The organism is Aquimarina algiphila (assembly GCF_007489275.1).
GTDB classification, from domain to species: Bacteria; Bacteroidota; Bacteroidia; order Flavobacteriales; family Flavobacteriaceae; genus Aquimarina; species Aquimarina algiphila.
Genome location: NZ_VLNR01000057.1, coordinates 1 through 43,012 on the forward strand (window position 1 = coordinate 1; position 43,012 = coordinate 43,012).

At 32.2% G+C, this 43,012-nt stretch carries 31 protein-coding genes; 5 read left to right on the top strand and 26 right to left on the bottom strand.

The window, feature by feature from the left end; genetic code table 11:
- Positions 1 to 394: 394 nt before the first annotated feature.
- The 13 genes from FOF46_RS22060 to hisS all read right to left on the bottom strand — a co-directional run bounded on the left by FOF46_RS22060 (position 395) and on the right by hisS (position 25,325).
- Positions 395 to 829, bottom strand: coding sequence for a lipocalin-like domain-containing protein (locus tag FOF46_RS22060; RefSeq protein WP_143917947.1), 435 nt, complete (start codon positions 827 to 829; stop codon positions 395 to 397).
- A gap of 176 nt (positions 830 to 1,005) precedes the next feature.
- The gene (locus FOF46_RS22065; protein ID WP_143917948.1) at positions 1,006 to 1,734 is read right to left on the bottom strand and encodes a hypothetical protein; all 729 of its coding nucleotides are present in this window, start codon (positions 1,732 to 1,734) and stop codon (positions 1,006 to 1,008) included.
- Positions 1,735 to 1,737: 3 nt separating this feature from the next.
- Complete coding sequence (locus tag FOF46_RS32660; RefSeq protein WP_244299712.1) at positions 1,738 to 3,708, bottom strand: hypothetical protein; 1,971 nt, start codon at positions 3,706 to 3,708, stop codon at positions 1,738 to 1,740.
- A 13-nt stretch (positions 3,709 to 3,721) separates the two neighbouring features.
- Positions 3,722 to 4,165 (bottom strand): hypothetical protein, encoded by a 444-nt coding sequence (locus FOF46_RS22075; protein ID WP_143917949.1) that lies wholly within the window; start codon positions 4,163 to 4,165, stop codon positions 3,722 to 3,724.
- Complete coding sequence (locus tag FOF46_RS22080; protein WP_143917950.1) at positions 4,166 to 8,317, bottom strand: hypothetical protein; 4,152 nt, start codon at positions 8,315 to 8,317, stop codon at positions 4,166 to 4,168.
- Between the two features lie 66 nt (positions 8,318 to 8,383).
- Positions 8,384 to 8,824, bottom strand: coding sequence for a hypothetical protein (locus FOF46_RS22085; protein WP_143917951.1), 441 nt, complete (start codon positions 8,822 to 8,824; stop codon positions 8,384 to 8,386).
- 6 nt (positions 8,825 to 8,830) lie between these two features.
- Complete coding sequence (locus tag FOF46_RS22090) at positions 8,831 to 11,029, bottom strand: fibronectin type III domain-containing protein (RefSeq protein ID WP_167571912.1); 2,199 nt, start codon at positions 11,027 to 11,029, stop codon at positions 8,831 to 8,833.
- Positions 11,030 to 11,077: 48 nt separating this feature from the next.
- Positions 11,078 to 12,427 carry a PKD domain-containing protein gene (locus FOF46_RS22095; protein WP_143917953.1) on the bottom strand — a complete coding sequence of 450 codons (1,350 nt, stop codon included), beginning with the start codon at positions 12,425 to 12,427 and terminating at the stop codon, positions 11,078 to 11,080.
- Between the two features lie 44 nt (positions 12,428 to 12,471).
- Entirely contained in the window at positions 12,472 to 15,921 is a 3,450-nt protein-coding gene (locus FOF46_RS22100; protein WP_143917954.1) for a T9SS type A sorting domain-containing protein, read from the bottom strand.
- 3 nt (positions 15,922 to 15,924) lie between these two features.
- Entirely contained in the window at positions 15,925 to 17,979 is a 2,055-nt protein-coding gene (locus FOF46_RS22105) for a fibronectin type III domain-containing protein (protein WP_235011001.1), read from the bottom strand.
- A 77-nt stretch (positions 17,980 to 18,056) separates the two neighbouring features.
- Complete coding sequence (locus FOF46_RS22110; RefSeq protein ID WP_143917955.1) at positions 18,057 to 22,841, bottom strand: hypothetical protein; 4,785 nt, start codon at positions 22,839 to 22,841, stop codon at positions 18,057 to 18,059.
- A 526-nt stretch (positions 22,842 to 23,367) separates the two neighbouring features.
- Positions 23,368 to 23,874 (bottom strand): hypothetical protein, encoded by a 507-nt coding sequence (locus tag FOF46_RS22115; RefSeq protein WP_109437779.1) that lies wholly within the window; start codon positions 23,872 to 23,874, stop codon positions 23,368 to 23,370.
- 80 nt (positions 23,875 to 23,954) lie between these two features.
- Positions 23,955 to 25,325: a histidine--tRNA ligase gene (gene hisS, locus FOF46_RS22120; protein ID WP_109437780.1), complete on the bottom strand. Its 1,371-nt coding sequence runs from the start codon at positions 25,323 to 25,325 to the stop codon at positions 23,955 to 23,957.
- Positions 25,326 to 25,551: 226 nt separating this feature from the next.
- Here hisS and FOF46_RS22125 point away from each other — a divergent pair, with 226 nt between their 5' ends.
- Complete coding sequence (locus tag FOF46_RS22125; RefSeq protein WP_143917956.1) at positions 25,552 to 26,787, top strand: ABC transporter permease; 1,236 nt, start codon at positions 25,552 to 25,554, stop codon at positions 26,785 to 26,787.
- Positions 26,788 to 26,817: 30 nt separating this feature from the next.
- Here the strand turns inward: FOF46_RS22125 and FOF46_RS22130 are convergent, their stop codons facing one another.
- Positions 26,818 to 27,297, bottom strand: coding sequence for a DUF6495 family protein (locus FOF46_RS22130; RefSeq protein ID WP_109437782.1), 480 nt, complete (start codon positions 27,295 to 27,297; stop codon positions 26,818 to 26,820).
- 201 nt (positions 27,298 to 27,498) lie between these two features.
- Here FOF46_RS22130 and FOF46_RS22135 point away from each other — a divergent pair, with 201 nt between their 5' ends.
- On the top strand, positions 27,499 to 28,752 hold the full coding sequence (locus FOF46_RS22135; protein ID WP_333968577.1) for a M20/M25/M40 family metallo-hydrolase: 1,254 nt from the start codon (positions 27,499 to 27,501) through the stop codon (positions 28,750 to 28,752).
- A gap of 76 nt (positions 28,753 to 28,828) precedes the next feature.
- Here the strand turns inward: FOF46_RS22135 and FOF46_RS22140 are convergent, their stop codons facing one another.
- The 4 genes from FOF46_RS22140 to rpsF all read right to left on the bottom strand — a co-directional run bounded on the left by FOF46_RS22140 (position 28,829) and on the right by rpsF (position 33,262).
- A complete protein-coding gene (locus FOF46_RS22140) occupies positions 28,829 to 32,050 on the bottom strand; it encodes a TonB-dependent receptor (protein WP_143917958.1) in 3,222 nt (1,073 codons plus the stop codon).
- Positions 32,051 to 32,153: 103 nt separating this feature from the next.
- Positions 32,154 to 32,606: a 50S ribosomal protein L9 gene (rplI, locus tag FOF46_RS22145; RefSeq protein ID WP_109437785.1), complete on the bottom strand. Its 453-nt coding sequence runs from the start codon at positions 32,604 to 32,606 to the stop codon at positions 32,154 to 32,156.
- A gap of 18 nt (positions 32,607 to 32,624) precedes the next feature.
- Positions 32,625 to 32,924, bottom strand: coding sequence for a 30S ribosomal protein S18 (gene rpsR / locus FOF46_RS22150; protein WP_189457518.1), 300 nt, complete (start codon positions 32,922 to 32,924; stop codon positions 32,625 to 32,627).
- Positions 32,924 to 33,262, bottom strand: a complete 339-nt coding sequence (gene rpsF / locus FOF46_RS22155; protein ID WP_062059209.1) for a 30S ribosomal protein S6 — start codon at positions 33,260 to 33,262, stop codon at positions 32,924 to 32,926. Before rpsF ends, rpsR begins: the two co-directional genes overlap by 1 nt.
- A gap of 214 nt (positions 33,263 to 33,476) precedes the next feature.
- Here rpsF and FOF46_RS22160 point away from each other — a divergent pair, with 214 nt between their 5' ends.
- Positions 33,477 to 34,187 (top strand): LytR/AlgR family response regulator transcription factor, encoded by a 711-nt coding sequence (locus tag FOF46_RS22160; RefSeq protein WP_143917959.1) that lies wholly within the window; start codon positions 33,477 to 33,479, stop codon positions 34,185 to 34,187.
- Positions 34,188 to 34,386: 199 nt separating this feature from the next.
- Positions 34,387 to 35,094, top strand: a complete 708-nt coding sequence (locus FOF46_RS22165) for a LytR/AlgR family response regulator transcription factor (protein WP_109437880.1) — start codon at positions 34,387 to 34,389, stop codon at positions 35,092 to 35,094.
- On the opposite strand, the gene priA is transcribed toward FOF46_RS22165, so the two are convergent.
- From priA to nadC, 7 genes are all read right to left on the bottom strand, one after another.
- On the bottom strand, positions 35,091 to 37,544 hold the full coding sequence (priA, locus tag FOF46_RS22170) for a replication restart helicase PriA (RefSeq protein ID WP_143917960.1): 2,454 nt from the start codon (positions 37,542 to 37,544) through the stop codon (positions 35,091 to 35,093). The genes FOF46_RS22165 and priA overlap by 4 nt on opposite strands.
- Before the next feature lie 139 nt (positions 37,545 to 37,683).
- Positions 37,684 to 38,250, bottom strand: a complete 567-nt coding sequence (locus FOF46_RS22175; protein ID WP_109437788.1) for a chalcone isomerase family protein — start codon at positions 38,248 to 38,250, stop codon at positions 37,684 to 37,686.
- Positions 38,251 to 38,364: 114 nt separating this feature from the next.
- Positions 38,365 to 38,796: a DUF2147 domain-containing protein gene (locus FOF46_RS22180; RefSeq protein WP_109437789.1), complete on the bottom strand. Its 432-nt coding sequence runs from the start codon at positions 38,794 to 38,796 to the stop codon at positions 38,365 to 38,367.
- A 109-nt stretch (positions 38,797 to 38,905) separates the two neighbouring features.
- Positions 38,906 to 39,466 (bottom strand): chalcone isomerase family protein, encoded by a 561-nt coding sequence (locus FOF46_RS22185; RefSeq protein WP_109437790.1) that lies wholly within the window; start codon positions 39,464 to 39,466, stop codon positions 38,906 to 38,908.
- Positions 39,467 to 39,621: 155 nt separating this feature from the next.
- On the bottom strand, positions 39,622 to 40,188 hold the full coding sequence (locus tag FOF46_RS22190) for a chalcone isomerase family protein (RefSeq protein WP_109437791.1): 567 nt from the start codon (positions 40,186 to 40,188) through the stop codon (positions 39,622 to 39,624).
- Between the two features lie 26 nt (positions 40,189 to 40,214).
- Entirely contained in the window at positions 40,215 to 41,138 is a 924-nt protein-coding gene (locus FOF46_RS22195; RefSeq protein ID WP_109437792.1) for a YihY/virulence factor BrkB family protein, read from the bottom strand.
- 3 nt (positions 41,139 to 41,141) lie between these two features.
- Entirely contained in the window at positions 41,142 to 41,999 is an 858-nt protein-coding gene (gene nadC, locus FOF46_RS22200; protein ID WP_109437793.1) for a carboxylating nicotinate-nucleotide diphosphorylase, read from the bottom strand.
- Between the two features lie 139 nt (positions 42,000 to 42,138).
- Between nadC and rlmH the strand changes: the two genes are divergently transcribed.
- Entirely contained in the window at positions 42,139 to 42,612 is a 474-nt protein-coding gene (gene rlmH / locus FOF46_RS22205; protein ID WP_109437794.1) for a 23S rRNA (pseudouridine(1915)-N(3))-methyltransferase RlmH, read from the top strand.
- A gap of 16 nt (positions 42,613 to 42,628) precedes the next feature.
- Here rlmH and FOF46_RS22210 read toward each other — a convergent pair whose 3' ends face one another.
- Positions 42,629 to 42,964 (bottom strand): hypothetical protein, encoded by a 336-nt coding sequence (locus tag FOF46_RS22210; protein WP_143917961.1) that lies wholly within the window; start codon positions 42,962 to 42,964, stop codon positions 42,629 to 42,631.
- Positions 42,965 to 43,012 lie beyond the last annotated feature (48 nt).

Consider the following 43,012-nt stretch of genomic DNA (forward strand, 5'->3'; position numbering starts at 1 on the left):
GAAATGTGGCACAATTAGAACCGAAATTAACTCGACTCAATTTACATTGGCACAATTCGAACTGTAAAAAGTGGCACAGTTTGAACTGAAATTACTGGCACTATAGCTCCGAAATCAGTGGCACAAATCAAACCGAATTATCCACCTATAAATGAATCCTGTTTTTCTTTATTATATTACTAAAAACATTTCTTGTTTATTTCTATGAACAAGTCATGATATCAAAAGTATTTGATTCTATATATTTATTATAGAATCAATTTATATTCGCTTTGATTTCGTATATATTAGAACGATAAACTCTATCTCTCAAAAGTCAAAATAAAAAACCACTCTATTATAGAGTGGTTTTTTATTTTGACAGATACTTTATTAGTAACAAAAATCAATATGATTATTGTCTATCAAAAGACCTTTCTATAACGACATTTCCAGTCGAAGGATCTGTGTCTATTATTTCTAATTTGTCTGCTGCTACAGAAAAAGTAAATTGTGATTCAGTTGATGTAATTACTGCACCTTGGGCATCAAGAAACTCAATTTTATCCCCATTAGTTCTATAACTAGCAGAACTTTCTACTACAGGCAAACAATCTGTTCTATCCTGATTTGCTTCAAAATTTCTTTGACTAAAAGTATTATCAGTAAAAGTATATATTGTATTTTTCTCGCAATCCAGCAGATTAATTGGAGCACCATCAGTATCAGTTGCATTGGCTAATTTCCAAGCACCTACTATAGAGTTATTGATCTTATCATCATCGTCATTTTTACAAGAAGTAAATGCTATTGCTACAAGTAGGATACATAATAAAAAAGGCTTTTTCATATTTAATAAGGTTTTAAGTTTACGTATTTAATTAGTGGGTCAAAAGTAAAAAAAAAGAACGTCTTCTAATAGTATTTTATTGTATTCATTAAATATACTCCTATTGGTAATTTCTTTATGTTGATCTTTAAATTATAGTGTTCATTTATAATGTTTTATATAATAAAAATCAGAAATCAGGAATTACTCATATTATAAATAGGTTCTGTATTATCTAATACTTCTTTAAGTTCTTTTGAAGCTTTATAATATTGTTCAGCAACTTTTTCTTCAGGATATTCTTCAAAAATAATTTTTCTTTTGTTGTAAAAAGAATCCATAAATTCGTAATAAGATGGGTCATTACATAATTTAAGAATCGTAGCTTTTTTAAATTGATGAAGAGTTCCTAATAAATTACTCAAAAACTCCCTAGAAGAATCTTGTTGCATATATTCATTAAGAACAGGTAAACTATGCCAATGGTTAAAAAAAGGAAGTGCATCTTCATGAAAAAACTTCATAAAACTTTCTTTTATTTTCTCTAGTTCTTCTATTTTTTCTATTTGTACACCTTCGTTAGGAAGAATATTTCTGAAATTAGTTTCAACACTAAAAGAACTATAAACCTCCTGATAAGTAATCTCTGTTCCGAAAAGACCATTTTTAGACAGAATAGGATGAACTATTTTTTCTAATTCCGGGAAAGCGGTATGAAGCCAAAACCTATGAATAACAACAAAATTTTTAGCATCATTGTTCACTACTTTATAATCCTCTGTAATACTGTATCCAAACGTAAAAAAATGTTTATTATTTTTTTTTATAAATTCTCCTCCATGTTTATCAAAACTACCTTGAAAATCATTTATTTTTTGTTCTTCAAAAAGATTTAACAACTCCTTGTATACAACTTCTGAATTCATTATTTATTTAAAATTTAATTTATTCATATCTAAAACTTCTCCAAAACTATCATTTCCATCACTAATAATTTTAAATACATCTTCTCTATAAATTCTAATCTCAACTCCCTGAACAAAAGATTCATCAGGTAAATCAAACTTATTTAACTCTCCTTTAGTACTTCTTACTTCAAATTTAATATACTTTTTGTTAGGATTGTTTTTAAACACATCTATCAATTCACTTTTTTGGTTAGGTGTCCAAGGGGAACCTTTACTTAATTTACTATCATTAATCACAGCTCTAAAATAGTCTATTTCTAAAATTTCATCAAACTGCTTTGTAACAAATAAATCATCTGCAATAACTACTTTAGAAGTTCCTTTTATATATATCTGGGTTAGATGCTTATAGCCATTTTGAAATAAGGTTTTAAATGGTTCTTTTGTTTTTATTAGCCCTGTAATAAGTGCTTCGAAATCTTTTCCTTTTTTAGTTACCACCTTAAAGAAATTAGCTTTTGACCATTTTGTCCATAGAGATCCTCCATTTTTAGAAATTTCAAAAGCATAAGCTGGATTTTCCTTTAACAATTTCCATGCATCAATATCCTCTGCTGTTTTAAGCAAGCCTCTTAATTCTGATCCATTACTTGCTGAAAGTAAATCTTTATCCAGGAGTTTCCAATAATCACTTCCAATTTCATCTAGTTTATTTAATAAGTTAGCATCCGTCACATCATCTAGACTCCCAATCCAACCTTTTAAAGAAGCATACGAATCATCAATCTTATCTATTAACTTAACCCCAGTACTAGAGGTATTACCCACAACTTTTCTAACCTGATTAATCAATTCGTCTATAAGATCTAAATTAACTTTCGATGGTGTGCTCGCAAAATTAGCTCCAACAGGATCTGCTATAACGAAACGACCATCAGAACCAATTAAAAATTGTAAATCATCGATTGATACATTTTTATCAATCATCATTTGCTTTATAGCATTGAGATCATCGATACTCTTATCCGTAACTACTTTTAAGGCATCTGCATCGGCTATTATTTTAATCTCATCTCCAAAAACATCTACAATTTGTTCTGAACCCTTTGCATACTTTTTCATCACGATAGCGGGCGTCCCTATTTTTGTCGTTGGATTAATATGGACCGTTTTCTCAATGATTTCGACTACTGGAAACCCTCTATTTGATAATTGTTGAAGCGCTTCCACTTCACTATTAAGTACATTTACATTTTTACCTTCTCGTAAAAGAGCAATTACCTTATCATTATTACCGTCATCTATGATAAATACTTTTTTATTTGCTCCTGCTCCGCCACCTATTTCAGCTCCTAATTTTGCGTCTTTATATAAATCACCAGTAGTAGCCCAATTCACTTCCTCTAGGAAACCAACTCTGTTACCACTTTGTACGATATCAAGACCGTCATATTTCCCCACTTTTGTTCCATCAGGAATAATTTGTTTTTTTGATAGTTTACCGCCAACAATTCTACACACTAGATTACCATCTCCATCTGTTACATTTGCAAAAATTTGAGATCCTGACTTTTTTGCACTAATGATTACAGGTAAAGAAGTATCAAAAATTTCATCAGCCTTTTTAAGTCCTTCCAATACAGCATCTACATTAGATGTTTTAGCTATTTTAAAAAGTTCTGTTAAACCTTCATACCCTGTTTTATTAGCAAAAGTAAATCTATCACTCACTTTTGATAAGGTTTGTAAATGATCTAAATCAATTCTAACACCAGGAAAATCTTTCATCGATTTCCAGGACTTAAATGCTTGTTCTGGGAAATCATCAAAATATTTAAAAACCTCATCAGAATTTGCCCCAAGCAAATCAGATTTAAGTAACGCGGATAAACAATCATTACTTAAGCAATCCTCTGTAGAAGCATACGTATTTTCTAATCCAATTATTCCAATTAGACAAAATACTACTATTGATTTGATTAATCTTTTCATTTGTTTTATACTTTTAATGATCCAACATCACTTGCCAAATACCATGAACATACATAGATGCTGGTTGTCTTCCTCCACCATCTGTATAGTCAAATACAGTTGCAACAGTGATATCATTTATCTCCTTAATAATTACCTTTAATGTTTGGTGTTTTTCGATTCCCAAACTTACATAACCAGAAATTGGATCTTTAAACAGCTCTAAATCAAATATCTTAGAAAACAAAATGAGCACATCTTCATCAAAAGCCGTATTGTTTAATACAAAGTTTTCTGTATCAAAATTTCCAGTGAGATCGAGGGTAATTTCATTTTGTCCAATACTAAAACTGATCAATTGTTTACTAACCCAACCAATAGGGTTAGGAGCAATAAATCTTTCTTTAACTAACGCTTGATCTATCTTATCATCCTGATCATAATACGTATAAGAATTTATATTATTTAAGATTTTCATTTAATTACAATCTGGTAAATTAACGACTTGTTTGATTTTGTTAATAATATTATCTGCGCGAGCAGCAGAAGATGTATTATCTATTACCTTAACCCATTTACCACCTTTAAATTCCATGCGTTCTACGATTTTTATAATATTTCTATCTGCCAATTCTTTTAGAGACATCGATGATTTGACCTGATCTCCAAGTCCTGTTTTACCAAACCACGGCATCACTTCAGAAAATTCAAATTTAAGGTTTGGTGGTGGAGCTTGTACAAATTCAAATTTGATATAGTGAGTCCCTTCTCCAATATCATATTTCAGTGCTCTAGAATCGTATGTAAATGATAAATCTCCTATTTTTTCATTTCCATACACAGGGCTTGCAAATTCTCCACTTATATCCCCTGGACCTTGAAATCTATCATAAAATTTAGTTTCTTGAGCAATATCAGAACCAGTTTTGGCAATAACATCTCCCTTTGATCCATTAAAAGGAGGCCATCCCCCATTTAAATTATTAGAGGTCATCAAGTTCTCTAGCTTTGTCCAATCACTATTACTAAAATGTACCCAAGCCTCATCTCCTAATGTGGGGTTTTGAGCGAATTCATCAACTGAAGCTAAGAATTTTTCTTTTGTAACACCTCTTACAAAATCTGCTGTATTATCTACGGCATCAAAAGCCTTTTTCAATGCCAAGGCCTGATCATAAATCTTCTGATATTTTTGTCTGGCAGCGGAAGGAATATTGTTAAGTTTAATTCTTTGTCTTGCTAATAAATCTTTTACCTTCTTCAACTCCTCATTAAATTTTGCTGGAGTTTGTGCTTTTATATTTTTAAGTGATTCTATAAGCTTTGCTCCATTAAAATCTATCTTATGTCCTTTGAAAGATGGGATATCGCTTACAAACTTTGTAAGAGCACTTTTACTAGCCAAACTTATATTTTTGATACCACTTGTCGTTTTCTGAGCTATTTTAACAATACCTGGAACTGCTGCTGGTAATGTGGCTATTCCAAAAATCATGTTTGCAGTTTCTACACCCTCTACAAAATCATCTCCCATAGCTTCTTTTAAATCTTTTTCATTAACGGCAATAACAATGTCTGTTGCAGCAAAAACAATTTCGGCTCCTGCCAAAAACTTTGCTGCAAAAGCAACAGAAGTACCTCCAGAAGGTATAAAAGTGGCCGCAGAACCAGCTATAACAACTGCATCTAGAATAACTCTACCTAAAACTCCATTTTGTTGGGCATCTATATTATTGCTCATCCATGCCAAGTACATTGCAGGTACTACTATGACTGTGCCTTTTTTAAACTCAACCTCCCTAGTGATTTCTGTATCAGCAAGAAACTCGACAATTACAAAATCTAATGGTTTTAATTTATCAGTTTCAATTATTGTCTTACTATTTTTACCTTCATTCTGGATTGCTAGATTTACACTTACAGAAGCAGAATTAGAGGTAAGTACAATGTTAGAACTATATTCATAATCATTGAGACTATTTCCTACATTGTCTGTAAAGTTTCCATTACGCGCCATAGGGAAATATCGCTCTGTAGCATTGTCTATATCTATTTTTGGAATCTTACTCGTTTTGGCCGATAGATAATCTACTTCAGCCATCATATGGTCTTTTATATCATTTGACAATTCTTTGTTAGGATCACCATATGCTTTTTGCATAATTTTTGATAGTTGTAAAATGAAATTTGTTGCGTACCGATTATCTGTGTTCCAAATTTCTGTAATACTTGAACCTTTAAGGACTGTCCATATTTTGGAAAAAAGAGTATAATTATTATCTGTCCCTTTTAATGCATTAAGAATGGTTTCTGCATCTTCAAAATTATCATGGAGATTGTCAAAAATATAACCTATAAGACTTTCTGTATCATTTAAAAATATACTATCATCTCCTTTATCTAAAGCATATTGTAATAAATCTAATCTATCTTGTACTACACCAATACCATCTTCACTTAATAGTTTAGCATAATCAGAAATAAAAGAGCTCATTAAACTACTAGAACTTAACACTCCTTGATCTGTACATTTTTTTAAATATTCAAAATTCTTTACACCTGTATTAACATCACCATCATCATACGTAAGAAAATTATAAACAGTTTTTTTGTCTTCTTTTGAAGAAAGATTGTTAAAAATATTTACAACTAATTGTTCTTCGATATCTGTTAATGCCAGAACGCTTGCATCTTTATCAATTGCCCATTTAGCAAGCTCGATTCTTATATCTACCGCATTGTTTTTATCAAGAATTTTAGTTACTCCATCATAAAATATGTCAGAATATAAATTATAATCATTGTCATTAGAATTTTTAATTATTTTCTTGAAGTTTCCGAGAGGTTCATCACCAGCAATTAAAAAATCATAAATCGCCTTGTTATTTTCAGGAATATAATTAAACATTCTAAACGTTAAAGCCCTAACTATTTCTCTTTGTACAGGATCTAGATTTAGAAAGGTTGGTGTACTAAAGAAGGATATATCCAGCATTTTTTTAAACGCTTCCGGATCATCTCTAGTCGCAAACAATTCTCCTAAGCTGTCTCCAAATATCCTTAAATTTTCTTTAATATGATTTGAATTAACGTTTGAGGTAACAACATCTACAATTTTTAATAAATTACTGTAATCATTATTCGTTCCTTTCAAATAATTATGAAAATTGGCATCTACTTCATTTGGATTGAAAGATATAATTTTCTTCAATGTAGGAACTACATAATATGGTCTAATCGTTTCTCCTGCAGTCTTCTTAAAATACTCATACAAAACATCAACAAGAAACGCTCTTTCAGATTTCAAATAAGCACTGCTATTTTGGGTGCATATATACATAAGCTCTCCTAAAAACGAAGTATAGTTATCTCCATCAAAAGGATTAATGGATCTATCATCCATCTCCTCTATGAGCGTTAAAAAAAGTTTATTGTTATCTTCTTTAAAATCCGCAAACAAACTTTTATAATTAGCACTCTTTATATTATGTAAAAGATATAATACAACTGCCTCTTGTTTCTCTTTTATGGTTTCTTTAGCAATACTTCTAATTGCTTTTATTACTACCGAATATTCGACATCCTTTAATACGTTAGAACATAAGCGTCTGGTCGCATCAACAATTTCATCAATATTTTCGGTATTAACAGCTGCAATAAACTTAGCTTTTTGACTTTTTCCTTCTTCACTGCTCAGGCTACTGCATTTACTGTTATTAATCATTCCTTTGAGAATCTCTTCTAAAAATTGAGATTCTGGAAGATCTGCATCTGTTAGGTAATTATACCAGGCATTAATTCTTTTATGATTTTTATCACCACTCGTACTTGAAAGGTTTGCAAAATGAGCCTTAAGTAAATCCCCATCTATTTTTTTGACATCATCCCCAAGTAAGTAGTTTTTAAATGACCACCAGGAAATATTTGCTTTACTACCTTCTTTCCCTTTACCTCCTTTTAAGATAGCAAAATAATATCGTGATAATGCAATAGCCTTTGCCCCTCCTTTACTTAAAGTTTGTTGTATAAGAGCTTTTTTGTTTTTATCAGCTTCTCCATTTTTCTTAAAAAACTCCTTTAGCGTTTCATACGTTTTTCCTGCGGCTTCAGAATTATCTGTCTTTACCGGACTGTCAAATGCCTTTTTGTAATAATCCCTAAGTTCTGTTGTGGAAGAAGATGAAACTTTGTATTTATCTCTAAATGGAAAAAAAGGCGCCGCAATAGCTTTTTTTCGATTTGCTACCCCATAATAGATTACCGGTTTGCCAACATTTGTCAATTTTTCATTGACTTCAATAAGTTTTTGATTAAGTTCTTCTATTTTTAATGGAGTATTACTTACTCCAATATCGGTTAAATCTAATTGATTTTCTACATAACCAGAAAGGAGTGCTGGATTAAAGGTATCATCTCCTACAATATAAACATACCAATTTTTATCACTTTTATTATTTGCTTCGTTTTTTTTATTGTAGTCTATTAAGAACTCTAATTGATTGGAAATACCAACATTTACTTCTTCTATAGTTTTAAAATCAACCGTTTTAGCTGATGGTCCTTTATCGTTTGCAAAAACAATTGACTGTATACCCAAAAAGAATAATACCGTGCAAAAAAATCTAAGCATTGTTTTCGTATAGTATATAGACATAGTAAACTTTTTATATATCATAGTTTTCTAAAAATCTTAATTTTAAAATCTCCCTCCCCAATTTACCAACTTTATAAATTGACAGGTTTCAAGGTCTAAATATTGTAATTCAAAATACATTCCACTATCAGAAATCATCATTTCTGCATATTCCTTTCCTTCTGTTATTTTCATCCCCTTAAAAGCATCTAAAAAGCCTTGTTGAGGCTTTTCTTCAAGAACCTTTCCCAAAAAATTTTTCACTTTTTCCTTATGCGGATGAATAATCCAAACATCTCTTCCTTGTCTTGAATGTTCTTCATTTTTAATACCATGTATCATTTTATCTGATTTAAAATATGGTGCTTCTATCCAAGATTTCAAAGTATTATCTTCGTAATAGACTGCCGCATTTTTTGGATGTTTATGCTCAGAGTTCCTACCATAAATGATAAGTTTCAAATTATTTGGTAATGAATACTCTTTATTATTATGTATCTGCATAATCTACTATTGTTCCAGATAATTATATTTATACTTATCGATTAAGCCTTTTAGTGCTTTTTCTACAGATTCCATAAGAGTTTCTATCGTCTCAATTTCAGAATCTCCATCATCCTGAGATTTCTTTAAAATTTTAGGTAAATCAATGTCTGTTTCCAAAGCTTTAGTGATAAACTCTTTAATCGTTTCTTTATCCTCTTTATTTTCTGCAATAGCCTTAGAAAAGAAATAAAGATGAAACTTCTCCTGAACATCAAAAGCTTGAGTAAACTCTTCTGGAACATTGCTGATTTCAGCCTCTCCTTCGAATTCAAATTCAAACTCGCCATCTACATTATCTTCTTCTTGTGTTGTCGTATCAGATGAAGAAGCTCCTAAATTATAAATTTCTTCATATGCACTTAATAAATTTGATTCTTGTGATTTATTTTGTCTGTAATACTTTTCTATTGCCTTAATAATTAAATCAGAAATCTTATCCTTAACCTCATCCAGTTTATCGGCTATCTCTTCATTTAAAGCATCGATTTGATTTTGTATTTCTTCTTTTTCTTCTTCTGTTTCTGCTGCTGCCAAATCATCTTCAAGAGTACTTACCTGATCACTCAACTCTCTTACATCTGCTATCTCATCTGCTGGTAAATCTCCATTTATCTTATCCAATAAAGCATCAATATCTTCTCCAGTCAATTCTCCTTCTCTAATTTTATCTGCAACATCTTCTAACACATCCAAAATACTTTCAGTAAGATCTATAACCGCATCAATTTCATTCTGAATATCGTCTACCCCTCCCCAATTTTCATCATAATCAGTCACAACTACACCATCCATTAACTGGTAATCTGTATTAATGCGAATACCGTCAAAACTTACTTTAAGTCTGGTATCTTGCAAATACGGAACAACGATATATCCCCAACCAGAGAAAGATCCGTTTGCTCCTTCTACTTCTTTAACTTTTACTGGGAAATCCCCTGCAGTAAACACTTCATTTACCACTAGTTGTTCTAAAGGGTCTTGATTAGTAATTACAATCTCAGGGGTTATACCACAATTATAAGTAGATGTTTCATCAGAGGTAATTGTAGTTGTAAATTGATAAATTTGAGAATAGGTATATGGACCATTATCAAGACATTGCCCTCCTACTCTAAATTCATAAGTAGTACCTGGTTCGAGATTATAAATCGTAGTATTTTCATTTATAGTTCCATTTTCAAACCAAATTGCATTTTCTGTATCTTTTTTACGGTATTGCACATTATATCTTAAATGTTCTACACCTTGCCAAAGAATTTTTTCTGAAGTAGTGCTTTTAGCCTCTGCAAGAATATATTCTGGCTCTCCACAACTACCAGTATATGTAAAATAGTATATTTCACTATATCCATCATTTTTAAAAACCGAAGTTTCACTAATTCCATCACTAACCATTGCCCTTACGCGCCATCCATATGTCTTATCTGGTAAAAGTGGCGTCTCGCCTGGTCCATACAACAATGTCGTAGCAAAAGTATTCGTCTGATACAAGGGTCGGCTCGCTAAAAAAGCTGCCTGAGGATCCATCTGGTTATCCCAAATTTCTGCTAAAGTAAATTCATATTCTACATTAGTTGCGTTAAGATGGCGAGGAGTCCATTGAAAAATAATATTTTGAGGATCTCGCATTAATACTTGTTCTCCTCTATTAGGAATATTTAAAAAAGGCGGATCATTTAGTACCAAATAAACTGCAGTACAACTTTTTCGTGAAATTTGTTGTCCGGATTGTGCATCATATACTTCAAAACAAAAACGATATAATCCTTCTGGCAAAGGAATACTATATTGTTGTGGATTAATTCCTCTCAGGTTTTGAAGCTGAAAATAGGGTTGTAGATCAATATTACTAAGACGTAATGGCACTCCCCCATCTAAAAATATTGGATTTGCTCCAATAACAACATCGTTACTTTGGATAGATAGTCCTGCATTATTTTCTACATAGAATTTAAGATTAACCTGACGATTTGATTCTGTAATATCAGTCAATAATAAATTAAGTATTAACTTATCTGTAACAGAAGTACTATACTCTGATAGTTTTAAACTATATGGTGGTATTACTTGAGGAGTAACATTTACAGGAAAAACTTGCGCCTGTGCCACATAGGAAAACATTAAAACAACAAGTGCTATTATGCATCTATATTTTGTAAACATACATGATTTTTTTATCCTATTTATTATACTTAGATCCATAAAAATCAATTATTCTTTTTGGACTTTAATATCTACGGAGATGAAAGAGTTTTGTCCATCATTGACAAAGTTCTTAATCTTTATTGCTCCTTTTTTTCCTTCTTGAGTCTGAAAAAGAACAATTCTTGGCAATACACTATTATCAAAATCCTGAAGTCCACCTGGAGTTTCTTCTATCAGCAAGCTGCTTAATAAAGTATCATCTTGCATCGCATCAAATTGAGCAACCGATAATGAAGCAGAACAACCACATAGTTCTTGAGAATTTATAAAAATTGTACTCTTAGGATTTTGCAAAGCATCAAATGTTGTTCCTGACAACTCATCAGGGCTCACAAAACGATTACGTACAAATGTACTACTTAGTCCAAAAAACACAATATCAATACGTTCTGATATCGCCGTAGTAATTTCTTCTGCTGTGTACACTGTTCGATCCGCTATACTATAAAAACTACCTGTAGTATTAGAAGTATGCGCTGTGTTTATTCCTAACCTAATATCATTTAATTCTCTAAGGTTAGTGTTCGTGAAAAATGAAATCTCTTTACTAAGTGATTTTGTTTCTTTCCCGTTTAAAGCTGTCAAAGTAATGGTTTTTGATCCCGTTTGATTGAAAACAACCTCGGGGTTTTCATCATTGGATGTTAATACATTAGCTCCTTGAAATTCCCATTGATATGAGGTTGCACTTATTGACTTATTTTCAAACTGTATTCTTACGGGTATTTGAAGATCATCATCATCAAAAGCTATTTCAAAATCAAAATCAGGAACTAAAAATGGCGCTACTGTAATTGTTTTTTGTTGACTATATGTCTCCCTTCCATTACTTATCTCCAAAGTTATTTCATGATCACCTGGTTCTGTAAATACAACTTCACCTGGATTTTCACTAGAAGAATTTGCCGGAGTTCCTCCTTCGAATGTCCAAGAAAAACTGTCGGCTCCTGAAGAATTATTTTGAATACTAAATGTTGCTGGAGAAAAATTATCTACCAAATTTGTTACTTCAAAATCAATTAATACAGGATCATCTATTTGAATTTCTAATATCTTGGTATCCATTGACCCATCCTGATTACTAGCTGTTAATTCTATAGTATATGTTCCTTTTGCTTCATATTGTATCACTCCTGGATTACGGTTCACCGATCTTGATGGCACTCCTCCTTCAAAAGTCCATTCATAATCCTCTCCTCCTTCTGTTTTATTAAAGAACACTACTTGCACCGGAATTGAAAAATCATCATTAAACACATCAAATTCGAAATCTACAATGACAGGTACTGCCTCTTCTTTGGCACAGCCATAGAGAGTAAACACTAGTATCATTAATATAAATCTTATTTTATTCATCGTATAAAAGATCTCTTATATTAAGTGTAAAAAAATTGAAAAAATCATTCAAATACCAATTTACGTGTTTCTGATCCTTTCGGTGTTTCTAATAACATTAAATATACGCCCGTTGGTAATGCAAGAGAATAATCTAATAAAAAGTCTATATTATTCTTTTCTGTTCTTTCATCCATCGTTGCTCCCGATATAAGATTCACAATTTTTAATTTGATATTAGATTCCTCAGCTAGACTTATTTTTGTTTGAAAAGTTCCATTATTTGGGTTAGGGTACACTATAAATTCTTCTATAAATTCTCCTTGAGATGCAAATACTTCTGGGCTTTCTAATGCCGGTTGTACCAAAATTGTTTTTGTAAAATCCTCATAACAATCTAATTGAAACGATCTCAAATTAATATCATAAGCGCCTTCTTGTTCAAATTTAAGCACCAATTTCTCATCACTTTCAGAAACGATTTCAACTCCTTCTGGTATGGTCCACTCTACTTTTTCTCCCATAGGCTCACTTACATTGACTAATATCACCTCTTCCTTACTATAGGCCTGTGTAGTTAATAAAAAATCTGAATCAATTGGAACATCAAAGACTTCAACATCTATTTCTCCAATTCCAATACAGCCCAGACTACTGGTAATTGTAGCAATATATCTGCCTGATTCGGTAATCTCGACACTACTTTCTGAGCTTGTAAAACCATTTTCACTAGACCATGAATATACAGCACCAGAATCATCAATAGCAATATCTAGATTAAGTGATTGGTTACCACAAAGGGAACGCTTATCCTCCATATTTACTACAACTGGATCCGGATCAACAAGTGTTTCTTCATAAAAAGCTTTACACCCCTTCCTATCAATTACTTCTATTCTATATGTACCTGATGATAAACCATTAATAGAAGTTGATTCTGTTCCTGTATTCCATTTATAAGTATAAGGTGGATTACCTCCTGTAATATCTACTTCTATTCTACCGTCATCTCCTTCAAAACAAGTAGGTGAGACTGCTGTTGTTGCGGTTATTTCCAGCCCATTAGGCTGTTCTATCTTGATACTACCTTCTATTTGACATCCTTTACCATCGGTTACAAAAACTATATATGTACCCGCAATAAGGTTATCAATTGTCGCTGTTGTTTCGCCATTACTCCATTCATAAGTATATGGTGTTGTTCCTCCTACAACCAATGCTGTAGCTTGCGCATCGTCTCCATTTGCACAGGTAACAACAGAACTAGTAAATGAAATTCCTAATTTATCTGGTTGTGGCAAATATCTAGTACTATCAATTTCTTCTACAATTCTATACTCTCGCGAACCGTCAGTATCTGTAAATGACTCATATCTTCCTAAGACAATTCCATTACTATCTTCGATATTAAGTGCATATGTACCTACGCTTTGATAGGTTATAATACTATCATTCACAGGAATATCTTGCCATACACCCCCCACATTCTTTTTCCATCGATAGCAATACCTTCTAAATGGTGTTCTACATTGCCCTGTGGTATTACCACTTGTTTTATCAAAAGGAACTCCACCTGTTACTGTAGCAATTAATGCTCCATCCTGAAATTGATCTGGTATACCAAAAGGAGCATTAAAATCAACACCATCACTATATTCATTCTCTATATGACATGAAATAGGGTTATCAATATTAATAGTTACTTCTAGAGGATTAGGTTCTCCTAAATTATAATCCGCATTGATGAAGAAACAACCATTTTTATCTGTTGCAGAATCAAAATTAGCATCCCAAGCACTTAAACTATATATTCCTTTTCCAATAGAATGAAGTATTACCTCATATCCTTGATCACCTGGCAAAACATTTGTAATCGTTGTTGTTAAAAGTGTTCCTACAGCATCCCTCCATTCAAATCTATACGTATCATCACTTTCTGCAGTACCTCCAAAAATTCTTGCTCTTATTCTACCATCTTCAAATCCAAAAGCTCTTGGTTCATTAATTAGTGTTAACTCAAAATCAAGAGGCGCATCAGGTTCGTCTATTATTACAGTCTTTACAATTTCAGGACCGAGTTTAATTTCTCCTGCTACATCTATTTGTTCTTTTGCAACACATTTATTAGCATCCCGTATTTTTATTTCATAGGTATCTGCGGATAGTCCTGTTATCGTATGAGTAAATTGCGTTGAGAACGGTATCCATTGGGTATCATCGTTGTCATTCCAAGGTTCTCCCGGTTTTCGAATAATATATCTATACCCCCCTACTCCTCCTTCTGCTCTAAGATCTATAGTCCCATCACTTCCATTGATACACCAAACATCTACTTTATTTGCATCATCATTAGGTTCTCCAACAAATGCCACTGGGGAAGGTCTGTTAATATTAAAATCTCTAAAATGATCTACACCTTCGGTGTAATAATTACTACCATTATAGAATCCTAAAACGTCTACACGAAATCCAAAACCAACTGCACTTGCAGGAAGCCCTGAAATGGTATGTGTATTCCCAGGTCCAAATGAAGTAATATTATTATCATTTTTAACTACACTATTAGTTCTAAGATCAATGACAGAAAAGTTAACTTGATCTCTAGCAGGATCTAATGGCCTGTCAAAAGTTAAGGTAATTGCCCCATCTCCATTACCACTGTCGTCTATTGAGTCATAACATGTGACATCTTTAGTACTTATTCCAGTAATATGAGGTGCCGATTTCCTAACTTGATATCCTACTAGATTTGATGCTTCTTGACCACAGGATTGAATTCTAAAAAAAATCTCTCTTCCTATAACATCTTCTGTTAAAAAATCTTCTAAAACAACAGAAGCATTTGCAGTGTTTGCGATAGGTAATTCAAACCAATCATAAGTAGGAACATCACAAAATCGAATAGGTAAAATTCCACAAAGTACAGAAACTGTTCCTGTTTGAAAGCCATATTGCCAATTATATACACTATTATTAAAACCAGGAGAAGCTATAATGTTAATTGGATCTTCAAACCCAGCAATATTTGAAGCACCCGGTGCTCTAGCAATTGAAGGTAAAGATATAAGCTCAACTACAACACGACTACTAACAGAAACGTCACTACTATTAGAAGCAGAAACATTTAAAACTCTTGTACTACAAGGATTAAGAGGTACATTTCTATCATCTGTATCCTGTGCTACTCTTGCTCCATCACAAGTATCACCAAATACTTGATCCCTTGCATCGCTGGAAAAAACATATAGTTCTACCCTGTTTACAATTCCATTTAATGTAAAAGTTCTTTCAGCTGTACTAGACCCTTCAAATGCTTTAGGCTGGCCATTTGTTAAGTATAAGAAATCATCTGAACCTCCTCCTTGATAATATGCTCTAAGGCGTAATTCTTCTCCACATCGACGATCTCTATAATAAGAATCATATTCGTACTCATTAATTTTAATTATAGTCTGCTGTCCAAAAGACATTGAACAGAAGAATATTACAAATACTATGGTTAAAATCCTTTTCATATTCTAGAAAATTACTTCTTTTGTTTTCATTTTAGAATGATTTCCTTGTTTTGTAATTACCTTAAGGCTATACACATAGGTATTACCAGGAGATATCGAATTATCTATAACTTTATTTGTTGAATTCGGCATCTGTTTAAACAAAATAGGTTTCTCATCCTTTTTTGACTTATATATCGTAATTTCAAGGACATCCTCAGGCAACTTTCTCCAAGAAATTGAAATATTTTTATTTACTCTATCCGCAACCAATGAAAAACCTTTTATTAAATCTTCATCTGTAGAGGTCTGACTTGTTATCGTTATTGGTGTTGATGGAACGGATTGCAAACCGCTATCATCTTCAGCAAAAATCGCATATCGATATTTAATTCCTGATTCTATATTACTATCAATATATTGGGTTATCGTGTCTGTTTCAAAAATTGGAAGCCAACCTTTTTCTGATTGATCCATACGTTGTCTAAAAAGCTTATGAGCTACAACATCATCACTTGTACTATTTATCCATTTTAAATATATGCCTTTAGGATCAACTTTATACCCCTTAAAAACTGGTGATGAAGGAGGAACTACATCCGGTTTTTTCAAACGCAATTTTTCAGAATAGTCAGACATATTAAATCGCTTATCCACAGCAACTATTTGATAAAACACACTACTATTCAATGACTTAACCTGTACCGTATCTATAAACGTAGTTCTATTTATTGGATCAATTGTAATTTGAGAAAGTTCTTCTTTATCCAAATTTCCTCTAAACACCCTATACCCTAACATATCCTTTTCTAGATTTGCTTCCCATTGTAATTTCACCAAACCCAATGTATCTACGGTACCTAATAGACCTATTGGTGCGGCGGGTGGTATTGAATCAATAGTTTGCACAAATGCTGTTAGTGATGTTGTCTTTTGGTTGTTTTTCCCCAGAGCAGTAACTCTAAAGTAATTAGAAGGCTCTGGTTCTGCATAGGTTGTTTTTCTACTACTTGCTGGAATTCCTGTTTTAACCACTTTATAAGGCCCTTTTTCCTGTGCAGCCCAATTTAGTTCAAAACCTGTTATTTCATTTTCAGTTTCTTTTGCAAAATCCCAATTTATAATTACACCTCCTTTGTTATCAAATTCATGACGAGATATATGAGGTACAGAAGATAATTTTTTAATTCCCTGAGCAGAAACTACCTCTGAAGGTGTTCCTTGCTCTCCAAAAGGGGAAACCCCTATTACTCTATAATGAAATGTTTTATTATTTTGAGATAACGTATCTACATAAAACATTCTACGCGCAGGAGCGCCTGGTTTATCATTTAAATTCACTAATGGCGTATCTCCACCTAATCTTTTAAAATCTATTCCATTTTCAGAACGTTCTACAAAATAAGCATTATAGATAGACTTAAACATTGCATACTCCCATGTAAGTAGTATGTTTTTATCATCAGGAACAGCAATTAGATCAATAGGAGCAGGTAAAGGTTCTGCTTCTTTAATTTTTATAGTTACTATACCTGGTTCTATCTTCATTAATTCTTCTGGAACTAAAGAAATTACCTTATATAAATATTCTTCATTATTTTTAATATCCACATCTTCATAACCAAGAGCTGCCATTTTTGAAGCTTCAAAGTTTAAATCTGCTGCAAATAATGCAAATGAGAATCGTTGCTCTATTTCTCTGGATTTATTGATGATCTGCGCGAGTCCGCCTTGAGTTTCTTCAACTTCAAAAGTTTCTCCATATAAAGCTTGTGCCATAATTGCAGCATAATCATTTTTTTCCACTGCTTCCTTCCATTGTTCAAGTGGCATCGGTATTGCAGTAGCTAAACTCTTTTTTTCTGGAGGATTTAATAAATTTCCATCACGAAGAACAGTATATCTTTCAATTAAATATCCATATTTATTTCCTCTTAACCATGAAGAAGGTGTTGTAGCAGCCCATCTCAATAGAACTTTATCTGTTTGGACTCTGGCAATAACTTTTATTTCATTTTTTTCATTATCCTCTTGACTAAAACCAGTAATGGATATGCCGTATGTAAATAATACGATCACACATTTAAAAATGTATCTAAAATCTATTTTATTGATTATAATCAATTCTATTAATTTATGTTGTTAATTTTATTTCTTTACTGTCTTCCCAAAATTGGGTTTTTATACTTGTAATTGGCAGAAGTTCCTTTTATTCCTCCTGGCAAATTATATTGTAGTTTTATATTGTATTTACCATATAACATAAATTTATACTCCTCTGATATAATACTTAATTCTTGTGAGCCACTTGAGATCAATCCATTTGCATAATCATTAATCACTCGATCTCTAACGTCCAAATAATCAATAAAATATATATCTGGAAGATTGTAACGAAATGGAAAACGTGTAGCCCTCCAATTTAAATCTACGTTATTTTCTAAACTGGTTATATAATTACTTAAAATAGGTAGTGCTCTTTTAGGTGTGTATCCATATTCAGAAGCATCTCTACTAATACTATATCGTGAACCTTGAGTATATTTTTGATAAAGTATAGGATTGATATCTTTTTTGAAATAATCATCTTGTAAATCAGACTCTACTTCTACCAATGCTTTATTATCAGAATAAGAATTACCAAGAAGTTCTACGATATCAAATCCTTCATTGTATTTTATCTGTGATGTTAAATAAATTACAACAGAGTTTATTTTACCCCAATTGTCGTCATTTACTTTTATACTCTTTATTTTATCGGCAAAGGTTTTGTATTGACTTGATTTAAACTCATAAGCCAATCGTTCTATTTCTCCTTCTTTTAAAACATTTTCTGCGTTATTTGTTCTTACTTCTAAAGTATTATCATCTCCATAATCTGTAGTTTCAGAACTTGTTTCATTACTAGAAGAACCTCCAGAAGATTTTGTACTACTTATAATTGACATATTATAACCAAAATCATTTTTTACTTTTGGAAATTTATAACTTACCTTATTATCACTATTACTATAGTTAAAATCTGCTGTAGAAACGTCTCCATTTTCATCTATGTACTTAACAACACTCTCCCATTGACTATTATCAAAAAGGTAATCTTGACCTCTTTGTAATTGAATATATCCATTATTATGTTCATCAGGATAGAATAGTTGCTGATCTACAACAGGATAAGAATATTGAATATTATGCAAAGGAATGTGATCTGGAGCAGTTCCCGTCGTAAAATTTCTTTCTTCTACTTCAATGGCCTTTTGACCATCTTCTAAAATTGTCTGGAACGAACCATTAACTTTTTCCTGAAAACTAACTTCTACAGTAACTTTTAGTTTTGTTGCTGGAGGTAGAATATCATCTGATATAAAAGTAGCACGATCATTCATTTGTCCCCATTCTAATGTCCCTACAATTTCTTTTCCAGACTCATCGGTGACATTAAATTTTTCTAAAATTACCTTGTATACATTATCTCCACTATCTTCGGGAATAACAATAGGTTGATTAATTTTCATTGCAAATGCTGCTTGAGGTGCGGCAAAAACGTCAATATCCCCATCACCTTCTTTTGGAGTTACATCGGTAATCATCTTAATACCACCCATTGGAGCTGTATTCTCTAGTTCACACTCTTTTCCTATGGTTAGTTTAAATCTAAAACTTCCTTTTATTAACCCTCCAAGTAAATTATAATATCCACCGGCATATCCTCTAAACCAAAATGGATTTGGCCCTTTTCCTTGTAATAATACAGCTGCTCCTCCTTTTATAATCGGGATCTTTTTCTTTATAAAAAATAACTTAATATTTATACCCAATTCTCCTTGCAGGTAGGCATAGGACTGTCCATTAGCATACCATCCATTAATACCAACCTCATCTCCTGTATTTACACATCGAGCATCTCCATAATCCTTGAGCATAATATCAAAACCTACTCCTGCTTGAAAACGTGCATACAATATCAAAAACCGGAGATCACCTGTATCGATACTAAAATCAGCACCAAAAGCAAATCCTCGACCTTCTCCCAACGCATTTTCATCACGCATATAATTCAATTCTTCGGCATCTACTCCTAATATTTCTGCGACAATTGCAGGTGGTGGCGGACTACCTGGGATACGATCTCCCATCATAAAATATCCTCCTGTCTCAATAGAAAAACTACCTACTCCCATCTTGAGACCTAGTCGATCTGTCGGTGTACCCATATGTACATACCATTCTTCTTTAGATATATGTACTACACCCCAACCAGCACGTCCACCAGAAGCCCTTCCTTGTACAATACCTCCAGCTACGTTTACATATAGATCAAAAGTTGCATGGAATGAATCATTAACAAAATCAAACTCCATTCCCATTTTTGCACTAATTGCCGCTTCTCCAACTATTTCTGGTTCATATTCTAAATCGGCCTTATCCAAAAATGTTTTACCTGCTTTACTATCCATCACTCCATTGATCAACTCACTATCGACCATTCCACTTAGCCTATCTGTAAGCTTACCTACAGGATTAGGGAAATCAAATGCTTTCATCAGTTGAGCTTCTCCAAATAATCCTAACCTATTTACTCCTCCGTTATTGTTAAATTCTATTTCGAAACCAGCCCCTACTGCTATTGCACTTTCATCTCCTATAGCGGCAAAAACCATTGCTTTTACACCAAGACTCGAATTTTCACTAGGAACATACGAAAGTCCAGAAGGTGAAAAGTCTGGTCCCGCATTTGGTCTTCTTGTCATTTTATAAAATGCTCCTCCGGCAAATCCTGATATTTGTAATGGCCCAACTTGTATCTTTAACCCTCTTACTGCTGCATCAACATACCAATATCTAAATTCATTCTTCCCAAAAATTGCTTTACAGGTAATAGGGCCAAAACTACCAAATGTACCTTCTATTTCTGCAGAAAAACCATCTCCATATACAGGGTCATTATTCATAAGTTCCAATCCACCTTTTAGCTGAATTGCACCCATATTTGCTTCGATATTGATCCTGGATAGATCTAACCGATCATATTTCCATCGTTGCTTATAATTTTCTTCCTCAAATTTACCGAAGATTCCTAAGCGTGCATCTGCAGCAAAACCTTTACTTTCTTTACCCATGAGGTTAAGCATGAGATCAAACTCAATCCCCGCTTCATACTCATTAGACATAAAAGCGATATTGGCAATAGAAACCGGAAAATTAGCAAGCTTCACCTCATCCTTATAACCAAAATAATCGACTTGAATAACGGGAGATGTGGTTTGTAATACCAAATTTTGAAACTCTATTCCTTTAAACTGAACCGTATGTTTTTCCTTTTTATCCCCTTCACCAGTTGTATATGTACTCCCTTCATTAGCCAAAGATTCTTTCTGACTAGCAGAAATGGCCATACGACCATTAAGAACAGCTTTAGGACGGAAGTTTCCATCAATTACCATTAGTTCTACCGATGAGTTAGGTAATAATTCTGCTTTTGCTTTAAATACATCAAAACTTAAGGTATCCAAAGTAGAAACTACTAATCCATATTCATTTTCAGAAATGATACCAGCATAACCTAGTCCCATTCTACCATCTTCACCTTCTGCTGTTGTTCCATTTTTATCCCCTTTATCAGAAATAGGAAGTAATATTCGTCCATTAAAATCGGCACCAATCAATCGGTTTGATGCCAATTCAATACCTATCTTATCTACAGAATATGCCCAAGATTTGGATTCTGAAGTTCTACCTGATTTTATTGGAATTATATTTTCTGCAGAGAAATACCCTGAAACACCATAACTATCAATTAATAGATTAGCCGCTTCAAAAGTTATTCTATTTTTTTGTGATATACTTTCTTCTGTTTTGAATTCTTGTGGGAGACCTACTTTTAATGATTGTACATACACTCCTCTCCAAGTATCGGGGTTGGGTAGTAATAACCCTTCATCATAATAATGCTGAGGGAAATTAACATTTTCTGTTCTTAAATCACTAAAATCAAATACTGCTTGATTTACAGAAAACATAAATTTATCAGGTTGACTAGCCATAACAAATGGAGATAGACTAATCTCGACAATCATATCATTCCAGTCTGAAGCAACTGCTTTAAAAGCTCCTCTAACTCTATTAGGTATTTGTATTGGTTCTCTAAGCGCACCTTGGTAAGAAACTGTTTCTGGTAAAGGTTTTCCTGCGACATCTACTGGTAAAATCATATTACGAGAGAATTGCACCTCTCCTTCTATCCCCATTTCTTTAACACCATCACAATCTATAGTAACATAGGTTCTGTTTTGAGTATCTCCAGTTTTATAATCAAATCCTCCTTTGAGGATAAGTAACCAGTTACCTCCATTAAAAGGTATAAATATATCTCCAAGTAAGACAAGATTAGCTTCTCCAATAATCCCTCCTTGATGAGATAACTTAACATTGTTTGCTCCAAAAAAGAGTTCTATTGGCAACCCTTCTTCATCTGATTGAGGTAAAATAATTTTTACAAAAACAGTAAGTTCTGTATACTCTTTGGTAAATCTTGCTTTAGTAAACCCTAATTGATATTCGACTTCATTAAGTTTATGCTTAATTCCTACTGGTAATACCTGAATATCTTCATTTCGAAAAGAAGAAATCCATCTACCCGTGCTATCAATCTCATTAAATCCTTTTTCAGCTTCTGATCTAGAATCGTTAACACTAGTAACCGGAGCTCGAAATTCATTTTTGAGATTAGCAAAAGTAAACTCTGGCAAAGTAATTTTATTAACTAAATTTTCTATTGGGAATTTTTTATCCAACTCTGGAAATTGGACAAATTGTGCTGTCTTTTGTTCACTTGTAGGATGAGTATTCTTTTTTAAGGATAAAGAATCTTTTTCGTTTGAATAAAGGTTAAAAGAGTTTAAACTAACAAAACATATAACAAGTAGTAATAATTTTATTTTCATAAAACAATGTTAAGATTCAGGATTGCAATAATACGAAAAATATGCAACCTTAACAACTGAAAACCAATCAACATAACACATAAAAGACTAGTTTTCTAGTAAGGTTTTCATTAAAAAAAAGTGTATTTTCGACACCTATTCAAGTACGATAATAGTACATAAAAAACAAAGAAAAGTTCTGGATATATAACATGTTTAAGATACAGAACTTATTTTTTGTTAAAATCTACCGTTAATTCTTAAATATTTCATATCTAAGATTTATCTTCATTATCAAAGCTTGTTTGATTTAATATTGCTAAAGTAGACCATATAAGGATTAACCAGAAGATGAAACATAAATATGATTTATCTGAATCAATATTCGATAATATTTGCTTTTTATTCGCAAATAAAGAATTAGAGTACATTTCAAAAAAGTCAAACCCTCCAAAAACCTCATAAACAATAACTTTAAAAACTTTAGTCAATAAAAAAACCATCTTAACAGAGTCAAGATGGCTTATGATTAAAACTACTGTAGCTTTTACATTTTAGCAGACAATGCATTTAATTGTTTGGATTTTGCTTGCATGTACTTACTTATATTTTCTATTTCTTCACCAGAAAGTTGTGTCATTAAACTATTATACTGTTTGGTAAGATCACTACTCGCTTCATTTAACTTTAAAAAAGACTCCATATCATGTGCTTCTACCGCTTTTTTATAGTTTGCTACATATTTTTCATAGTCTTTAATATATTTTTTTGCAGCAGAATTTTTGGTATAACCAGATGTACCTGGAATAGGGATTAACTTGTTCGTTTTTTCAAAATCCTTTTTTCCATCTAAGTCCGATTTCTTTTTCTTATTAGGTTTTTTCTTTTTTTTAACTTCGGGTTCTTTTTCCTTATCAACCTCTTCAACAAAATCAGATGTATCTCCTCTGGCAACTTCTACTGTATCCAAAGTATCCGATTTAGGATCTTTTTTACAGGAAAACGCAGATAGTAGTACTGCACTAAGAAAAATAGTTAAAATGGTTTTTTTCATAATTTCAATTTTAGGACTATCAATGGTTAAAGTATTTTTTATATAGGTACTTTCTATTATAATTTTAAGATACTAATTTTTTATTGCAAAAGTAATTTTAATTCTTCAAAATTCACCTCTTCTTGGGTTCCAGACTCCATATTTTTAACAGTAAATGTTTTAGTATTCATTTCAGAAGTCCCTGCCAGCACTACAAAAGGTATTGTCCTTTTGTTAGCATACCCCATTTGCTTTTTCATTTTTGCACTATCTGGATATAATTCGGCAACAATACCATCAGCTCTTAATTTATTTACAGCACTCAAACAGTATAATGCTTCAACTTCACCAAAATTTATAAAAAGTGCTCGTGTTGATGGTGCGACCGTTTCTGGAAATAGTTGTAATTCTTCCAGAACCAAATAAATTCTATCGAGACCAAAAGAAATTCCAACACCACTCATATCCTTTAATCCAAAAATACCCGTAAGGTCATCATATCTTCCTCCTCCTCCTATCGATCCCATTTTTACAGTATCAGGCGCAGACACTTCAAAAATAGCACCTGTATAATAATTTAATCCTCTTGCTAACGTAACATCCAAGTCTAATATTGCAGTTTTTAAAGGAATTTTATTAATCGCGTCAACAATAAACTGTAATTCTTCTACTCCCTGCATCCCTTCTTGAGAAGAAGCTAGCATATTTCTCAATTTTTCTATCTTCTCTGATGTCGTTCCGGTAAACTGAAATAAAGGTTTTACCTTTTCAATTGCATCTTCAGAGATTCCTTTACCAAGCATTTCTTTCTTTACACCATCTTCGCCAATTTTATCCAACTTATCCAATGCTACTGTGAAATCGATTAACTTATCACTAGCACCAATAACTTCTGCAATACCAGAAAGAATTTTTCGATTATTAAGTTTAATAGTAACTCCCTTAAGGTTTAATTTGGTAAAAACTGCATCATACAAGGTTATAAAATCAACCTCTTGCAATAACGATTTACTTCCTACTACATCTGCATCACATTGATAAAATTCTCTAAACCTTCCTTTTTGAGGTCTATCTGCTCGCCAAACCGGTTGAATTTGAAATCTTTTGAATGGAAAATCAATTTCATTTTGATGTTGTACCACATATCTTGCAAAAGGGACAGTTAGATCGTAGCGAAGCGCTTTTTCACTAATCTTAGAAGTCATTCTAAAACTATCTTTTGCTTCATATATAACATCATCTACTTTATTTAAATAATCACCACTATTCAATATCTTAAAAATCAATCGATCACCTTCTTCTCCATATTTCCCCATCAAAGTTTCACTATTCTCAAAACTTGGTGTTTCTATAGGCTGAAAACCAAATAATTTAAATTGATCTTTGATTGTATTTATAATAAAGTTTCTCTTAGCCACCTCTATAGGTGAAAAATCCCTGGTTCCCTTTGGTATTGACGGTTTTTGTGCCATTATACTTGTTTATGATCTATAATAAATAGAAGGCAGCACACTGATAATCAGAAACAAACATACCTCAATGCATGTATCTTATTTACCACTACCACCTATCGAAGCTGCAAATATCTAAAAAAAGTATAAAGCCCATCACTAATACTCTCAAAAAAATCTAGTTTTTTTGAGTAACTTTAATCATGTTTTGTAGTCTTATAGCAAGAACACACTTTTAAAAACTATTATGTTTTCACTTTTTAGAGAAAATATCAGAATTGCAATGGATTCTATAAAAGGTCAAGTTTTACGAACTGTCCTCACCATACTCATCATTGCAATTGGGATAACATCATTGGTAGGAATACTTACATTAGTTGGAGCCTTAGAAAATACTATTTCTGGAGATTTTGCCTCTATGGGAGCAAATACATTTAATCTTCAGCGTTATGAATTCAATACCCGAAACAATAGAGATAGAGAAAAAATCAATCCGATTATCAGTTATCGCAATGTAAAGGAATTTAAAGATAGGTTCAGCTATCCTTTTTCAAAAACCTCTATTCATTTTACAGGCACTCGTAATGCAGAAGTAAAGTATGAAAATGAAAAAACAGATCCTGAGGTTTCTGTAGTGGGTATTAACGAAAATTATCTTGAAAATACCGGAACCGAAATTGACAATGGACGAAATTTTACTTTTTTTGATGTTGAAAACAATAACCATGTATGTTTAATTGGGTCCGACTTTAAAAAAAACTTATTCAAGAATATTAATCCGATTGGTAAAACGATTAGTATTCGAGGTGTAAAATTTAAAGTTATTGGTCTTCTTGAAAGCAAAGGAGCTACTTTTAGAAACAATCAAGATTTACGAGTTCTTATTCCTTTGCAAATAGCAAGATCCATATTTACACTTCCTAATATTAATTACGGAATCAGTGTAAAAGTAGATGACAAGCAATTTATTGAAGGCGCTCAGGATGAAGCTATTATTACTTTTAGAAACATTCGAGGTCTTAACCCTGTTGAAGAAAACAATTTTGGTCTAGAACGCAGTGATGACCTCCTTAATCGTATTGCAAGCATTACAGTATATCTATATTATGCTGCATGGATAATAAGTATTATTACTATTTTTGGCTCTTCTATTGCCTTAATGAATATCATGCTCGTCTCTGTAACAGAGCGAACACGCGAAATTGGGGTTAGAAAAGCATTAGGCGCTAAAAAACACACTATAGCCGGTCAATTTTTTATGGAAACCATAATCATTGGCCAGATTGGTGGTCTTGTTGGTATTATCTTGGGAATACTTATTGGAGGAGGAATATCATCCTTAGCAAATTTCTCATTTAGCACACCCTGGTTAGCTATTATCGCAGCAACTACAATTTCTTTTATAATTGCTGTAGTATCTGGACTATATCCTGCTGTAAAAGCTGCAAAACAAGATCCTATAGAGTCTTTACGTTATGAATAACACCCCATCTCTAACAGTTGAATCTTAAAATTACTCTCTACCTTGAACTAGTTTAGCAAAGTAATGATACAATTCTCCTTTTGTAATATTTGCTCCTTTTTGTATCAGTTTAAACTTATCAAGGTTTTTATCTTCTGTATACTCTTTGGATGCATTATAAAACACCACTTCGTCATTTAAAAGATTTTGTTGCAACCACTGATACCCTTCTTTTGTAGTGACATCAATTGCATCATTATTAATTTTTATAGCAATAAGAAGCATTTGATCTTCTGTTAACTCAAATAAATGTATTTGATCTTTTGAAAAATGCTCAAGATACTTTGCGTTTTGAAGTGCTTTTTCCCATACCAGATCGCTAAAAACATCGATTTCATCTTCTGCCACCTGAGGTTTATCGATTTTAATCTCATTCCACTCTTCTGCAGTAATAGATTGTGTTGCCAAAAAGTTGATAAACTCTACATGCAGTTCTTCTAACTGCTCTTTACTTAATCGTTGATATTTCATCTATTCTAAAAAAATTGACTGCAAAAATAAGTATAAAAAGATAAAAACTAAATAATAATCCAATCCTTATAACACTCATCCAACCTTTATGTATAAGTAAATCGTAAAGTTCTTATATTTATACATCAACACATAAATATTACATAAAAAATGAACTCATCAAGAGCAATCTCCACCTTTTACACCTGCCTTTTTCTATTCATGTATAATAGTATAAACGCACAAAAATTATCTAAAACTGAAAAGAAGATAATTACCACTATAGAAACAAATCACGAATCTGCTATTAAGTTTTTAGAAAAGGTAGTCAATATTAATAGCGGAACAATGCATCACAAGGGAGTAAAAGAAGTCGGAATGGTCTTTAAAAAAGAATTTGATGACATAGGTTTCAACACCCGTTGGATTGATATGCCAACCAAAGTAAATCGTGCTGGGCATTTATTTGCAGAAACCTCAGGGACCAAAGGAAAGAAACTCTTGCTTATTGGACATTTAGACACCGTGTTTGAAAAAGACAGTCCTTTTCAAGAATACAAAAGAGATGGGGATATTGCTTACGGACCTGGTACAAATGACATGAAAGGCGGAGACGTAGTTGTTTTATATGCCCTAAAAGCTCTTTATGAAAATAAATTATTAAAAGACTCACAAATCATAGTTGCTTTTACGGGAGATGAAGAAAGCACAGGCAAACCTCTAGATATAAGCAGAAAAGATCTAATTGATGCCGCTAAAAAAAGTGATATCGCGCTAGGTTTTGAAACTTCTACAGGCTTCAATTATGCTACTGTAGCTAGAAGAGGGTCTTCTGGATGGGAATTACAAGTTAAAGGCAAAAGAGCACATTCTTCAGGAATATTTAATGAGCGTGTTGGAGCGGGTGCTATTTTCGAAGCGTCAAGAATTTTAAATTCTTTTTATAATGACGTAAGAGGAGAAAAGTTTCTAACTTTTAATCCAGGAGTGATATTAGGAGGAACTGACATAGAGTTTAACAACTCCACAGCAAAAGGAGTCGCTTTTGGAAAAAGTAATGTAGTATCTCAAACTGTTCTTGTAAAAGGAGGGCTTCGATTTATTTCTGAAGAACAAAAAGAAAAGACACGTTCTAAAATGAAAGAAATAGTATCAAAAAACTTACCTCATACAAGTGCTTCGATCTCGTTTAAAGACAGCTATCCTGCAATGCAACCAACTAAGGGTAACATAAAACTACTAACACTCTTAAACGAAGTGAGTAAAGATCTTAACCAAGGTATTGTTGAAGCATATGACCCAGGTAAACGTGGCGCTGCAGACACTTCCTTTGTTGCAGATTATGTAGATTGCTTAGATGGACTAGGTACTATGGGTAGTGGTGCGCACACTCCAAAAGAAACTTTGGACCTAACTACTTTTGAAGCCTTAACTAAACGTACAGCATTATTAATTTATCGATTAATTACCCCATAGATACTAAAGTGGTTTAATTATAAAAAAAGAGGCTCTTAACATAAGGCCTCTTTTTTATAAATCATTTTTATTTTTTTTAGTTAAAGATATACCTCAATCCAACTTGTGCTTGCCATCTTGAATCTAAACTAAAATCATTAGCAAACGTACTGGTTTGTGTAGCATCAAAAGTATATGTAGGAGTACCTGTATTATCTACACTAACTCCAATCGGTTGATCATTAACAGGAATCTCTATCACTCCCCAATCAGAATTTAATAGGTTTCCAAAATTCAAAATATCTAAACTAAACTGAATAGTATTTGTTCGATCACCAACCTTTATATCATAATCCTGAAGCAGTTTTACATCCCAACGTCCTCTCCAAGGACTTAGTATCCCATATTTTTCTGCATAACTTCCTCGACGTTCTCTTAAATATTCGTCTTGTTGAATATAAGCTTCTAATGCAACTCTTTGAGCTTCTCTTTCATTAAAAGAAGTACCGCTAAAATTATAAGTTGCCAAATCATCTTGCGTTGGAATATAGATTAAATCATTTAATGGAGAACCATCTCCATTTATATCTCCAGAATATGTGTATGAGAATCGTCCTCCTTGAGCATATTCATAAAATGCACCAATAGATGTTCTCCATTCTTTGTTTTTACCATAACTAAATGCTTTATTAATCTGGCCAACTATCCTATGTTTATCTCCATAACGAGCAGTAGAACTTACAGCCTGATTTACATTTCCTAATGCCGGGTTTCTATCAAACGCATCACTAGAAATCTCTGCATCCAATGAACTTGCATCTTCTGCTTCTAGGAAATTATAAGCAATACTTGCAAATATTCCGTTACTAAAGTTTTTTTGCAATTTAAACGACCAGTTAAAAGAATACCCTACATTAGTATTTGTAAACACATAAGCATTTGTAGGTCCTCCAAATTCATTAACAGCCCTATCAGATGGCAAATAGATTTGTCTATTATCAACCCCATTTAATGTTCCTGATGGCGTACTAAGACCATAATTTCTAACCATTTGAGCATTCACATCCTCTGTATAAATAAGGTCTGTTGATGCTACAATTCCATTTTTAAACTTGTAATCCAAACCTAAACTATTTCGCCATACCTGTGGAAATCTAAAGTCTGGAGAAGAGGTTGTATAGAAAAAGAAATTAGGATTTGCCACTTGATTCCCTATCCAAACAAAAGGCAAACGACCTGTAAAAATTCCTGTTCCCCCTCGAATTTGAAAAGTTTTATCGCCTTTTACATCATAATTAAACCCAAGTCTTGGAGACACCAATAATCTTCTGGTAGGGAGATCTAAACTATTCAACTGTAAGCTACTTCCATTTTCATCAAAGTAGGTAATTCCTGGTTGATAATTTCCATCTGGGAATGTTCCACCAGCACCTCTTTCTATATTCTCAGCAATTTTATCTTCGGTATCAAAATATAACGGTTGATCTATTCTCAGACCATATGTTAATGTTAGTTTATCATTTATTTTCCATTTATCCTGAGCATAAAAAGCCAATTGTCCTACATTAGTTTCAGCCAAAGCCCAATTATCTGTGGCGTTATTGTTATCAAATACGTTTTGAGCATTTGCCAGAGCTGCTGCTATTGTTCCATTATTTATAGCTTCTTCAAAACTAGACCCTACTGGTAATGCAGGATTAATTCTTACACTTTGAAAAGAATCAAAAAATGTACTAACAGGTCTCTGACCTAAAGCATCATTTCCTCCAAAATCATAAACTCCTAAGTTAAATGAATTATCAAATTCAAAACGCTCAAAAGACCCTCCTAGCGTGATTGTATGATTACCTGTTACTATATTTAAATTATTAGTTACTTGATATACTTTTTGCTCTAATCTATTATTGATTGAAAAAGGTTCGTGACCCGCAACAATATACCGTACTCCATCTTGCTGAATGTTGATTGGTGGAGCTGGAGTAGAAAATGGATCCCTACTATCATCAAAGAAAGTGTAACCAGCCTGGAATTTATTAGAAATATTACCCTTAAAATTAGAGTTTAATTCTACTAGAAATGAAGTAATTTTATTGTTAATTCTATATCCAGAATTTCTAAATTGCAATGTTGTTAAATCTGGTCCCCTACGTCCGATTGCTTCTCTGTTTGCCGGTAAATCTCTTGAAGCATCCAGAAAATTGTAAATAAAAGCTGCACGATGATTATCATTAATATTCCAATCTAGCTTAAGAATCCCTTTAATAGATTCTGTATCGTGCGTATACCCCTCGTATGCACCGGTCTCATATCCTAAAGCACTTAATTGCTGTGACACATAGTCCAAGTCTTCTGCAGATACTCTAGATACATTTGCTCCTGTTAAACCCGGTCTTGATGCCAAAAAATTAGAACCTAAATCCTCTCTGTCATCTTTTTCAAAATTACCAAAAACAAATAATTTATTCTTAATGATAGGACCACCAATACTAGCTCCATATTGAGCTTGTATTAAATCAGGTACAATAATATCATCATCTCCAACTTTATCACCAGTCATATCTTGATTTCTATAAAACCCATATACAGTTCCTTTCCACTGATTAGTTCCACTTTTTGTTACTGCATTTACAGAAGCTCCTGTAAATCCAGCCTGTGTAACATCATATGGCGCTGTAGACACCTGAATCTGATCGATCGCATCTAATGAAATAGGTTGCGCATTAGTCTGCCCACCTGGAGTAGCAGCATCCAATCCAAAAGGGTTATTAAATATAGAACCATCTAAGCTAAAATTGTTAAACTGGTCATTCCTCCCTCCAAAAGAACCATTACTTGAAGCCGTAGGTTCTAATCTATAAAAATCAGCAGCAGAACGCGTAATTGTTGGCAAGGCTTTTAACTCTCTCCTGCCTATACTCGTTTCAGCACCTGTACGTTCACTACTAAAAGTAGTACTCTTTTGTGAAGTAATAACAACTTCTTCTAATTGATTATCATCTTCAACCATCACTACGTCAACATTAAAGGTCTGACCTAGCTGAAGATTAATATTATCTACTAAATGTTTTTTAAACCCAACATAACTAATAGTAACTCGATACGGTCCACCTACTCTAAGGTTAATCAAATCAAAACGGCCATCAAAATTTGTAACTCCGCCATAATTTGTTCCTGTAGGTTGATGAACTGCAGTTACATTTACACCTGGTAACAATTGATTATTATTATCATAAACTACTCCCGAAATATTAGATGTAGTTACCTGAGCATTGATTGTAACCCCTGTTAATACTAAAATAAAAAAGATAATTTGTTTCATGTAGCAAAAACTTTATGTTAATTAAATAAATTTAAAATAAAAAAATCGCTCATAAGAGCGATTTTTATAAATATTATAAAACAGTTATTAACTGTTTTCTACCTTATTTATTTTGAGGCACTACCTCAAAAGAAACAGGAACGATTACTTCTCTATGAAGTCGAACAGAAGCCTCATACTGACCCAAACGTTTGATTGTTCCACCTGGTACAGTAATAAATTTCTTCTCTAATTCTACATCCTGCTTAGCAAATGCTTCTGCAACATCAGCATTAGATACAGAACCGAATAATTTATCTCCAGATCCAACTTTTGCTGCTATTTTGATTTCTAATCCACTAAGTTTCTTACCTACTTTCTCTGCATCTTCAATCTCTTTCTTCTCTTTAAAAGCACGTTGTTTCAATGTTTCAGCAAGTACTTTTTTTGCAGAAGGAGTTGCTAAAAGTGCAAATCCATTAGGGATTAAATAGTTACGACCATAACCATTCTTAACTTCTACTACATCGTCTGCGAATCCTAGATTCTCAACGTCTTTCTTTAATATAAGTTCCATAATATGTTATGACGAATTTTATTTTAATAAATCTCCAACGTATGGCATCAATGCTAAATGTCTTGCTCTTTTAACAGCAACACTTACTTTACGTTGATATTTTAATGAAGTTCCTGTAAGACGACGTGGTAACAATTTACCCTGTTCATTTACAAATGCCATTAAGAAATCAGGATCTTTATAATCAATATATTTTATACCTGATTTTTTGAAACGACAATACTTCTTAGTTTTTGTAGTATCTATATTAAGAGGAGTAAGATACCTGATCTCTCCGTCTTTCTTTCCTTTAGCTTGTTGTTCTATAGATGACATAATTAAGCTTTTTGTTTGTTTCTAGTTCTTCTCTTCTCTGCCCAAGCAATTGCATGCTTATCAAGACGTACGGTAAGGTAACGCATTACTCTTTCATCTCTTCTGTACTCAACTTCTAAAGCGTTTATAGCTTCACCAGGTACTTGGTATTCAAATAAGTGATAAAAACCACTTTTTTTGTGTTGGATTGCATAAGCAAGCTTTTTAAGCCCCCAATCCTCTTTTGATATCATCTTGGCACCATTAGAAACAAGAATGTCTTCGTATTTCTTAACTGTTTCCTTTATCTGATCTTCAGATAAAACGGGATTCAAGATGAAAACAGTTTCGTATTGATTCATAAAAATCTAAGTTTAAATTAAAATTGGCTGCAAAAGTAACACTATTTTTTGAATATTCAAACCCCCTGAGCACATCTGCAAAAATCTTCAATTCGCAACAAATCAATGAAATTCAATTTATCGACAAAAAACACAATTCGTCGATAAAATACTCAATTTAATGGATATTTAGATTATTTTTTACTACTATTGTATTGTCTTAAATCCCAAAACAATGAAACACCCCTTAATACAATGTGCTGTGGTTGATGATTCAACGACGCAACGCTTATCCGTTATTAAACTTATCAAAAAACATCCTAGATTAGAATTGGCTAAAGAATGGAACAACGCCATTGAGGCAAAAAATGGTTTATTAGACACTAAGATAGACGTTTTATTTCTTGATATCGAAATGCCAATCCTTAACGGTTTTGACCTTTTAGATGATTTAGAAAATAAACCCCATATTATTTTTGTTACAGGAAAAACAAAATATGCACATAAAGCATTTGATTATCATGCTTTAGATTTTTTAAAAAAACCTATAAGAAAGGAACGGTTTAACATTGCTATAGAAAAAGTTATAGATACATTCACCATAAAGTCTCAACCCCTTACCCAAGAAAATGATCCGTTTGTTTTTATTAAATGTGGAATAAAAAAATATAAAGTATTTCTAAATCATATTTTATATGTTTCTGCTTTAAAAGATTTTGCCAAAATACATTTAGAAGACAGTAGCCCTCTAGTGGTACTTGGCACTATGACTTCTCTTGAATCATTATTACCATCAAATCATTTTTTCAGAGCACATAGATCATACATAGTCAACCTTGATAAAATAGAACGTTTTAGCGCTCATTATATGGAAATAAATGACGAGAAAATACCAATAAGTCGTATGAAAAAACAAAAATTGAAAGAAGCATTGAATCACTTATAAGAAATCAGTAACCCTACTCAATATAAACAATACACACCATATTCATTAATTGACACCTATCTAGGCCTTATATAACGAAGTAGCATAGGGTACCAAAGCTATTTCGATGAAACACTATTTTTATCGATAAAAAGCCAAAATTGTTTGTGCAAATAAGATATATTCATTAATATTGTATTTAGAAATTAACACTAAACAAGTGGAGCAATCTCAATTAAAATGTGCGGTAGTAGATGATTCCCGCCTCCAAAGACTAGCTATTGTAAAGCTAATAGACGAACATTCTTCACTAGAATTAGTGGCTGAATGGAATAATGCTATTGAAACCAAAAATGGTTTACTTGATACTCAAGTAGATTTGTTGTTTTTAGATATCGAAATGCCAATCCTTACCGGTTTTGATCTTTTGGATGACTTAGAAAACAAACCTCATATTATTTTTGTTACAGGAAAAACAAAATATGCTTTTAAAGCTTTTGACTATGATGCGGTAGATTATTTAAGAAAACCTCTTAAGAAAGATCGCTTTAATGCAGCTGTTGACAAAGCATTAAGTATGTCTCGCCTAGGAGGGGAAAATGCTGCTGTTGAGGATGATGATTATATTTTTGTAAAAAGTAATCTAAAAAAGCGAAAGATTTTCTTAAATCAATTGAAGTATGTAGAGGCTTTGGGTGATTATGTAAAACTAATCATGGAAGAAGGTGATCCTATTGTAGTTTTAGCAACTATGAAGTCTTTTGAAGCGCAACTTCCTAGTGATCGCTTTTTAAGAATTCATAAGTCTTATATCGTGAATTTGGATAAAGTAGAGCGATATAATAGTCGAAATATAGAAATCGCTGATGAAAAAATTCCACTTAGCAGACATAAAAAACATTCTTTAATTGAAGCTTTAAATAGTTAATAATTATCTACGTTTATTATTATTCTCACTCCAGAGAATTCTTTTATACTTTTAAAAGATGTATTTATCTTTTTTATCACCTCTTTAGTTTTTTGTAAAGACTGTTTTTGTGGTATTTTTATGATTATATTTTTATGATACTGATTTCTTATTCTTGATATTGGAGGGAACTCTGGACCTAATACATTTAATTTAAACACATTTCTAAACGATACTCCTAACCAATCCATAGCATCGTTTACTTTATTATAGTCCTTATGTTTACCTGTAATTTTTATAATTTTATAAAAAGGAGGATATTTATATTGATGCCTTTCTTCGATTTGATCTTTATACATCCCTAAATAGTCATTAACCGATACCTGTTGTAGTATCTGATGATATGGGTTATATGTCTGGATTAATACTTTCCCTCTTTTTTTGGTTCTCCCAGCTCTTCCTGCTACTTGTTGCATGAGTTGAAAGCTGCGCTCATGCGCTCTAAAATCAGGAAAATTAAGCAGATTATCAGCATTCATTATACCTACTAAACTTACATTTCTAAAATCTAATCCTTTCGAAAGCATTTGTGTTCCCACCATAATATCAATATCCCCCTCTTCAAAACGATTTATAATCTTTTCATAACCGTGTTTCCCTCTAGTAGTATCCTGATCCATTCTACCTATAGCATGATCAGGAAAAAGTTCTTGTAATTCATTCTCGATTTGCTCTGTTCCAAAACCTTTGGTTGTCAAATCAACACTCTCACAAACTATACATTTTTGAGGCATTGCGATATGATATCCACAATAATGACATCTCAATTGATTTCTATAGCTATGAAACGTTAGACTAACATCACAGTTAGGGCATTGTGGTGAATGACCACAAGTATTACATTCTACAACCGGAGAATATCCTCTTCTATTCTGAAAAAGAATTACTTGTTCACCTTCTGCTAATGCTTCTCTTATGCTTATCAACAAAGTATCACTAAAATGCCCTGTCATTTCTTTTTTCTTGTATTTTGTTTTTACATCTACAAGGTTAATTTCTGGCATTAGCACATTACCAAATCTTCTTGTCAATTGAACAAAACCGTATTTTCCTTGATTAGCATTATAATAGGTCTCTAAAGCTGGAGTAGCTGATCCCAATACTACCTTAGCACCAAACATTTTTGCTAAAACAATAGCAGTGTCTCTAGCATGATACCTGGGGGCTGGATCATATTGTTTAAATGTATTTTCGTGCTCTTCATCAACAACAATAAGCCCTAAATTCACAAAAGGTAAGAATATAGCCGATCTCGCTCCAATAATCACTTGTGCTTTAGATTTTCCAGCTTTTACATTATTCCAAGCCTCTACCCTCTCATTAACAGAATATTTAGAATGATACACTGTTAATTTCTCTCCAAAATACTCCTGCAATCTAGTTATGAGTTGTGTTGTCAAAGCTATTTCTGGTAACAAATACAGAACTTGTTTTCCTTCTTGGATAACTTTCTCTATCAGTTTTACATATACTTCTGTTTTTCCTGATGAAGTAACTCCATGAAATAAGCACACATCTTTCTCTTTAAAGGAGTTTTCAATTTCTAGAAAAGCTTTATGCTGATATTCATTTAACTCCTTTGACTCTCCATTTTTTCCAGTTTCGTATTCAACTCGATCCCTTTGCAGGTGGTATTCTTCTAAAATGCCCTTATTGATAAGAGTTTTTACAACCGATGATGAACTATTGGAAGTTTTTATGAGTTCACTAACCTTAATTGGCTTATTAGCTTGAGCTTGTAATGTAAAAAGGTGCAACAATACTTCTCGTTGTTTTGGAGAACGAGTCATAGAGTCTAACAAATCACGTAGAGATGCTTCTTTATTATACTCCTTGTGCAACCTAACAAATCTAACTATTTTGGGTTTATACTGTTCATAAATCTCTTCCTGAACAGTAATTACCTCTTTTTCTAACAATCTTTTAATCACTGGAAGAACATTCTTTTTACCAATGATATTCATGATCTCTTGTACCCTCAATACACTTTGATATTGTAATGCTTCAAAAATCAAAAATTCATCATCTTTTAGCAAAGATTCATCAAAAGACGTTTGTTCATTTTTAAAAACTATAGTTTCGCTTTCTAATAAAAATGCACCAGGGAGTGCTGCTCTCATTACCTCTCCTTTTGTACACATATAATACTCAGAAATCCAAGCCCAGATCTTTAATTGCTGAGGTGTAACAATTGCAAATTCATCAAGAATATGCTCTATTTCCTTGGCTTCATATACCAAAGGAGGTGTTTCATGGATTTTGGTTACCAAAGCAGCATACACTTTACTTTTTCCAAACTGAACGGCAACACGCATTCCTGGCTTTAAAAAAGCAGCCTCGGTTTTATTTATACTATAAGTAAACTCTTTATCGAGAGGTATAGGAAGAATTACATTTATAAAATATGACATTATTAAGTATAACGAGAACCAAAATAGTTAAGTGTATAAAACAAAAATACGAGTTTAACTCATAGAACAAAGTTTAATTTTGAGAATAAAAAAATCCGACTTAAGAATAAGTCGGATTTTCTATTATTTTATGTTGGTTTTACTTACTAACTCCTAGCATTCCTCCTTTTATAATTTCACATGCTGGTTCATTTCCTAACCATATTTTAAATAGTGCATATTTAAAATCTCTACCTTCAATAAATCCAAGTTCTTTCCCGTTTTTATATGTCTTGATACCTTTTCCTTTAAGATAAACAAGATCATAAAAATCATTAACTTCCATTTTTGAATTAAATAGTTTGAGAAAATCTTCTATTCTCGCATCTAAACTCTGAGTATTCCCAAACATAGCGTCATCAAATCCTTTTCTAAATACTTTAATCATTCTCTCATTAGTCACTTTTTTGGAAGCAATATTTAAACGAATTGCCATAGTCTCGTCAGAATCTAATACTTTCTTATCGTTATCATATTTATTTTTTGTGTATAAAGTTCCAGCATAAGTTTTAAAAGATAAAACTTTTCTCATTGCTCCTCCGTTATATATCAATTCTTCTCCATCAAAAGTTACTTTTTCGGGAACTACTACACTTCCTATTCTAATTTGTGCTATAGCAGATACTGTAAAGATGGTTGCAATCGCTAGAGTAATTATTTTTTTCATTGTTAGTTTTTTATAGATTACTGGGGGTTTAGTCCTTAATATTTTAAAAACTAACACTAAAAAAATGTTAAAATGTAATTTATTAACAAATAAAGGCAGAAAAAAAGAATGTAATTATACTCTAATCCATTTTTGGGTCCTATACAAAAATGCTATATATCCTCTTACATTAAGGACATTTGGATCGCTTTCATCAATCCAAATTTTACATCGATATACTTTTCCATTTTCTGGATCCAAAATAGTTCCATCTTCATATTCATTTCCATCTTTTTCCAGGCCTTTAATAATTACCATGCCTTCTATAGGTTGGTTATAATCTTTTCCTTTACATTCTACACAAAGGTTTCCTCGTTCGGCTTCATCAAGTATATTGGATATTTTACCAAATAATTTATCTCCTTTTTTATAAATTTCAACAATAGATCTTGGCTTTCCTGTATTATCATCAATTGTTTTCCATTTTCCTATAATTTGTTGTTGAGCAGTTGTTACTCCACAACTAAATACCAGTATTACAAAAAGTAGTTTAAAAAAAATCTTCATATTTTGAATATTTGTGTTTATGAGTTACATATAAAAATACTGTAAAAAACCAAAAAAGCTATCTTATTATAGATAGCTTTTTTGGTCTATTTTTATAGGATTATTACTATTATAATCCTAACATTCCTTTCTTTAATGATTCACTAGCTGGATCTTCTCCTAACCATATTTTAAATAATGCATATTTAAAATCTCTACCCTCGATCAAACCTAGCTCTTTATCATTTTTAAAAGCTTTTACGCCTACATCTTTAATATAAACCAAGTCAAAAACATCTTTTTTGACGATAGGCTCAGAGAAAAAACCAATGAACTTATTAATTCTTCCGTCTAACGCTTTAGTGTTTCCAAAAGTGGCTTTTTCGAAACCATCTTTTACTGCTTTAATCATTTTAGACTGAGTTACAAAACCAGATATAATGTCTAGTTTTATGGCCATATTTTCATTCGCATCAAGAACAACTTTAGAGTCATTTGTTTTATTTGTTAAATAAAGACCTCCCGCATACAGGTCAATCCAAAGCATTTCTCTCTTTCCGTATCCGTTTATCTTAAGATCCACATCACCGAATTTCTCTTCAATAGGTAAAGTTGCTGAACCCACCTTAATTTGTGCCGTAGTAGTAGACAACGTGATAAGCGCTACCAATACTAAAGTAATTTTCTTCATTATAAATAAGTATTTAATTTGGGAGGGGTAATTAATATTTTTTTATTATTCCAATTTTCCAACGGACAAATATATAAAAATATTATGCACGCACAATACATTTTGACTTATTTACAGTGATTTTTAACAAAAATACGATTATATCGTATTGATTACTAATTACCTAGCATTTTTATCTTGAGATCTTTATCAGCAGGTTTAGTTCCTAACCAAATATTAAAAAGTGCTTCTTTAAAATCTAACCCTTCTACATGCCCTCTCTCTTTACCATCCTTATAGATTACACTTCCTTTGCCTTTTTCATAAACAATATCATAAATTTGATCTACTTCTATCTCTTCTTTTATAAAGCCAATAAATTTTTCTATTCTACTATTTAGTTTCTCTGTCTTTCCATTGGTTGACTTTTTAAACCCGTCTCGTAATGCATTAGCCATTTTACTTCTAGACATCATACCAGATACTATATGTAATTTAATTGCCATAGTTTCATCTGTTTTAGCAATCGTACTTGCACTACTGCTTTTTTTCTTTAGATATAAAGCTCCGACATAAATATCAAAAATGAATTTCTCTCTAGTTCCTGCTCCATTAATTACCAAATCCTCTCCGTTAAACTTAACATTATCTGGTAGGGTTACATCTCCTACTTTGGTCTGAGCTGATACAGAAGTAGAAATAATTGTAATTAAGATAAAAAATAATACGTTGATTTTTTTCATTTTGAAATTAGTTTAAGTGTTTATTATTAAGTGTTAAAGTTTTTTCTTAATTGATTTAATGATGCGTTTAATTCGAAACCTAACAATAATAAATTAGCGTTAAGCCATATATACAACATCAAGATTAACATAGCTCCTATAGAACCATATAGTTTATTATAATTTGAAAAATTATCAATGTAAATTCCAAAAAGGTAGGTCGTTATAACAATCAAAAAGGTGGTCATAAATGCTCCGGGAGAAAAGAATTTATTTTGCTTTCCCTCAGAAGTTCCGAAATAAAACAATGTAGCAATAATTACAAATATCATAAAAACAAATAATGCATATTTCCCCAATGTTAACCAAAAAACGGTATCATCCACAACTCCCATTCTATTTAAATCATCTACCAAATATGAAAAATATAAGGTTCCTATTACCGTAATTAACAATAAAGATGCCACAATTATGGATACTCCTAAAGCTACCAAGTACTGTCTAACAAAATTTCTATTAAGTGTAACATGATAAGAGTATTCGAAACCAGAAAAAACAGCATTTACTCCGTTTGTCATAAAAAGTATAGACAATATAAAAACAGTAGATAGTAAACCTCCTCTTGGATTAGAAGCGATATCCTGAAATATTCCTGAAAAAAATTCAGAAGATTGTGCAGGCAATGCCCCATTAATAAATTCGAAAAAATTGTTTTCAAAATTATCAATTGGTACGTACGGAATTAAGTTAAGGAGAAATAGTAAAAATGGAAATAAAGAAAGAAAAAAACTCCAGGAAATAGCACTAGCTCTAGCCGAGAATGTACCCTTTATGATGCCAATTGCATAAATTTCTATCAGATCATAAATGGATAACCCTTCAAAACCAGGGAGAATAAGCTTTTTCCCTATTTTAACCAAAAGGTTGATCACAGGGATTTTATTAAGCTTATCTTCTACAGTTTTTGACATAAATTATACTGCTTTCAAGCTTAAATCTAAGTTATACACTGAATGCGTAAGAGCTCCACTACTAATAAAATCAACTCCACACTCGGCATATTTTCTTACTGTGTTTTCATTAATACCTCCACTAGATTCTGTCAAACATGAATCTCCTATTAATTCGACAGCTTTTTTAGTATCTTCATAATTAAAGTTATCAATCAATATTCGATATACACCTTGAGTTTTAAGAATCTCTTTAATCTCATTAAGATCACGAGCTTCAACTATAATTTTGAGATCCAGATTATGTGTAGAAAGATATTTTTTTGTCTTCTCGATCGCCTTAGTAATTCCTCCTGCAAAATCAATATGATTGTCTTTTAGCATAATCATATCATATAAAGCAAATCTATGATTCTCTCCTCCTCCTATCTTAACCGCCCACTTCTCTAATGCTCTTATTCCCGGTGTGGTTTTTCTTGTATCTAAAATTTTAGTCCCGGTACCATCCAATAGTTTAACAAAATGATTTGTCTTTGTTGCAATTGCACTCATTCTTTGCATCGCATTAAGTACCAATCGTTCTGACTTAAGTATAGATTGTGAACTTCCTGAAACAAAAAAAGCAATATCACCATATTTAACAGAGGCCCCATCTTCTATATGTACCTCTACTTTCATATTTGGATCCACATAATTAAACACTTTCTTTGCAAAATCAACTCCTGCAAGAATCCCTTCATCTTTAATCAAAAGTTTTGCTTTACCAATTGCTGATTCTGGAATACAGGCCAACGAACTATGATCTCCATCGCCAACATCTTCGCGAATTGCATTAGAAATGATCAAATCAATTTCTTTATTGAATTGGGTTTCACTAATCATATTGAATGGTTATTTTTGCTAATGTAAAAAAAGAAGTCGGAAGTACGAAGTTAGAAGCATAAGGGATTTCTATTAAATTTTAACAATGCTCTCATAATCCACCTGATTTTAACGTAGAAATATTACAACTCAACACAAAATGAATATTAAGTTAATTGCAATAGGAAAAACCGACAACAAACAACTTGAAGACCTTATCGCTAACTATATCAAAAGGTTAGGACATTATATTAAATTTAGTATGGAGATCATTCCCGATCTTAAAAACGCTAAAAATCTTAGTGAATCTCAACAAAAAGAGAAAGAAGGGAAATTAATCTTAGGAACTGTAGTAAATTCTGATATCCTATTATTATTAGATGAAAACGGAAAACAATATGATTCTGTAGGTTTTTCTGACGTACTTCAAAAACATATGAATAGCGGAATCAAGCAATTAGTTTTTGTTATTGGAGGACCTTATGGTTTTAGTCCGGAAGTATATCAACGTGCAAATGGAAAATTGTCTTTATCAAAAATGACATTTTCTCATCAGATGATACGTTTATTTTTTGTAGAGCAACTATACAGAGGATTTACAATTCTAAAAAATGAGCCTTACCATCACAGATAAGACTCATTATTAATTTTTATTCTTTTACGATATCTTTTAGATCACTAAACATATCTATTAAGTTTTCAACCAAATCAACAGATATATGCTCTTTATTCAATAGAACATTAAGTTTTCCTTTTTTAAGTTTTATTGTATACCCCATTTCTCCTTTGGTAACATAATTCCAGGTTGACATTGTACCATTTTTTGTCATTTTGGTATCCAAATGATCTTTTAAAAATCTCTTTAATTTTTCGGTTTTTGCGGAAGGGAAACTAGCTTTTAAACTATAAATACCCGTTGTGCATTTAGAAAAAGTTGCGCAAACTGCTAAAAGGCAGTAAATTGTAGTTACGACACTATAATTCATATGCACAACTTTCAAGCAAATTACGATAAAATACTCAAGGTTTTAAAA

Bases quoted from the DNA above. Each gene is read 5' to 3' on its own strand.
- FOF46_RS22060 (WP_143917947.1), bottom strand. From the start codon at position 829: ATGAAAAAGCCTTTTTTATTATGTATCCTACTTGTAGCAATAGCATTT.
- FOF46_RS22065 (WP_143917948.1), bottom strand. From the start codon at position 1,734: ATGAATTCAGAAGTTGTATACAAGGAGTTGTTAAATCTTTTTGAAGAA.
- FOF46_RS32660 (WP_244299712.1), bottom strand. From the start codon at position 3,708: ATGAAAAGATTAATCAAATCAATAGTAGTATTTTGTCTAATTGGAATA.
- FOF46_RS22075 (WP_143917949.1), bottom strand. From the start codon at position 4,165: ATGAAAATCTTAAATAATATAAATTCTTATACGTATTATGATCAGGAT.
- FOF46_RS22080 (WP_143917950.1), bottom strand. From the start codon at position 8,317: ATGCTTAGATTTTTTTGCACGGTATTATTCTTTTTGGGTATACAGTCA.
- FOF46_RS22085 (WP_143917951.1), bottom strand. From the start codon at position 8,824: ATGCAGATACATAATAATAAAGAGTATTCATTACCAAATAATTTGAAA.
- FOF46_RS22090 (WP_167571912.1), bottom strand. From the start codon at position 11,029: ATGTTTACAAAATATAGATGCATAATAGCACTTGTTGTTTTAATGTTT.
- FOF46_RS22095 (WP_143917953.1), bottom strand. From the start codon at position 12,427: ATGAATAAAATAAGATTTATATTAATGATACTAGTGTTTACTCTCTAT.
- FOF46_RS22100 (WP_143917954.1), bottom strand. From the start codon at position 15,921: ATGAAAAGGATTTTAACCATAGTATTTGTAATATTCTTCTGTTCAATG.
- FOF46_RS22110 (WP_143917955.1), bottom strand. From the start codon at position 22,841: ATGAAAATAAAATTATTACTACTTGTTATATGTTTTGTTAGTTTAAAC.
- FOF46_RS22115 (WP_109437779.1), bottom strand. From the start codon at position 23,874: ATGAAAAAAACCATTTTAACTATTTTTCTTAGTGCAGTACTACTATCT.
- hisS (WP_109437780.1), bottom strand. From the start codon at position 25,325: ATGGCACAAAAACCGTCAATACCAAAGGGAACCAGGGATTTTTCACCT.
- FOF46_RS22125 (WP_143917956.1), top strand. From the start codon at position 25,552: ATGTTTTCACTTTTTAGAGAAAATATCAGAATTGCAATGGATTCTATA.
- FOF46_RS22130 (WP_109437782.1), bottom strand. From the start codon at position 27,297: ATGAAATATCAACGATTAAGTAAAGAGCAGTTAGAAGAACTGCATGTA.
- FOF46_RS22135 (WP_333968577.1), top strand. From the start codon at position 27,499: ATGTATAATAGTATAAACGCACAAAAATTATCTAAAACTGAAAAGAAG.
- FOF46_RS22140 (WP_143917958.1), bottom strand. From the start codon at position 32,050: ATGAAACAAATTATCTTTTTTATTTTAGTATTAACAGGGGTTACAATC.
- rplI (WP_109437785.1), bottom strand. From the start codon at position 32,606: ATGGAACTTATATTAAAGAAAGACGTTGAGAATCTAGGATTCGCAGAC.
- rpsF (WP_062059209.1), bottom strand. From the start codon at position 33,262: ATGAATCAATACGAAACTGTTTTCATCTTGAATCCCGTTTTATCTGAA.
- FOF46_RS22160 (WP_143917959.1), top strand. From the start codon at position 33,477: ATGAAACACCCCTTAATACAATGTGCTGTGGTTGATGATTCAACGACG.
- priA (WP_143917960.1), bottom strand. From the start codon at position 37,544: ATGTCATATTTTATAAATGTAATTCTTCCTATACCTCTCGATAAAGAG.
- FOF46_RS22175 (WP_109437788.1), bottom strand. From the start codon at position 38,250: ATGAAAAAAATAATTACTCTAGCGATTGCAACCATCTTTACAGTATCT.
- FOF46_RS22180 (WP_109437789.1), bottom strand. From the start codon at position 38,796: ATGAAGATTTTTTTTAAACTACTTTTTGTAATACTGGTATTTAGTTGT.
- FOF46_RS22185 (WP_109437790.1), bottom strand. From the start codon at position 39,466: ATGAAGAAAATTACTTTAGTATTGGTAGCGCTTATCACGTTGTCTACT.
- FOF46_RS22190 (WP_109437791.1), bottom strand. From the start codon at position 40,188: ATGAAAAAAATCAACGTATTATTTTTTATCTTAATTACAATTATTTCT.
- FOF46_RS22195 (WP_109437792.1), bottom strand. From the start codon at position 41,138: ATGTCAAAAACTGTAGAAGATAAGCTTAATAAAATCCCTGTGATCAAC.
- nadC (WP_109437793.1), bottom strand. From the start codon at position 41,999: ATGATTAGTGAAACCCAATTCAATAAAGAAATTGATTTGATCATTTCT.
- rlmH (WP_109437794.1), top strand. From the start codon at position 42,139: ATGAATATTAAGTTAATTGCAATAGGAAAAACCGACAACAAACAACTT.
- FOF46_RS22210 (WP_143917961.1), bottom strand. From the start codon at position 42,964: ATGAATTATAGTGTCGTAACTACAATTTACTGCCTTTTAGCAGTTTGC.